This window comes from Priestia sp. FSL H7-0729, assembly GCF_038005685.1.
Classification (GTDB): Bacteria; Bacillota; Bacilli; order Paenibacillales; family Paenibacillaceae; genus Paenibacillus.
The window spans coordinates 173,015-230,685 of record NZ_JBBOTQ010000002.1 but is presented as its reverse complement, the minus strand read 5'-3'; the positions used below and the strand labels follow the sequence as shown (position 1 = coordinate 230,685).

Genomic DNA, 57,671 nt, shown 5'->3' with positions numbered 1-57,671 from the left:
AATCTCTTTCTCTGTAGTAAAATGTATTAGAGTGTAACAAACTTAGATTACTCTTACAAAATATTAAAGATCTTTGATCTTCTTAGTTTTGAATCTAAATCTACTTCTATTGTTAACGCCTGCTCTAATAGGAACTGTTCTTTACACGATTGAATAATTTTCATTCCAACTTTTGTGAAATTCTCGATAATAACTTGGTTAACATCAAGTTTCATCATTTGAATAATCGCAAATTTTATGATTCCTGTTAAATCTTGTCTACCGGATAATCGTTTCAACCAATACACAACTTGAGCTGTATTAGATGATAATGCCTGTCCATCATAGGTTACAAATAATTCTTTCACATGAGTTATCTTTGCTCTCAGTTCTATGTAACTGTTAAATTGTTTTATTAATCCTTCTGGTAATCTAATAGTCATCCCATTGGCGCAAAAAGAGCCCAAACTTTTGTTATAAGATGTTTGTGGTATTTTTATAATTTCTCTATAAGGAATGCCCGTTAATAAAATTAACTTAATGATCAATGCTGCTGTTGTCATATTCATCTCCTTACTTCTTTTTATTCCGGTAGTAGGAATATCTAAAGCTAAATCACATTCTTCAATTAAATCTTTCACTTCATAATAAGTTAATGGATCATAAGATGCAGATTTATCAAGCAAAGTACATTCAGCTATGTATAGGTTAACTTTATTTCTAAAGGATTCTTCTGTGTAAGCTGGTGCTCCTAACTCTTGAATAAATCCAGTGTTACTGACATATCCAGTAGTAACAACATATAAAAGAAACTCTTTCACTGCCGAAACGTACCTCTGAACTGTGGACATTTTCTTTATGTTATTTTGCTTAATGTAAAAATCTATGCTTTTAATAATTGTGTCGGTATTTATTCCCTTTACAAATTCAGTTATGTTGTTATCTGTTACATCAATGGACTTTAGATACGCATTAAAAACAATGAGATCTTTATAATATCCTCTTGGTCTCGAAGCACTCTCACCATCTTTAAGAAGCAAAAAATCAGATACTGTTTCTTCAAAATTCATTTGTTATGATTCCTTTCAGTTATGTTGTGGATCATCTAATTTACAAACATACTGTATTTACCTGACTACATACATAATAACCCATATTGTGGTATATGCGAAGGGAAACATCTATGTCTCAGGAACTAAAATTAGTTCTTATTCCCTAACCACTTAATAATCAGCTAACACTGGTAGCGCTGAATCTTTTTATTGTTCAAAAAGTGTAGGCTTGGTATTACACTTTTCCTAATGACTAAGTAAATCTTAGTACAATTACTTTTAATGCGTAGAATCAACTGCATTCAGATCGTCTACACTTCCCTGTGGACCACAAGCATTCGGTGGTGGTGGTGGTAGACAGTTCATGTCTACTTGCCCTTCCGACCCGTGATCAGCTTGGAGAAATCGTTCTCCATGGTTATGTAACACAGTTGATATTGAACTCATAAGTTTGACAACTTCAGTCATAACAAGCTGTGACTTCTTGAAATCATAGTAGAACCTTTCTCTAGTACTCCCATCCCAGTTCGCTTCAATATTAGTCATGCTTTGCAGAAAACTTTCATTTATCTGTTGAAGAATACTAAATGCTGTAGAGAACTGTTTACTAATTGCTAAAAGTTGTTCTAGCGTAACCATAATTCTCGTCATATAACAACTAACACCTACTATAATCAATGTAAGAATTCTTAAATATAAAATAAAATTTTACATTTAAGTATACAAAAAATAAATATAATATGATAATATGTTAAAACTGGCCAGTAATTAGAAAATAATGGAGGGTAATTGTGAAAATTAACTTTAAATTCGTACTAAGTCTATTGCTAGTTTGTTTTACTACATTTTTCATTAGCTCGAATGTTTTCGCTCAAATGGAACCATACAAGTGGAAAAGCTCATTTATCAAATCAGGAAAATTAACTGTTAAAATTAGCACTGAATATGCTACCGGTGGAGATTATACTTCTACAGACCTAGCGGAAGGTATTAACAGATGGAAGAACACAAGTGCAAATTTAAACTTATCAACAGCTTCGTTTGCTTCATCTAATATTGATATTAGGGCCGTTAATGCACAAACATGGAATAATAATGGCTGGGGATCAAACACATATGCGTGGACACAACCATATGATGGTACATTCGCTTGTGCTACTAACTTAATAACAAACAATTGTACTTCCTCTAACACTATTGATTACGCTGCTATTTATATTAATTCAGCTAAAGATACTGGAGGATTGTTATCATCTACAAAACAAGATCGAAGAAGAGGTGTTATAGCTCATGAACTTGGTCATGCCTTTACTATTCGCCATAACAGTTTAATAGGAGCAAGTTCAATCATGAAAGCAAGCATGTGGAATGACAATAATTTTTCCTTAACACCTACGTCAACAGATATTAATGATATTAACAGTGTATATAAATAGGAGTGGAAAAAATGAGAAAAATTCTGATTTCAATTGTTTGTATTTCATTTAGTGTTGGATTAGGTTATGTTTACTCTTCCACGATACATGACCACAATGTTGATAATCATTTTGCAACTATTCAGAGCGACTCTATAGCTGAAGAATTATCAATTCCTGAGTTGATTGTTAAAGGTGTTGTTATAGAAGAAATGCCTGAGGTACGCCGAGAGTCCGGTATTTCTAATCCCAAAGTCGATACTTCATATTTAGTTTCTCCTGTGAAAGTTAAGATTGAAGAGGTGATTTCTGGAGATTTAGTTGAGAATGAAATAACCTACTTACAGAGAACAGAAAGTACTGATAATATAAAAACGGATGATGAAGTTGTATTAATGTTAAACAGTACATCCGATGGCTTCTATTGGTCCTATAATTTTAATGATGGAGTATGGCAAGTGGATAACAACGGTATTGTTAGTTCTAATACAAATTCTAAAACGCTTAAAGAGCTTAAAGATACAAATGCGACAGAGTTTGTTGAAGAGATCAAAGAAGAGTTAAAATAAAAGGTCAGTTTTAGAATTTTATCCCCCACAAGCACTAGGTATATCTGAAAAATAGTTATACTTAGTGCAATATAAGGATGTGGATTATTTGAAAAACAAGAAATTAGTACTTAGCATCGTCACGATTTTTATTTTATTACTATTGGGTTTCCTAAGATGGGATAACTTTGATTCCAGCGGAGACATTAATTATAAGTATGATCGATGGGCTGGTCAAAAATGGGTAGAGTTCTATCCTCCGCTAGCTGCTTCTCCCAACAGCATGGAGTTTCCACTAATGTATATGGATGAAATCCATCAAAGTGATATAAATAAGTATCTAGAAAAACAAGCTCTCACCGGAGAGTTAGTGAACAAGTGGATTGAACGAACAAAATTAACGGATGGATATATAGGTCTATTATTATTGAATATTCTAGTGGTCATTTACAGTTCTATTAAATTATTTATTTTGAGAGACAAAAAAATAGGATGATCTTGATCCCCTTCAATATGCCGAGACACAAGTTGCCAAAGGGCATACTAACACAAAGGCAGCAGTCCCACATAAGGAACTGCTGCCTTTATTTTTTTAATTTTCCCCACTTATAATATCAATGATATATAGGAGTCATCCGCAAGCCTTTGTAATGTTTGAAATATCTATATTTAGCTTCTGCCCTTCTAAACATACAAATGCCATCCCACAACAAAAGCAGCCAAGATGAACGCCGAGATGCCAGACATAATGTACATCACCTCTTGCTTTTTGCTGTAACTGTTCTTCCGCAGTTTGAACATAAGAAAGCCAAGATATGCCACTGCTAGAACCACATAAAGTAGATTAAACATTAAATTGATGCGTAACGAAGAATAACCAGGATAATTTGGAAAACTAATCTTCTTCTGTATGATGAAAAGATTAAGAAGGAGTGCCACACCTGCAAAGTTAATTGCAAGATGATATTTATTAAAATTGGTGGTAGGATTTCCTCGTTTACGTAGTTTGTTAGTAAGCATCCGGATTACATAGCCGATCAAAGCAATTAAACTGAAAATGATGGCAAGCGCAACAGGAATATACGAGATATAAATCAACTTCACCTTTAAATTCGATACTGGCAAATAGTCGATGTAAGGCGTGACGGAAATTTTCTGAACAACCCCATTATGCTCGACAACATTATAAGCTTTTGCTAAATCAGCTTTGGTATATTTCGTTATATCAAGAAACGTAAATAAATTAGTAAATCTGGCGGCTGCCCGTCGTGCGGGTTGAAAATATCCTCCCCCCTCCGAAGTAACTCTATTAGAATTGACGTTATCACCGAAAATTTCTTTAATAAGTCCATAATAATAAATCTCTTCAAAAGACTGGTTTGTCATGACAATCATCCCAAATTTAGATTCGGGATCAAAGACAAGTTTACTAGAGAATGCTTTCAAATTCCCCTCGTGCATCAGTGTAGGCACCCAGTATTCCATCTCAACGAACCCATGCGCAAATCGCGGAGTAGAAGTCCCCTCATAATATAGACTTGTTGACAACATTTCGTTCAACGTATCCCTGTTCTTAAATAATAGATTGCTATCATCTGCAGGCATCAACGCTGCAAGGAATTTGCCTAAATCTTCTGCTGTCCCAATCGCTGCCCCGGCAGGATAAAAGGTTACTTATCCTCTGTTCTGAGGGATCAGTTTTAAATCTTTTGTATACCCTTCAATCTCATTTCTTCTTTGTACTAGGTCTGGATGATCTTGCCCCGTTGGATGAATCGAGGTGTCGTTCATATGAAGCGGTTCAAAAATATGTTGATCGAGATATTCATAAAAAGGTTGGCCACTTATCTCTTCCACGATGTAACCAGCTAGACCAACGCCGTAGTTCGAATAACCGATGACGCTATTCGGTTTATATATCTGTTTCGGCTCATTTTTACGCAATGTTTCTCCTAATTCTAACGTTTCATTCCCATAGTAATAAAACACCTCGGCGGCTGTTTGATCTTCCCAACCCGCATTGTGATGCATCAGGTTCAATAGAGTAATTGGATCATCGTATTTCAGCTTTTTGAAAAATCCCTCTGGCAGATATTCTTGGATATCCGTCTCCAAATTAAGCTTTCCTTGTTCGACAAGCTGCATCACACTCGTATAGACCAACAGTTTCGAGATGGAAGCCCATTCAAAAACTGTAGAGGTATCTGCCTTTCGCTGATTCTCAATATCTGCGTAACCATATGCCTTATTCACAATGGTTTCACCGTCTTTGATAGCCACAACCGAAACGGGAGCGGTATACTTCTCATACGAGGCAACATAAGCATCAATCGTTTCCTCTAACTTGGATAAAGGAATCCTGGATGGTGTAGTCTCCACCTGTTTCTCTTCAGCGTGGGCAGGTATCGCTATTGCCATAATGATAAATATGAATGACAGAACACAAGCCATTACTTTGTTAACCGTGTGATATCCACGATTCATCTGCATTAGCTTCTCTCCTTTTATATGAAATGTTAATTACATCTCTTGTTTTAGAGTATGCGTTTTCAGAAAAATCCACGTGGCTCTAAATTATTCTCAAATGCAATTACACTCCATTCAGGAGAGAGGTCGGAGAATTTCACCTTTCCAATTAACGATGTTTATTTCTTTATCTTTCAAGAGGCACCAATCAATGATTTCACCTATCAATTTTGGCGTGATGATCTCATCGCTCCATTTCGGTGTTAGTACTCTCCTGTATCCTATATATTCTAACGTCCAGCCTTCGAATTCTTCTCCGATGATGACTATAAATGGGATCTTGTTCTTAATACTGTGTTGTCCAACTTCATAAGTGACGATTAACCTCTTATCCTCAGAAACAATATGTAATTTGATTATCCCTTCATCGTCAATATCAGGTTCAACATACCAATAAAATAATCGATTGAAGCGAACGATTTTACGTTTATATTTTTTTCTTACACCCATAGCTCACCTCGCATATTTTGCTTAACACCGTATGAAGTATTTCAACAGTTTGCCAATCCACAATATTAACACTTTGTTATCCGATGTTGATAGGCCTTATGATCATTCATTTTATTGCTTGGTTATTCTTTCTTTATTGCCTACTATGACATCATGAATTTCATCATATAATTGTAAATCTATAAATTCTTCATGAATCCATAGTCCTTCCTCAACATCTCCTCCCCCCATACCTCCACTAATCCCATCACCAGGAAAGAGTTTTTCGTAAAATAGTCCTTGGCCTTCTCCCTCATTACAGTCCCATGCAATGGTATCTAAATCTTTTAATAGAGTATGTAATGTCTCTTCACTGCAGTTTACTAGTTTCATAGGGCAAGACAAATAGATTTGTCCTCCATAATCACCCTCCATAATTACATATACATCTGGAGTGTCCAGAGCTTTCTTAAAACTGTCTATAAATTGACTGTTCGGTATTCCATTTGCTTCATTAAGCATATGTCGAACAGGGCTATGGTGCTCTGGAATTACATTCATCTCTTTTTTTTCATCTTTTTTTCTTTCCATAAAGATACACCTCTTTGTTTGATATGTTTTCTTGGAGATATCTCAAATTAGTTATTTACTTCATTCATTCCTATGACTTGTTCAAATGCTACATTAAATTCGTTAACATTAATGTTTAAATTAATTATTCCTTCTTTATCCAGCCCTCTAGTATCTAATTCAAAAGTACCTGTCAGTTCTTCCGAGCTATTACCATCAACTTTCTCATTTATGTCCAATTTAATGTCTCTATCAATTAATCGCTCCTGAATATCATTACTCAAGATCGGTTCAACTGTTTTTAACATTATTGATGTATTGGTTCTATTTCGAAGAGTGAAATTGTATGTTACCACTGTAATACCTGCATCTTCTTCGCTCTCACCCAGTCCAAATGAAATTGAGTTTATTATGAACCCATCCTCAACAATTTTATCCGCCTTCACACTGTATGAAATACATCCACTTAGGGCTAGTATCATTAAAAGAAATATTAAAATCATTGAACGCTTTTGATTCTTCAATTTGGGAGCTCCTTTAATTTTTTTGGACTCGCTTGTTAATTTGCTATAACGTTTACTAGATACCAACGGCGATGACTCGACAGACTGAGAAGTACAAAGTTGTCCGTTAACCCCACTGATATAGATCTAAGATAAATACTTCATTACCTAGCGAAAAATAAATCTGTTCCCAATCAAACTCATCCTTCCAGTCAACCTCTGTTACCAGTCTAAATGCTTTAACATTTGACCCTTCAAAGAATTCTTCCAACAGTTTAATCAGTTCATTACTCACGTTATTTGACTCTTTATCTAGTTCTGCAGGCGTTTCTCCATCAGTGTCCGGATATTTAACACTTACGCCAAAATTCTGTAAGCGAAATAAAGAGAAAAACCATCTTGCGGTAATATTAAATATCTCATCCTTCCAATCATATAATTCGCTTAGTCCTACATATTTAATATCTTTGTGATCTTTTAAATTACTATTAGTATTATGAAGTTCTATTGCTCGTTCTATTGGCGAATCAAGCTTTATAAACTGATATTCATGCCCATAGCATCCTCCGAAGTAAGTAACTACATTACTTACTCCTTCTAAATATCCATTAATTCTGCTAAACAGTTCATTATTCATAAAGTCACATCCAATATCTTAATAAGTTGACTTTCTCTGTTTCACAATTAAATTCCTTATTTACTCCATAAACTCTTAATATCTTCTACTATAGTTTTTGAAATATGTTTGGATGAATCCTGAGGATACAACCGTACTGTTACGATAAGAGTTAAACATATTGTTAATCCTAGAATAACTCGCCCAACAACTCTAAATCTGGTGTATCTAAGCAAATGATAAACTAAACTGGATGAGATCAGAATAATCACGCTATTCACCAAAAAGGTCATGGGCAAGCTTATAATCCTGCCTAATCCGGTGTTAGGATATTTTAGTAAAAGTAAAATCTCTAATACTACAAATGGAACTGACAGTAGAACAATATAAAAAATGACTTTTGAATTTCCTCTTCACCACTGAACTCTCCTACTCCAACTCTTTTAATACAATTGCACATAACATTTAGTGTTTACGAGCCCGAGAACCTTAACTGACCAGTATTTATTATTCTTGCTTCCATTGATGTGATTCGTGTAGTTTACCAGTTTCATAAAAATACTTTAGCACTTCCAGCATGGGTATTAATTCTATACAAATGTTATCGCAATAATTTCCCAACTGACCACCAATTACTAGAGAAATTTCACTGTTTCCCTGCTTATCGTTCATAAGCGTATATATATGTTCATCCATTGTAATAGACACTACAAAATATTCCGGTCCGCCTCCAACTAATGCTGAACCTGTGTCAGATACCTCAAAAAAAACTAATGTAAATTTATCTCCATCGAGCTTTCTCAAAAAACGTAAACTGTCTGCCCATGTAGGGTTCATAACGATCTCTTCATTAAATGTGTTCCCATTCCGCTCATCAATGCTAATAGAATTTATCACTTTTTCTTTTTATCCTCCTTCTTTCATCACACATATCCATCTTCAGGTTCACCAACATCAAAACCCAACACTTTTGTCGCTTCCAACTTAAATGTTTCTATCCAAGACATCCATACATCGCTATTCATCTGTGCATAAAATGATAATCCACTAGGCTCAACGGATGCTTCAATGAAAACATCATCCTCTTCAGTTCCAAACCAATATGGAATTCCACTTTTATAACCAATCCACCCTGGCATACGCTCATATACTTTAGAAACTTTATCCCATACCTCATCAGGCAGGTCATACCTTATATTTAGGTTACAATTATGAGAGTTTATGTTGTTCATTTACATTCTCTCCTTCTGCATTAGAAATATATCAAAATTAATCTTCTACTTTATGTAAAGTGCTACAACTCTTCCACCACTTGCTCAAAGTTGTATCTCTTCATTCTTATACACTTTTTTCGTTATCATTTTTGTATATTTTAATCTCGTGATTTCAATCAAGTCATTTGGCTGCATCATATTCAGAATAGGGCTATCTTTGATTGAAACTTTGCTATTACCTCGTCCCAACCCTTTAACTATAATGATATTTTTATCCTTCTTCACATCTACAATTTGTCCGATCGTTATGAACTGCTCTTGTTTCTTGAGATCAAGATAAGTTACAAGGCCCAGTATACAAAATATAATAAAGCTACATGTTGATAATGCAGTTGTCCAAGCAGGAGGATGATATACAAAGTATCTAGTAGCTAATTGAATTCCAATTATAAAAACAAATAAAACGATGAGTAGGAATTGCTTTTTTAATTTCCCTTTAGCTTTTTCGTTCATAGCTTCTCCCTCTAAGTAGATTTCACCATAGGCGTTATTTCAAAATTCACTTACGTAACTCTAGTAACTTCAAGTCAATAATAAAGTTTTGTTGTTTCAGAATATCCAACCCGAGAAGACCTTTATGATCTTTAGGCAATATGCCTACATCGATCTCTATATTCTGAATATAGTTTGTGCCTATTACAATCCTATCCATGATTTTTGTGTAGAAAGGAATACTCCCTCCAATCCCGTATGCTTCAAAAATCGAATCCCCTGTTTCATAAGTCACGCCGATTTCCTCTAAAATATCAGGACTAATGATCGTATGTGAAGATCCAGTGTCTATAATAACATCGTCTATTATCAGTGTTCTTCCTCTAAATGTAACGGTAAGTGACGTTGTAATTAGCTGTCCATCATAGTTAATTTTCATTCGTATTACGTCTCACTCTCATTAATGGATCTTTACGGAGATGAATCACAAAGTCTTGATTCGAAGTATGATATACAACGTTACCAGGCTCTACTCGAAAAAACTCTTTATTCGCATCTTGTTCTGATACGGTACGAATTGGTGCAACTTCATCTACAATTTTTTTGTTATCTTCCTCATGATAATGAATGATAGAAACCAGAACAAATTGGTCTGGGAACAGTTCTCTAACCTCTTGCCATTTCATGTGTTATACCTCCTGTTATTCGTATTGGTTCAACTTTCTATCATTTTAACATATCCCCCTGACTCGTATCGTATATCGTTCCTGCATTATTAACAATCGGCCTATTCCAATGTGTCCTCATTCAAGTATGTAAAATGTACAAAGAAACCGTCTCCTTTGGTATATGGTTGCACGCGCTTCCACCTACTACGGGACGGTTTATTTTTCTCATGAAAACCTGCCTCTCCAACCAAAACGCCTGCATAATCTGTTCACCTCAAAGGGTTTCCGGCATGAATGTTGTTCTGGTAAGCAAGGATCAATTATTTTCTAATACACCTCATCGATAATGTAATCGTTCCGCATAAATACCTCCTGAATTGAACATTTCAATATGATTATGTAAACTAGTAATAATTCAATCTTTATAGTGCATTTATTCCTTTTTATGAAAGAAAGTAGAGGTGTCCCTTTTGAGAAAACCTTTCTTCCTGTTTTTAATCTTAATTATCTCATCTCTCTTGCTTGGAGCATGTGCCTCCAAAGAGGAAAAGATGATTGTATCCTCCGCCGAGAAGTTTGCTGCAAATTATATTCTCGAAAAGTACGGTGAAACCGTTCGTTTTACGGAGTATAGATTCTCTCCTCCCGATCTATCCAATTCGGTAGGCCTCCATGGCTACATTGAAGGCGATAAGAAAAAGAAGGTATTTGTTTTCGTTAACTACGATCCTTTAAGTATTGAGACACTATCGCTTCCTGAAGGTATATCCAAGAAACCAAATTCCAAATAGAGAGTTGAAGTTATTTTTAAAACGATCAATCTATATAAACAATTTGAATCTATAGGGAATATATGGATTGTATCTTTCGTCAATTACTTCTGTCAACGTTCTCCGCAACAATAAAATGAAGAAACAAAGCGATCTACATAATAGAATGATTGTGTTCTGAAATTAAGATAAACCTCTGTTTAAAGAAGTTATCCACTAATTTGATGAATTCTGAATATACAGAAATAGAGGGAGTCACATCAGAACTCCCTCTCATCCCAACAACGCCTGTTCAATCTGATCCACAATGCCATTGATGCCTGTTGGTCCATAACAACCGATCCATGTCGCGGCATCTACGGAGTGTATTTGCTGTCGCTCATCTGTATTAAGCATCCCCCAGACACGTTGCTCGGTCGCGGATATACCCTCCTGCATGATTTCATTGCTAAGCAAAAAGTAGTGGCTCGCCTGAACAGCCGGTAGTCTCTCAACAGAGATATGATAGGCCGTGTCGGTGGTATCTGCTACAAATAATGGAACTGGCAGACCCAGATCACGGTACAGCACAGCGCCTGTACGATGCGAGGCAGAATGTACGCGAACAAGAGAATCTAGTGGACGAATCAGTGCCACGCTCTTACCTGCCAGTACTGGAGCCAGTTCTTCAGAAAGCAATGTGGTTCGTCGGTGATAATCCGCAAGTATTCGTTTTGCCTCTGCTCGCTTACCAGCTAATTCACCGAACAGGCCAAGAATGGTCTGCCAGCTCTCATTGCGCTTAAACATAAGAACTGGAGCGACGCGGCTTAACCGTTCATAGTACTGATCATGTACCTCGGTGCAAATAATCAGATCCGGGGACAGTCGTTCGACAGCAAGCAGATCAGGGTACTCATACGTTCCGAGTATCTGGGTACTCTGAAGTCCCGTCCTGATATATTGTGGGAAATGGAACGTTCCACTTCCCAATCCCACACTTCCTGCTGGAGACAATCCAAGCGCAAGCAAATGATCTGCATATTGAACATCAAGTACAGCGATACGCTGTGTAGAATGGGTGATAGGATATTCACCCCGCATATGGCATATCACTGGACCTTGGTCCGACTCGTACGAAGAAGCCATACGATTCCGCAGCAAGGATTGAGCATAATTTGCATCTGTTTCCTTAGCGGCATCAAGCCGATAACGCAGCGGAGGAACGCCATAATATTTCTTAAAGGCCCTACTGAAATAATACATGTCGCGGTAGCCCATCTTGTCAGCAATTTCCCCAATGGACGCATCCGTATGATGTAGCATCCGCGATGCATTTTCCATCCGTAGCTGGATGACGTACTCCATCGGTCCAAGCTGCTTCTCTTGTTTGAATCGTCGCTGTAACTGCCTTACGCTGCATCCGGCAAGGGCTGCCAGCTCCTTAAGCTCCAGATTCTGGCGATAATGCGATGATATATATGACACGACTACATCCACCATGTCGGACTCTGCTCCGCCTTGACCACGTTCATACTCCATGATCAGTTCATAGATCATCCCCTGAAGCAACGCATGGGCATGAAACCGTTCCAGTCCTTCGCCACGACGCCATTTGGCAACGATTTTTTCCGCATTCTGGATCCATTCTGCCTGAGTCACAGGGTTCTGAATAAACGAATTTTGCAGCGGATGTTTGCGATACGAGGGCATGGCATGGGAGGCTCCTTCCATGGAAGAAGCCTCGTACATGATTACGATATAATAAAGTTCGTCTGATCTGGCCGTCAGCGTAAAGGATGCTCCCTTCACCACATGACAGGCAAAAGAAGCTCCAATGTGGCAACCCTCGCCATCCATTGCAAGCTCCCCTTCCCCTCCATATGCCAGCAGCAACACATTTGAAGTTAAATCCGTTTCGTCTAAAACGCTGCCTGTCTGCAAAGTACCGCTATACCCGTCAAGCATCTTGATCGTTGTATCACTCCATAGACTTGTCTGTTCTTGCAGCGGCATTTCTCTCATCTCCTGACAATAGCAAAGGTAAAGTTGTTGCTGTTGTCATTTTAGTTGAGATTCTTTCTCATTGTCAATTTTCGGACATTTGAGACAATATTCACCTGACATCTGGTAATAGAAACAGCAGGTAATTCGCTCGCTTTTGGCAACATGCACATTGTCCTTACAATCGGTGAAGCGGGTTAACGGATTCTTCCTCTCACCAAACACTTCCCCGGATGCCACCTGCGTCAGATATGAAAAGTCCTCTTGAATGATCTTACTTTCCTGCTCTGTCTCGGCTTCATCAGGAGCGAATAGTCGGCCGATCCGTACCATGATATTCTCCCAGAGAATACTCATCGAAAGAGGCGCAATCGCAGCAAGTGTCTTTAACAGAGGTGTAAGCTGTACCGCAAACATCTCCTCGAGCACCTTTTCCCGCCATGCTCCCCTGTCTCCCGTTAGTCCTTCAGCCTGAAGCCCATTCACCGCTAAAAAAGGAAATCGTGTGCCGCCCTCATGATCTGAGAGCGCCGGATGATAGAGAAAGCTGTTCTCCAGCTGAAAGGTAACATGCTGATGATGAAACGTCATCGCGGTCACGAGCGGAGTCGTCCATAGAAAGCCAAGCCGCTTGGCTAACATGGAGGCTGCGACTTTCATGTCAGGCGCATCGATATAGTTCTGAAACCAGCGGATATACTCTCGACACGCCTCTACGTCATGCAACTCACTCAAAGCAATGGTACGGGCACTATGTTCAGGCGGCTCACCAAGCAAAATCGAATGATCCTCTACCGTCTCTTTCCATAAGTCTGTCGAGAGATATGGGTTCATATTAGTTCGATCCGAGCAGGGCTTCGGATGCCTGATCTACAATCAGATTAATCGCAAGCGGCCCGTAATAAGCGATCCACAGAGTTGAGTTCACGTCATACGTGCGGTTATTTTTCACAGCATCAAGAGACTGCCATACTGGATTGTTCACCATCGCCTCAGCTTCTGCCGCAAACAGCTCATCCGACAGGACAAAATAACGATCTGCCCCAATCTCAGGCACTTTTTCCATCGAGATTTCTACGGAACCATCTTCATTAATCTCTTGTACCAGAGCAGGCATTTTCAGCCCCAAGTCATTGTACATAATACCGCCAATGCGATGCTCAATCCCGTGAACACGAATTCCTTCTTTTCGTGGACGAATGATCGCCACTGTTTCATCGCCAAGTTTCTCTGACAATTGTGCTTTCAGCCCGGCAATTTTCTCTTCATACGCTTTACGCACTTTCTCTGCCTCGTCCTGCTTGTCTGTAATTTGGGCAACCGTAGCTAACGTATCACGCCAGTCTTCGTAGAAATCGAGTACCAGGGTAGGGGCAATTTTGCTTACACTCTCATACTGTTTCTCCTGGAAGTCCGTCATGATGATCAGATCCGGGTCGAGTGCAACAATGGCTTCCAGGTTAGGCTCGTCCCGTGTACCCAGAACTTCTACGCCATTCGGCTGGTCTCCTAAATATTCTGGAAAATCGGTATTCCCTCCTGCTATAACACTTCCTGCTGGCTTCTCGCCAATCGCTAACATCTGATCCAAAAACTTAACATCGAGAATTGCAATCCTCTGTGGTTTTTCGTTTAGAGTGATGTCACCCTTCATACCCTTGATCGTTACAGGAAAAGCTCCATCCGTCTGCGTTTCCGCATTCGCAGGTGTCTCCGCTGGCGTTGCCGCAGATTGCTTACCGCTATCTGTACCTGCTCCGGCACCGCAAGCCGTCAGGACTAGAATAAGGGCCATCATCAAGCCCATGAGTAATCGTGATTTGTGAGCAGTGTAGGCTTTGTTACCAGCCGTTTGCCCCTTTGTTCCTTGTTTCATTTGTAAATCCCCCTCATGTATATACTGATAATGATTTTCATTATCGAAACATAAAGAGAGTATATACGATCTCCGTATCGTGTTACCATGTACTTTTGCGACATTTGAGCCGGACTAATGCGACATGGCAAGCGCTTATCCGCCCTTTAATTTCTCAGCGATATACCCTTGCAGTCGGTAGATGTCCGAAAGAAGCTCCTCTTCCTCCGGCGTATTCCCATACTCCCCTAGCCATCGTGGTGTGTGGATATGCCACTCATCTGTCAGGTATTGCTGTTCATCCCGATACTCCAAAATATGTCCCAGGAAATATTCCAGTGATCCAAAAGATTGTTTACGACTATCGTTGATGATGGATTGTGTTTGTTCAATGATTACCTGTAACATGTGTTGAATATGATCTTCTAGATTCATAGCGTTAATTTCCATCAATTACTCCCCCCTATCTCTACAAAAAATAAATTAGTATATTATTTAAATGAGCCTAATATTTCTAAACGTCGAATTCTGTTCTGATTAAATACAATAAATCGATGCCCAATGAGTATTGAGACATCGATTCATATCATCTAATTATGAGGTGAATCATGAGTATGCGACCAAACATGAAGTTTAGCATTATTATTAGCGCAGTTATTATTGTCGTTGTTCCTATTATCATTGGATTTTATATGTTGAACAAGGTTGTCGATCCTGACGAGACAATGGTTACGAGAACTGAAGTTTCTCCTGAGCTTATTACTATAACAGGTGGATTTGCAGACAGTATTAGCAGATATCACGGCTACTACCTCTCACATCATAACAATTCACTTTTCATTCAGATTAAAGGCAGTAAACTTCCTATCGGTGGTAGTAAAGACTTCACAATTTCATTTTCTAATACTTATGGGAGTGTTGATGAAATCTACTTAATAGGTCCTGGCAGCAACTCTAAGAAAAAGATTTGGCCGAATCCCTAACTTTCATTGGAATGGATATCATATGATCTGACACAATCAGTTTCAGTTTCTTAGTTTCTACTGCTTAATTTCTTAAATGCCGAGTATTCCTGATCAGACTTCATATAACTTAATATTTTTTCCGCACATTCAGCTGCACCAAGCTCTTCCGTATTCACTTCCAGATCATATTCATCATAGGAGTAGATGTAGTCGAACTGGGAATGGGCAAGTCCAATCTCACGATCTCCCCTGCTCTGCTCTCTTCTGGTGAGTTCTTCTTTCGAGCAATGCACGCCTACAAACAATATCGGATAATCCGAAAGCAAATTATAAAAATCGTTAAACCACTTATCATTGCTGATGACCGTATCCACGATGACATTCAAACCCATTTCCGAAAACAGCTTAATGGTTGCACAGTACAATGAATTGATCGGGTCGAACAGGATATCGGTCATCACATGGTGTTCCACTTCTCTTGTTGGTTTCATATCTGGATATGTATTGTCGATAAACTGATCATAATTATGCAGAAATTGATCTACAGATAGATGATGGAACGGAATGTCTCCCTGATTTTTCATTTCCATCGCAATACTCGTCTTCCCCGAACTTGATGTTCCGTTCAAAAATATAATGAGTCCTCGTTCCATATTGATCACCCTTATCTATAAAATAGAAAAACGCTGTTCTGCCGAATTACCACTCTCTCCATTCTTCCGTAATATCTTCATCCTCCTGGATGTCTAATCCAGCCAGCCTAGCCGCCTTGTCTATAAAATCAGCCAATTCTTCACGTTCCATCGTCTCAATAAAGTAACCATTGGCCTCATTCATTTCATTAAACCTAAGCACAACTTCTTCTACAGCCTTCATCATGCGCTCAGAATCTTTCGTTTCTTGTAATGCTATTAATTGGTGTAAATATGTATCCAGGGCTTGATCAGACTTGAGTAATCTCTCTTCTGTGAAGAGCTCATCTCCGCCTTCAATCATTCTTTCATTCCATAACTTCGTTGGTTTTTGATGAAACAAGTTTTGTAACGTCATTGGAGTCACCCCTTAAAATTCAATTATATCTATACTTTACCTGTAACCAAAATTATGAACAAGCGTTCACGCCTATTCACTTTCACCCTATTCACTCCATAGCCTTGTCACGTTCTCTAATTCCATCTCGTCAAATTGTAATCGATAAATGTCCGGTTTCTTGGTTTGATTCATAAAATCCAATCCGTAACTCGAATCAAAGTAATTCATCATCAACGTCATTACATGTCCGTGTGTGCCGATCGCCACTTTTTTACCCTTGTATTCTTCTAAAATCTGTTTCAACACGCCCACTGCTCTATTCTGGCAAACCGTGTTCGACTCGCCTCCTGGCAATGCATAATCCGGGTCATCAAACATCTTCTTCGAAGCAGGCTCGAACTCTTCATCCGCAATCATATCATCTGAAAAATGTCTTTCCCGCAGATCCTCCATGATCTGAATATCTAATTCTAACGCTACTGCCAGACCCTCTAAGGTGAGAATAGCCCTGGCATAAGGACTTGAGACAATGGAATGTATTCCTTCATTCGTTAATATTTCCGTTATTCGTTCTGCATTCATCTTGCCCTCCAGGGTAAGCCCCCTCGTTCTTTCCGTTCCGTCCGTATACGGTGACTCCGCATGCCTTACCATATAAACGATGGTCTTCATAGGACCCTCCTTGAATTTCTTCTATTAAAATTTATGATCACGCATTAGGTCCTTCAACTTATTTTGTCTTTCCGTTCCAAAAATCAATTACATAGTGCCATCATATTTTAGATACTGAATTAATTCAGGATTGATAATTTGCTAGACATTTTAATTTACAATAATTTTCAGATATGTGTATAGTAGAAATGAAGCAAGATGCTTTCAAAAGAAAAGAAGTTAAATCTAACGGAGAGGATGAGATCATGTCTTTTTTCAAAAGGAAGGTTGTACTAGTCTCTTTATTCGTATTGGCTATCTCTGCTGCTGCAATCGCTTACGCAAATGGTCAATCGAAACCGGACGTGCCCATTCATAAAGTCGTCAACCTTTCAGCCAACTCTTTAATATTTCATGAAATAGATAAGCTGGATGCGTTCGCTGAACTGATCGTTATTGGTTATGCCACAAAAGATTTCAGAGATCGAGAGCATGTTATTACTGCATTTGATGATGGAACCATGCAATCCTATCACACCAATACAAATATTAAGATTGAAAAGATATTGAAGAAACCCGAAGATTTCCCTTCAGATCAGAACGAATTGAAGATCATTGAACCCGTTAGCCTGGAAGGAGACGTCAAATATACAGTTGATGACTATGTAGAACTACAGAAGGGTGATAAAAGTGTGCTTTTCTTGATGAAAAACACCTTTGGTGATTATGGATTAATCAATGATAACTTAGGCAAATTCAGCCTTGAAGGGATAACTCAATATAGTTTAACTCAATCCTCCACTGCAAAAGAGTTATCAGAATACGAAACTTTCCGTGACTCCGTTATGGAGAAGTACCACTTGAATTAAGGTTTTCATCAAACAACGGTGACCTTTGCGGACATAGCTGCCCCTTCAATCTATTGCACTTCTTTATCAAGGCTTACGTCAAATGATGAAGTTATCGATTTTTGTCTAAAATCATTGGGTATCACTTTAATCTCCACGTTTAAATGTATAGATTCAGGCAGATTCATTTCAGTTATATTCTCATAACCAATGAAGTAATAATGCTTCTCGTCTAGTTCTATCAAACCGCCACCTGTTGAGCCAGAAGTTGAAATCAAATGTCCGTCATGATAAAGCTCACAAGCAATATTATATTCCGTTAAACTAAACCCTTTCACTTCATATCCAACCTTGATTTGATTTCCCGTGTAATCAGCATTTCGTAAACTAATCGCACCACCATCGACCATTTGGGTCTGAATTGCAATATTTGTCTCGGGCATCTCTGGTTTCTTTAATAAATATCCTACTTTTAGGTACCATATAGCTCCTAATACAACTACAGCAAGTACAATCATAGCAATGATAAACTTCTTTTCTTTTTTATTCATAGCCCTTACTCCTTACATCTGAACACTCTTGAAGTTCTTTCCAAACCTGTGTTTCAAATAATACATTATCCCTGCGCGATCAACATCAGAAAATTGTATTGGATCATCCAACCCACTATCCTAAAAATACCTTGGTAATTCTGTCTCTATCATAATCTAAAATCCAATCACTATATTCTTTATAAATACCCCTCAGATCTTCCTTTGATGCTGAAATAACATCGCAACCTCTATCATCATAGATATGAAATATCGTTTTCTTACTTATATTAATGAAATACACCCTATGATATATCTTTGGCTTAATTCCAACTTCATGATTACATATAGCTTTGATTAACTGATTATATTTCAAGTCCTCAACTCTACATTTAGTCCAGTACCTATACATGTTGTTCCTTGGGTCTGAGATGTCACCTGTTTCACAATCCAGACCTGGAAATATCTCAAGGCTCAAGGCTCTAATTGGCCCTTTCTTCTTGATATATTTTCTGTACAGGTTCAATTTTTTCACTTTGTGTTTAGGCTTATCTGCAAAATAAGCTTGAGTTATTAATAGGACTTCATCTTCTTGATCATGAAGAGCCTTAAATAGTTCAAGTGATCGATGATAAACTTGTTCCATGTAATGCTCCGTATTCATTCCAAACATCAGCGGATTGCCAAGTTCGAATCGTATTGCAACATCCCAATTATAAAAAAGAGGTGGCTCTAAGGTCAGGTTTGGAAAATGCTCTGCCAGGTAAGTCTTCAGATCCATTCTGTGGCCTCCGTGTCTTCTAGGTTTTTTTACAGTACCTTAATATGAGAGCTTTGCTGTTGTAAAAAAAAGCGCCCCGACCTCATAGTCGTGGCGCTTCCTCTTGCTACATGGCACCAATTAGCCCATGCAGCTTATCTCAGGCCGCTGCACCTACATGGCAGCGGCTTCTTCTCCCAGCGGCAGCGTGTAATACTGCGCCTGCTGCCCTTCATGCTGCTGGTATACAACGACCAGCAGCGTCCGGCCTTTCGCGGCAAGCGGGCTGGCGCCAGCTAGCACACGCTCAAGCCGGAACGGAAGCACATCCAATACGGTGTGCTTCTGCAGTTCCTTTTCGCCGAGACCAAGGTCGGCGAAAGCACGGGCACCCATGACCGTCTGTGCGGTCATGGCCGAGGTCATCGGCAACGCACGCGAAGCGCTGCCGTCTTCCCCGTCCGCCGCTCCATCCGCGGCGGACCCTGTTGCGTCGCCCGAAGTGAGCGACGCTTCAACCCCGGCTTCGCTGCCGATCACACCCGCCGCATCTGCGGCAGAGTCTTCCCCGGCAGCAGCCGAACTTCCCGCAGCGGCACTCGCACCCGTGCCGCTGCTTTCCAACCATGCCGTGCCAGCGGCACCGGCAACACGTGGCAAACGAACGTCTTCCGGACGTTCAGCCAACCTTTTCATATAACCAGCCCACTGGTCTTTCTGAAGCGGATCTTCCCACCAGATTTTGCGTGGTTTGTATTTGTGGCCGAGGAAATAGTCCAGCTTCATCAGGCCGAGCACGATATCCATATGAGGCGTATTCCGCGACTCCAGGAAGCTGTGCAGACGAGTGAACAGATCCTCAAGTTGGTGACCAATCTTCTGCCAACCTTGACCTTCCCAATAATCCCCGAACGCCTGGAAGAAATCAAACGGTGAGTTGAACTCCTGCTCCATCAGATATTTTAACGTGTGGTCCATCCGGTGTGCGTTCCAGTATTTCTCCAGCACATCTTCCAGCCGCTTCAGGCGCACGATGTCGCTGAACGGCAGCACATCACTGCCCAAAATCTCATACGGCGCGTGATCCATATACGTATAGTTGTACTTCTCCGCATCCAGACGCAGCCCCGTACCACGCAGCATTTTGAGGAATCCAAGCTGCAGCTCTTCCGGACCCAGTGCAAATACATCGTTAAACGTTTTGCGGAACGTATTGTAATCTTCCTCCGGGAGTCCGGCGATGAGATCCAAATGCTGGTCGATTTTGCCGCTGGCTTTAACTTTGTTTACCGTGCGGCTCAGCTTCGTAAAGTTCTGGCGACGTTTCACCAGTTCATTCGTTGGATCATTCGTGGATTGAACCCCGATCTCGAACCGGAATGTGCCTGGCGGCGCATTCTCTGCCAAATAGTCCAGTACTTCAGGACGCATAATATCCGCCGTAATTTCAAACTGAAACACCGTCCCCTGATGATTCTCGATCAGAAATTTGAACATTTCGAGCGCATAATCCCGCTTGATGTTGAACGTCCGGTCTACGAACTTGATCAGCTTCGCACCCTTCTCAATCAGGTACAGAATGTCAGACTTTGTCCGCTCAATATCGTAATACCGCACGCCGACCTCAATACTGGACAGACAGAACTGACAACTGAACGGACAGCCCCGACTGGTCTCAAAATATACTACCCGTTTCCCAAGCTCCGGAATATCCTCTTCAAAACGGTGCGGTGAAGGCAGATCGTTCAGGTCCGCCTTTGGCCGTCCTGGCATGAGAATGACTTCATCCCCTTTGCGATACGCCAGTCCATACACGAAGTGGAACTTCTTGCTTCCTTCCAGCTCCGTCAGAAGCTGATGCAGCGTCTCTTCCCCTTCACCCATCACGATGAAATCGACATTCGGAATTCGGTTCATCCAATATTCTGTGTCGTAAGACACTTCCGGCCCCCCCAGCAGAATTTTCACGTTCGGCATAACCTTTTTCAGGTTATCAATGACCTTAATCGTCTCTTCGATGTTCCAGATGTAACATGAGAAACCAATCACATCCGCGCCGCGCTGATACAGATCAGACACAATGTTCATCACCGGGTCCTTAATCGTATACTCCGCCAGGTCAATATCAAAATCCTTCTCACTGTACGCCTTCAGACACCGCAAGGCCAAAGAGGTATGGATGTACTTTGCATTTAATGTAGAAAGAATAACCTTCATGGTTCACAACCTTTGCCTGGACACCCAGACCATATATTTTTTGGGAACAGTAAAGCATCACAGCCATCCTGCCCCGGATGCTGTTCGTGCAAACCTCTTTAATCATAGCCATTCCACGTCTCATGGACATATCCAACTTTTGTCTTTCAAAGAGTGGACACTCTTTTCATAAAGACATATACACCTCGCCAAATCTAAACCACAACATACAGTGTACAACTAACTAAATAAATCTATATATTGTACACACTACTTTCGGTCATTCCTAACACCAATGTCCACCCTTTGAAAGACAATTCACCTTGATTTGTCCACAATACAGAGACACATAAATCAACTTCAAACTCAACTTCACCTTGTAAAAGACCTCGTTCACATTCCATCCACAATAGATATCCACATTTTACTGCATTGAGCCTTTAGGCTTTAGCCTCGAACCTCTACCGAATGCTTCTCTCGTATTATGGACGAACCATCGACTTGCATGAAGCATAACTATCAACTTTTTGATCAATTAACTTTACGTGTCATGAACTTCAAAGACATCCCAACTAGCCAAGCTCGCTTACAATCAACTCATACTCACTCATACTTAATTATACCTGCTCATAACTACTCATACTCGTAAAACGCATCATCATCCGTATCGACCTCTTCGCCCGATTGCTTCTGGAAAAACTCCAGGAACGGCAGTCCGTACTTGCGATACTTGACCTCACCGACCCCTTTGATATCCAGCATGTCACGTTCTGTCTGTGGACATACCACACTCATCTCACGCAGGGTCGCATCATTGAAAATAATGTACGATGGCACATGCTCTTTCGCCGCCAGATCTCTACGGATCAGACGCAACTGCTCAAATACCGTCTCATTGACCGCAGATGGCATCGCATCGCGACCACGACGACCGCCGTAATTCGTACCCGAAGCTGTTGCCGCTGTCTTGCGGACCACACGCTGCATCACTTCACGCTGACCTTTAAGCACTTCCACCGCCAGTGGCTGCAAACGCACAACTGGATACTGCCCCTCGGACAGCATCAGATATCCTTCCGATACCATCACGTTGATAATCTCCGATATTTCGCGCTCTGTCCGATTGCCCATAACACCGTAGGTTGGCAGAGAGTTGAAGCCGTAATCAAGCACTTTTTTGGCACGGGAACCTTTGAGCACCGAAGCGACCAGCGATACACCATACCGTTCACGCATGCGGTGGATGCAGCTGAATATTTTCTGCGCATCAATCGTCATATCTACCAGCTCACGGTCGTCTGTACAGGAACTGCAAATACCGCAAGGCGTATCGTCATGTACCTCACCGAAATAGTCCAGTTGTGCACTGCGCAGACAACGCGTCGTATAACAGTAGTCCACCATCTGTTGCAGCTTGCGGTAATCGTTCTGTTTGCGGTCGCCCTCCATCGGATTCTGCTCAATCAGGAACTTCTGGGTGATAATGTCCTGAGCCCCGAAGAGCAAAATGCACTGACTTGGTTCTCCGTCCCGTCCCGCACGCCCCGCTTCCTGCACGTATGCTTCCATGTTCTTCGGCATGCTGTTATGAATAACGTAACGTACGTTCGACTTATCAATCCCCATCCCGAACGCATTCGTTGCCACCATCACCCGGATATCATCGTACAAAAAAGCTTCCTGGCTATGGGCCCGTTCATCATCCGTCATTCCGGCATGGTAGCGTCCAGCAGGCAATCCCGCCTGCAACAAACGCTGATGCAGATCGTCCACGTCCTTACGGGTCGCGGCGTATACAATCCCCGGCTCGCTGGCATGCTCGCGCGCATAATTCAGGACAAAGTCCTTCTTGCTCTCGCCGCGCAGCACGCTAAACGCCAGATTATCCCGCCCAAGTCCGGTCACATAGGTCTGCGGGTCCTGCAAACGCAGCAGCCGCAGAATATCGCCCATGACCTCGGGCGTCGCTGTTGCCGTAAAGGCCGCAACCACCGGCCGCTCCGGCAAACTGTCCACAAACGGCGCTACCGCCAGGTAGCTTGTCCGAAAATCATGCCCCCACTGTGACACACAGTGGGCCTCATCCACAGCAACGCACGAGATCGGCAAATAGCCCATCTCCTCGCGGAACCAATCCAGCTCCAGTCGCTCAGGCGCGACATAGAGCAACTTCAGCTCACCGCGTTGCGCCGCGCGGATGCGATCATTCACTTCTTTGCCGCTAAGTGTACTATTAATATAAGCGGCAGCAATTCCGGCGGTCGTCAACGCATCGACCTGGTCCTTCATTAATGAGATCAATGGGGAGACGACAAGCGTCAGTCCCGAATATAACAGAGCAGGGATCTGATAACAGATCGACTTACCGCCCCCGGTTGGCATAATGCCAAGCGTATCTTCACGTTCGAGCAGGCTGGCTACAATCTTTTTCTGTCCCTCACGGAAGTCGGGGTAGCCATAATATTTTTGCAGGAGACCCTGCGCTTCTTCAATAGTAGGTGTTTGCACACTCATGTAAAGACTCCTTACTTATCACCGGTGTTCTTCCACCAGCTTGGTCCGATCCGATTCTGACATCCGAAAGCGGCACATATACCGCATCCTTGACAACAAAATGGCGTTCTCATGACTTGTCCGTCAAGCAAACGCCGCTCCCTTTAGTTTAACGGCCCAGCCCCGAATGAGCAACCGCGTTTTACTGTAAAACAATCTTTCGCAAATGGTTAACAGTGGTATAACCTGATTGCTTGGTAAGATTGCAAGTAGATTAGATGTAATTGAACATTCTAGGACAAATTAAAAACAATCGCATGCCTTTTTGGGGACAAGACGATTGTTTGAATTAAAGTACACTTGCTAATCTTTTAGCGCCTCAACTTCAGACACAGTGTCCGCTTTCAATATCGTATTTATTAAATAACTGCATCTCAATGTTAATCAATTTACCTTCAGCTGTTTTCGCCCAAATATCAAATATATGGACTGTTTATCGAATGGTGCATCTTTATCTGTGTACGGGTTGAGAAGTACGATCTCTGTCAGTGGCTAATCGTTCCGAGGATCGAGGAAATCAGACATCTGACCATCAACTCCGTTTCTTTCTATTATACCATGTCGGATGTAGATATTAGCAGGATGCATTTCGATATCCGTATGAATTAACTAACTCCAATCTCACTCATCGACAACTTCTGCTCTTGCATTCATCTGATAATACAATCCTTTCCTGTCCATCAGCTGTTCATGCGTACCATCTTCAACAATTCGGCCATGCTCCATTACAAGGATACGAGAGCACTGACGAGAGACCTCCATGCGGTGTGTGGCGATCAACCCTATCTTGTCTTTCATAAAGTTCAGCAAGTGATTCATCACGATCTGCTCTGTCTGAATATCCAGGGATGACGTTGGTTCGTCCAGAATATACAGACCGGATGACCTTATAAAGAGTCTGGCAAGTGACAATCGCTGTTGTTGGCCTCCAGATAGATTTGCCCCTTTCTCTTGCAATAGCGCAGCGTATTGCTCCTCTTGGGCCTCGATGAAATCTTGTAAACCTGCCTGCTCTGCCGCAATCTTCACCTTGTCCAAAGTAGCGTCTACGCCCAGACGAATGTTATCCTCAATCGTTCCTGTAAAAAAAGATGGTGTCTGTGGCATGTACGCCAGTCTGGATGGGCTATCCCTTTTCACATACTCTGCAACATGTTTATCGCCCAGTAATACGCTGCCTTTCGTTGGCTCAATCAGCCCTGCACACACTTGGCATAATGTAGATTTGCCTGCTCCGCTGGCCCCAACGACCGCAACCAATTCACCAGGAATTAGATGAAGCGTAATCTGATCCAGAATCCTCCGACCGCTGTCTTCATCCGTTACCCTCACCTGTTGAAGACGTAGCCTATCCAGTTCGTTCTCTAGGTAAGCTGTTTGATGTAATTGCCCTTGATCCAGGTGATAACTTCCCCGTACGAGCTCCCCATACTTGGGATTGGATGAGTCCGTCTTATTGCTCTCCACCAATTTCAACCATGAAGAGATACGTCCAAATGCACCCACGCTCGCTTGCATCTGACTCCACTGGCTGGACAAGCCCAATACTGGCCACACCACCAGTTCAAACAGCAGACTACTTGCGACAACCATGCCCGGTGACAAGGTTCCTCTAGCCGCTGACACAGCAATAAGGAACAATGCTGCTAGCTGAGATATACCAAATACCGCCATCGCTACGTTATCTGACATGCTCAATGTCATCTGCAATTTGGCCTGAATACGGTTCAGTGATTCCTGTTGTGTCCGAAAACGAGTGAGAAACCACGGTGATGCATTATAGGCTTGAATCACCGGTAATCCTTCAACATACTGTTGAATCTGCTGCTGCGACTCACCTTCCCTGGATTCGACCTCATCGGAAAGATGAACAATTCGCTGATCATACAACCTCGCTGTGAACCATATCACCGCTGCACTCACCAAGGCGATAACCGCGACCCATGCATCTGCTCTGTATAAGTATCCCAGTGATAGAGCAATGATGAATATAACTGTAACTCCCTCTGCCATAGCCTCCACAACTTCTGCACCATGCTTGGTGTCTTCCTTGATGCGAAGCATCACATCCCCGGACTTCTGTCTGCGCACCCAGGAATAGGGCATACGGTTTAACAGTTTCAACAGATCCATGGACATGTCCCGTTGCATCGATTCCTTGAGCCATACCAGCACATAACGATGCATCGCGAGTAACACAATAAATCCTGCCAGAATGGCGATAAAGATCATTGCCGTAGCGTTCAACTGCTCTTGTCCCCCATCATGAATCGCATCCACGAAGAATCCCTGTACGAAGGCAAGTCCCCAATCAAAGACCGCATCTGCTGCGATAAAAATGAGCAAGATCGCTACAGCTAATCCATAAGGCTTCATCCAGCGAAAAATAACAGGCCATACCGTTGCCAGTGATACAGCTTCTTTTGAATCATCTGGGTCATCTGAAACATGACTTTCGTTCATCTGATGATCAACTTCTATTTCACTATTTTCATTATTTTCATTTATCTCATTTGCTCCACTTTTCTCTTGACTGTTCTTCACCTCAACGCCACCGGCATATGCTGCATCTTCAATTTTGTTACTCATGCTGTCCCTCCACTTCTGTACCCTGCTCCGCAATATAGCTCCGATATCCGTTTGGACGATCCAGCAATTCACGATGGGTTCCCGTATCTTCGACGCGTCCCTTCTGAATATAGATGACCTGATCTGCCCGTTCGATCAACGATAATCGATGGGTAACTGCAATAACCGTTGTGCCTTTGTCAGCAGTGATACGGGCAAACAGATCATTCAATCGTTGCTCATGCCACGCATCTTGAGATGACGTCGGTTCATCCAACAATAGAATATCCGGGTTCCTCAGCATCGCTCTGGCTAAACTAATCCGCTGAAGCTCACCACCCGACATTGTCCCGCCTTGTGGCTGAAGCTCTGTCCCATATCCGAGTGATTGACGCATAATGGCGTCATGTGCCTGAGCCATGTGGGCCGCAACCTCTACTTGCTCAGCAGTGATCCCTTCTTGCCCAAAAACAATATTCTCTTCTACCGTGCCTGTGAACATAAAGCTTTGTTGCGGAACATACACCTGATTGATATGCTCTGTATGAGCTTCGTGCATATCATGTACTGAGTTCTTCTGATTCATAACCTGGATTGAACCAGTGACTGGTATATCTAATCCGGCCATTAATTTCAATAACGTGGTTTTTCCGCATCCACTTGGCCCCGTGATTACAGTGAGCTTTCCCTTCGCGGCTACAAAAGAAATATCCGTTAGCACTTCTTCTTGTTCTGCATACCTGTAAGACACATCCTGCACGTTGATGCCAGCTGATTTAGATTGCTTTTCAAGCTGTCCTAGCTCCGTTTCGGAACTTGCATATGTAGTTCTACTGGTAATAGCAACTGCATCCTTCTTCTCCAAATCCAGCACCTCAAAAATTCTGGATGCATGAGAAGCCGAACCAATAAAATCATTCCACAGCCCAGATAACGATTCAATCGGACGAGTTAACTGACTGCTCGCCACCAGAAAAGCCGCCAGTCCTCCCACATCCATCTGTCCATTCAGTACCTGCATGCCGCCTAGATAAAGAATTAGAATCATCCCACCATACGTTGAGACTCGTCCGGCTGCCTCTGATAGTCGTTGTAACACAGATACAGACATCGTATGTCTGAACACTTGATCCATTCGATTCTTAAAATGATGGTGTACATAAGCCGCGAGTCCATAGCTACGGATCTCCACCGGGGCTTGAATAATTTCAGTCAACATCTCATCTCTTAAAGCCGCACTAGCATTCAACTGATCATGTTGTCTTTGGAGACGTTTTCCCAGTCCTACCGTTACGAGAGGATAGATCAACGTGAATGCAATGATAGCCATCGACAGTGGCAAGTTCACCCAACTGAAGTAAGCAAATGCAAGGATCAGCTGAATGATATTTTTGGCGAGTTCAATACCGTGTTGATTTATTCCTTTCTGTGCTTCCTTGGCGGAAGTCCAAACCCTGGAAGATAGATCACCCGTATGATAGGGTGCCAGATCCCGTGTTTCTGTGTTACCGAGGGATCCAAGCAATAGAGACTGCATGGACATTAATGTCTTTTGCTGGAATAACGTCTCGACCCACGTCATGAATGCGGTTACAAACAACCGTAATACTACAACGGAAACGCCTATGATCAAACCTGAGTAAAGTAACGGAAATTGGGATTCCGTAGCGCCTTTGACCAGTCTTCGAATTGATTCCAGATATCCAACCTCGATCAGGGAGACCATACATGCGGCGAAAAGCAACACAATGATGAACATTCGGTACTTACCCGTTAATGTCCATAATCGAGTCAGCATGCCTAAGGTCGTATAAGTTCGTTTGTCTACTAACATGGATGGTTTCTCCAATCTTGTCATTAAATTATGTACTTGGTTATGATATCATCGGTGATAAGGTAAAAATGAACATTTATTGCTGTAAGTAACTATCAGAAGTAAGGGAGATTAATATGCAACAAGATCTGCTGAATACGTTGGATAAGTTATTCGATTACATAGAAGACCATATTCAAGACAAGTTAACGCTCGATCATCTGGCATCTGTGACTCATATATCGAAGTTCCACCTGCATCGTATGTTCAAACATGTGAGTGGGCAATTGCCCGGGGAATACATTCGTTCACGCAAATTGGCACGCAGTCTGGAGCAACTGGTGAATCTGAACTGGAAGATTATCGATATCAGCGGACATTACGCTTTTGAACATGAACAATCCTATATACGTGCTTTCAAACAGGCTTTCGGTATCACCCCGCTGCAATATCGCAAACAGGGAGCGGGAGAGCTTGAATTCACAGCCCGTATGACTTCGTCCATGATCACAGTGCTGCCTTACGGATACATATTCAAACCAACGTATGTAAGAAAACCAGCCATAAAACTCATCGGACAACAATCCCATATTTGGTATGCAGACAATGAAGAACACTATGAAGCTAATTCAGCAGGCAACGACTTCTATGAAAAATATTTTCATTCGATTCCTAACGTATTGCAACCTAACGTATATATTGGATTTACCAATGAGATTAACGAGGATTACAGTACATACCAGCCATCTGTAGAAGTAAGCCGTCTAGATCATATCCCTGAAGAGCTGAATGGCATTGAGATCCCAGCTAACCAGTATGCGGTATTCAAATACGTCTGTGATTTCCACCCAAGTCTGATCAACATCGATCATCTGGACAGTGTCTGGACATTTATCGATGAGTATTGGCAGAGTCATTCGGGGTACGAGAAGAGTGATCCATACTATTTTGAGAGAATTGATGGCAGTCTGGCTCAGGACCACTACGGAGAGATGGACATCTATATTCCTGCAAAACAAATTTCACTGTAAGCTGCAATTGGAGGTTCAATGCCTATGCATCAAAATAATCATGCTAATTCAAGTTCATCCATTACAGATTCTCGCAAACCTTGGATTCGTCGACACCCGATTCTGACTACATTTACATTATTGATCCTCGTGCTGTTTACTTCCATATTCCTGTATTTCTGGATCCGTCCATACTTTTCCACATTTGACCGTTCTGAGCTGGGAGATCTGAGCTATTCCATGCCTTCACGGAACGGTGAATATACTGCCGAGATTTACGGTGTACCTTACGGTGGTGCGGCAGGTGGCGTTACGATCTGGGTCGATGTAAAGAAGACGAATGCCCCTAAGGACTCCACGGTAAAAACGATCTATCGTGCCGAGCACCACGGAAATAACCATCTCGAATGGGAAAGTGAAAATACAATCCGGATTGAAAACTGGAATGAATACACGGATGAGACCCTTACCCTCAATATCGATGACGAAATATATGATGGACGGGGCTGGGCGTGCAAAAGCTTACGGATGAAGGACCAATATGTGCGCTGCCTGGCACCGGAAAAGTAAAAAATAGCTTAGCAGCTAAAATGACATCCTGACTACGTGGCTGATCATCGTAATACGTCCTTCGTACTCACTGCATTCATGCTTCAGAAGCCTCACACGGTACAAGCAGTGTAAAGTACAAAACATAAAGCAAGCCCCGCTCACCGACTTCCTCGGTCAAGCGGGGCTGCTCTACATATTATCGTCTATATACTAATAGTTACTGGTGGTTTGATAATCTCGTTCACTAACAATATCGTAGCTATCGGATTTGAAACAAATTACAGCCTCATGCTTTATCTATCACATCTATTCTACAGCTTAATCTTGAGTATCTCCTGCTTCCCTGCTTCTGCTTTATGCCTTACACTCTATTTCCATCCAACCTTTATTTTTTACTGATCCGTCCTATCGCATCCTACAGTAAAGTTTAGTTTTGTTATCTTTGTCACTTCTACTTCAATCTATTTTCTCTATCTCTACTCCCACTTCAAACTCTGCTGTCCTCATCCCCTACTTACGAGGTGACACTTCACCACGTTCTTCCCGCTCCTTCATCTCCTTACGTACCACTACTTCGAGCTTCTGCCGATTGGCTAGCAATCCGGGATCGTCGGGCAAAAACTCACGGGCTTTGGTGTTATGCTTCAATGCCTGTTCCCAGTTGCCCAGATGGGCATAACAAAGGGAAAGCCGGGCATGTGGCAACCACGTGCGGCAAGCCACGGGCACCGGGCGCAGACCCGGATCGCGGCTGCTCACGTCCACCGCCTGCATATACCAATAGATCGCCGAGACGGGTTCCTGCCGTTCATGGAAACATGCCGCAATGGCGCAACAGAAATCCGCATGTGGCAGGTCATATTGGAACGACTGCAACAATGCGCCGAGCTTGCGCCCCGGCTCGCCAAGCCGCTCATGACATTCTGCCAGACGCGCGCAGGCAATGAGACGATCCTCGCGGTACCCGCTCGGCTGCTCCAGCAGCTTCGCGTAACCGCGTGCCGCCGCTGCATACTGCTTGCGGTCATAACATTCGCCTGCATAATAGAACAGCAGGCGACCTTGGGCTACGCCCTCTTCGGCGATCCATTTGCGCAGAATGCGCACGTTTCGCGCCGTATGGTGTCCCGCTTCGCGGCGATGCGTGACGGCAATATCTGCCGTAATGACCTCGCCCCGCGGGAAGCTAAGCTGCTCGTGCAGCCGGCCATGCCAGCGGCACCCGGCATCCCGCTTGACCAGGCGAAGCCGTCGGTCCGTCACGAGCGGACTTCCCTCCGGCCCCTCGGCCAGCGTGTAATTCAAGATCACAGCCGCCGTCTCCCCCTCAGACGGCAACTGCTGCTTCAACACTGCAAGCTTCGCCCGTTCCGCGGGCAGCAGCACATCATCCGCATCCAGCCACAGGATATATTCCTGCGTGGCCTTGGCGAATGACTCATTCCGCGCTGCGGCAAAGTCTTCCTTCCATTCATACGTGTAGACCTGGTTAGTATACTCCGCAGCGATGTCCATCGTACGATCCGATGAACCAGTATCCACAATGACGATCTCGTCCGCGATGCCAGCAACCGAGTCAAGACAGCGCGCCAGCGTGCGTTCCTCGTTCTTCACAATCATGCATAGACTGATGGTGATCACGTTTTGAGCCCCTTCCTGTCAGACTCGTATTGCGAAATGTCATGACGGCTTTGCTCTTTCATTGACCAGATACTTCAAACAAAGTACTAGCACTCTCATTCCCACAAATCTCAAAGTCCAATAAAGAATACATCGACATCATTTTCACTATGGCTAACGAACTGAGGTAACGCTATTTGGTGTATTTCAGCCAATTGGAAAATCTAACGAATCTGAGGCGCGCTATCCTTGCATTTTAGGGATCCATTCCTCTTTTATCACAGCTTTCTAATGAAATAGCGTCGCTTAGATTCGTTAGATGTTTCCCCTCTCGAAAATCACCAATATAAGGCGTGTGAGATTCGTTAGAACTAGACTGTCCTTGACTTAGACTCTCATTCTCCCGTTGCCTCTGCCTCTGTCTCTAACCCTGCCCTTGCCCCTTTCTGCATCCCTTTTCCTTTTCCCTGTCCCTGGCCCTGCCTTCACCGCTACCCTTCACCACTCTCCTGACGGCGAAGCCGTTTCACCTGCTCCACCGCACTGTCCAGTGCCTTCTTGCGCTGCTTCATTACGCGGAGGTGATTTTGCTCCACCTCGGCAAAATGCATATGATCCAGGTTCATCCACTCCAGCAGTTGATCTAAAGTCGGTGACATATGCAGTTGTGTTTTCCGCCGTTTGCGGGCTACGCAACATAGATATTTATGATGAACTTCGAGTTTCAAGACTTCAAAATACGGCATCAGGGTCATCGCCAGGCTTCCCGCATAGAAGGTCTGCTTGTGGTCATAAAACGGGTGATACCCGTACGGCACGGTTACAACCAGCGTCCCTTCTTCTTGCAACAGCCGATGAATCTGGACCAACAATGTCTCCGGATGAGCAAAATGCTCCAGCACTTCTCCAAGCAGCACCGTATCAAAGGTCGTTCTTGCTTTCCATTGCGTAATATCCAGCATCCGAAAATCCACATTGTTTCGTACCGGCCTGGATTCTTTGGCTAGCTCGCTTTGGGCATACCGGATACTTTCTTCCTCCAGATCGATACCCGTGACACGAAATCCTTCCCGTGCTAGCAAAATAGAAGTAATTCCCTGACTGCACCCGACATCCAGAATACGTTTGCCTGCTGCCTCACGGCACATCCAGTGGACACGCGTCCTCGTCGCTTCATGAGAATCTTCCGAATTAATCTCGCCATAGTAGCGTTCACTTACACGATCATGATTGGCCATCGGCATCTCCCTGATCCTCATCGGCATCGCTCACCGTTTCATGGCGAGTTGCGGCATCCTCGACTACCACCTTCACTTCTTGTTCTTGCCCTGCCCCTTCTACTCGTACCTGTTGCTCGTGGACACCCTTAGCCTCATGACGCACTGGCTGACCCAGCACCACAATATTTCCCCCGTGGCATCCGGCCGTTGCATTGCGTGTATCGAAGATCAGCTTCGCATGATCTGCCATCTCCTGATAATTGAATCCTGAATGATCCGTGGTGATGATCACCAGATCAGCCCATGTCCACAATTCTGGCGCAGCAGGCCGAGACTGGAGCATCGTACCGTCATCTTTACGGAAGACAGGCACCATTGGATCGGTGAAAACCACTTCCGCCCCCGCTGCGCTTAGCAGCCGAAAGACGTCCAGCGCTGGTGATTCACGCAGGTCGTCAATGTCTTTTTTATAAGCCATACCCGCCAGCACAACGCGTGCTCCCTGCACAGCTATACCCTTCTGCTCCAGCAGTTCTGCTGCACGCTTCACTACTTTCTCTGGCATTTGCCGATTGGTTGCATCCGCCAGCTGGATGAATTGCAGCTCCGATCCCTGACGGTTTGCCGCCCAGGACAGATAGATCGGATCGATTGGAATGCAATGTCCGCCGATGCCGGGACCCGGATAGAATGGCATATAACCAAATGGCTTGGTTGCCGCCGCATTTAGTACTTCCCAGATGTTTACCCCCATCTGTTCACATGCTGGTGTCAGCTCATTCACGAGTGCAATGTTGACACTGCGAAACGTATTTTCGAACAGCTTTGCCGTCTCCGCTACCGTTGTTGAACTGACCGGAACAACTTCGTTGAGGAACGAGCCATAGAATTGTTTACCATAATCCAGACAGGCAGGAGTAGAGCCTCCAATGATCTTTGGCGTATTTTTCACACCAAAATGCACACTGCCCGGATCTACCCGCTCTGGAGAATAACAAACGTAGAACTGCTCTCCAGCTTGCCAGCCATTTGCCGCTTCAATCGGTTGTTTCACGCGTTCTTCCGTCGTGCCCGGATAGGTCGTACTTTCCAGAATAACCAGGCTGCCTTCCTGCAAATACGGAGTCATGCCATCCACTGACGCCGAGATATACGAGATATCCGGTTGATGCTCAGCGGTCAGTGGGGTGGGCACACAGATCACGATGACATTCGCCTCTGCCACTGCTGCATAATCGTCACTTACCGAGAACAAACCTCCCCGCATCAGAGACTGCACAACATCATCTTTAATGCCAATGACATACGAATGCCCGTTACGCAGCTTGGCTACTTTGGAAGTATCGATATCGATTCCATGGACCTGATAACCTGCCTGTGCCATCTCCACGGCCATGGGTAAACCCACATAGCCGAGACCGATGACGACAGCTTTCAGGGAGCGATCATGAATATGTTGTATTGGGGTGCGTTGCTGTAACTCTTCATTTCCTTCGTGTTGCTCGTGCTGATCATTCTCTTTCATGCCCTCCACCTCCAAACGTTCCGCCTCCCTTCGGTGGGCGTGCCTAAATACTCCGAACGAGTTTTGAGACACACCCTAATCGATATAGCCACCTGCACGCAAAAACCGGGCAATCGCTGGTTTGTTCATCATGGCACTATCCGAACGATACTCGGAGAAGTTCACACGTGGTAGGCTGCTGTACTGTTCCGTCAGTCCCTTGTCCTGGTGCTCCGGCAGGATCACATAATACTGCGCATCATATTGGTACGTACGCGGCGCTTCAAAAGGCGAGATCAACACTTCATGTAATTTCTCGCCTGGACGTATTCCCGTTACCTTGTAATCGAAGGATGGGCGACCTGCCTGTTCCAACATGACGGATGCAAGTTCCGTCATCTTGCAAGCTTTCATTTTCATCACAAACGTCTCTCCACCCACGGCCGCCTCAGCTGCCTTGAGCAGTAAATGTATAGCTTCGGTACGTGTCAGGAAAAAACGGGTCATGCTTTTATCCGTAATAGTCAGGCTCTTGCCTTCATCAATCTGACGACGGAACAGGGGCACGACACTTCCGCTGGTTCCAAGCACATTGCCGCCGCGAATGCAGACAAACCGGGTACCTTCACTCAGCCAATTGGCACGGATCATCATTTTTTCACCCAAAGCCTTCGTCATGCCATATACGTTAATCGGATCTACTGCCTTATCGGTGGACACATCAATGACTTTGGGAACCTGCATACGAATCGCAGCCCGAATAATATTCTGCGTCCCAATCACATTGGTCTTGAACGCTTCATCCGGCTGGTCCTCGCAGACCGGAACATGCTTCAGCGCAGCCAGATGGAAGAGCACATCCACGCCTTTGCAGGCATCTTCCACTGCCCGATAATCCCGGATATCCCCAATGATGAATCGCAGACGCGGGTCATGGTTGAACGCACGCTGCATCGCAATCTGGGCGTATTCATTACGTGACAGAAGGCGAATCTCAGCCGGGTCCTGCTCCAGCAGTACCTCAGTCAGCTTTTGACCCCAGGAGCCCGTTCCTCCAGTGATCAGAATCGTTTGTCCTTGAATCATGGATGAATCCCTCCCTGATCAGATCATGAATTCGCGTAGTACCTGTGCCATCTCATCCCGGCTTAACCGGTCTTTGGGTGGTACCTTTTTGATTGAAGTATTACTCGAATGCACGATGTTGACATAATTGCGCGGAGCAAGAAGCTCATGCGGCAAATCGATGACGTTACCATGTGTGCCTCTGCCCGGAAGCTTGACCCGGTAACCTGTTGCGTATTCAGCGGTCTGATATAAATAAACATAGAATTGTGGAGAACGGTGAAACGCTGGTGCCATCTCGTTATTCACACTGTCCCACAGGTATCCGTTCTGATTGATCAATGCCATCGTCTGCGGCTGTGGCTGAATATCGTAGAGTTGTTGAACAAAGGTTTTATGATACAGGTCATCCGAATCCAGGCGGGCAATATAGAGTTGCTCCGCACCTTCAGCAAACGCCAAAATGGCACGCACACTCTCAATATTGGTTCCAAAACGAATATTGGAAGGAAGCGGCTCCTGATCTGCAAGAATCTCCCGCATCAGGTCCCCCGATTCCTTGGACAACTTCACCACCGTAAGGAAATCCTGATTTGTCTGTGCCTTCAGACAATGCAATGTGAACGTACGGAAGATGCTCATCCGACGCTCCAGCCACTCCCGCGTCAAGCGCTGCGGGTCCATCCCGTAATTGTTAAAATTAATTTCGATCACAACTTTCCTGGACATAACATTCCTCCTCATGTACGCTGCAAGTTCCGCTTGCGGATACAGACTGTTTTCATAGTTTTGATGCCGTCTTCCTATGAGACATTTCTATTACATTCTGATGATTTCCAAGCAACATCTCCTTTTGAATCCAGCACTCTATAGCGTATGAAACGTTAATAGAAGCGGTACCGACAGATGTACTAACTTTCATATAAATAGATTGATATATACCAAAAGAGGCTGCCTGCGGGTCGAACGTACATATCGTTAACGTAACTGACAACATAGAATAGAGCAGTTCAATTTTCAAAGGGGGTACCACTGGAATGAATTCGATTTACCTTGAATTACAGGATGTACTTGATCAACTTGAAGCGGCAATCATGGAGCAACGACCGCTATCTCTTGTACGAGTCGGCGATGGCGAGAATATCGTCATGTCTCAAGAAACCGTGTGGACCACAGAACAGATCCTTCAGGAGCGTTGGGCCAAGAAAGCAAACTTAGGACAAAAGGGACTTCATCTCCCCAACACGAAACTCCGGGATGAAGTCGCCTCTTCCTTGCAACGTGCGGATATCGTGGGCATTCTTCCTCGTGGTGACAGTACCATTAATGCTCCGGATTATCTCAAAAGACCCCTGACCGACATGGTATTTGCACACTTTGGCATCGTTCCTCCAATGACTTGTCATGCCTGTGTCAATCGGGAATTGGCGCAAAACCCGCGTTTCTGGCAGATGCTCGCAGGCAAGTGTGTGTTACTCGTTACTCGTGAGACGGAGGCACTCCGTGCCACGCTCGAACGTGAGCCGTACAATCTGAACATTGTGAATGCACTACCCTTTGACAGCTATGATCAAATGGATGAAACGCTGCACTGGATTCAGGATAATCAACATATTTTCGATGTCGCTCTCTTCTCCTGCGGTGTCAACGCGGTTATTCTTGCTGAGCGAACAGCTGCACTCGCAGGCAAAGTTGCCATCGACTTTGGCAAAGCCAATAACATCATTCTGAAAGGCCGAGCCAACTGATCCCGGAACAGCTCCGGACTTCAGATTCGTGAGTTGTATCCAATTATGAAGATGCTTGTACGGCAAAAACCCCTGGCTTCTTGAGCCGGGGGTTTCTTGCTGAGCGCTGGTGGAGACCTATCGCTGCATTGTCTTGCCTTTCTGGGGTATGAAGCGAACTCTGCCGTCAACAGAAACGATGTTGAAGCACTCTGCCTATTCACATATACGTACTTCACAACTAGCTGGTAGCTGCAATACCGTATAACATCTCCGGCCCGGTTCTTACTGCTGTGGACACGCCCGAGATGAACGAAGTATACACACTTTCCAATGCTGGTGGTGCAGACAGATCCTGAGCAGTGAACGAATGAAACTCGGCACCTCCATTCTGTCCAATTGTACCTTCAGCACGGTAGATCACATAAAAGGGGTCGTATAGGAAACCTCGTACCAGTTCCACAACAAAGGTATCTCCCAGTTCTCCCGTAACGCCTACTGTCCCGTTCAATGTAATAATGGGATTCACCACGCCTTGCGTCTGAAGACCAATGGCGCCGAATGCTTCCGGGGATGGACCTAGTGATAAACCGGGCTGTCCTACCGTTCCCGAGTTCATCGAAGTTCTCATATCGAGAAACACGCCCATGAGTAACACCTCCAATGCTATGGGATACCATATCCTATGAATCTCACAACTCTTCGGATTGGATGTATAGCAGATTCCATGAACCTATTTTTATTTGTCGACTGTTAATGGTATATTGAACTGCATAACGAAATGAACGGATCGTATGCACACAAGCGGTACAGGCTGTTCAGAAGGAGATTACTATTCATGAATAAACGCAAACGTCCAACAGGCAAAACATCATCGGCATCGGCCAAGGGGAAAACTTACGCAGGTTCATCTACAGCACGTTCCGGTAAGTCTAACTTCTCATCTGCCAAATCATCCGGTGCTTCCGCATCACGCAATACAGAGGATAATAAAAAGCCATTAGCCGCTAAATCATCAGCCGCACCGAAAAAAGGCGGAGGTAACAAATCCAAAAACGCCAGTGCTTCCAAACGACCGGGCAATTCCTATTACCGCAAGCAGGAACCACCGCGCCAGTACAAAGTAACCGAACCGGATGAACTGTTGAATTTCTTGCTGCAACATCTGAAGTCTGGACGGAATGCCGTGAAGTCCATTCTGGGTCGCGGACAGGTATCCGTGGATCAGAAAGTCGTAACCAAGTTTAATGAAGCGCTGACGCCAGGTCAGATTGTCTACATCCGCAAAGAAGGTGCAGTCGCAGCCCCATCCTTGACGGGTATTAACATTTTGCATGAAGACGATGATATCATTGTGATCCGCAAGGAAGCCGGACTGTTGTCCATTGCCGCTGACAAGACGGATGACCTGACGGCTTATCGCCAACTGACAGAACATGTACGCCGCACCAATCCGCTCAACCGGATCTTTGTCGTACATCGTCTGGATCGGGATACATCGGGTGTAATGATGTTTGCCAAAAGTGAAGAGGTACAACAGAAGTTGCAAAACAACTGGAAAGAAAATGTGCAGGACCGTGTCTATGTTGCCCTTGTTGAAGGTGCAGTAGCCAAAGAAGAAGGCACCATCTCTTCCTGGCTGAAGGAAACCAAAACACTGAAAATGTACTCCAGCTCGCGTCCGAATGATGGACAACATGCCATTACTCATTACAAACGTCTGAAGTCGAACCGTGAGTTCTCCCTGCTGGAAGTACGTCTGGAGACAGGTCGTAAAAATCAGATTCGTGTGCATATGGAAGATCTCGGACATCCGATTGCCGGGGACCGAAAATACGGCGCACGCACAAGAGACCTTGGCCGTCTCGGACTTCATGCTCGTATACTCTCGTTTATCCATCCCACAACGGATGAGCTGATGTCATTCGAAACAGATATTCCGAAACCATTCCTGTATCCGTTCCGTGCAGATGCTCCACCTGCGAAATAACTGCCTATTTAGTGTGTGTCTATAGAAAATATAGAAAATTCCACTGATTCAATGATCATGCCTGAAAGGAGGAACGGACATTGAAAAACCTGTTAATTACCGGTTACCGGGCACATGAATTGCAGATTTTTGGCCAGAAGCATGAAGGTATTCCTTTTATCAAAAAGGCCATCTCTTCCCGGCTCACGCCTCTTGTCGAAGATGGTCTGGAATGGGTGCTGACACCGGGACAATACGGTGTGGATCTGTGGGCCTGTGAAGTGGTGATTGAACTGAAGAAGACGTATCCGCATCTAAAGCTGTCGATCATCACTGCCTTTCAGAACCCGGAAGAGCAATGGAAAGAAGACAAACAGGAGTATTACCGTTCCATCCTCTCGGGTGTGGACTACTACGGTGCGATTAGCAATCAACCTTATATCGGGCCGTGGCAGTTCACTGCACGGGATGACCTGTTGCTGCGCAAAAGTGATGGTCTTCTGCTTGTCTATGACGAAGATGCCGGGGAAGGCAGTCCCCGTTTTATGAAGGAAAAAGCCGTAAAGAAACAACAGAACGAAGACTATACGATTATCAGTGTCACTTCAGAGGATATCCAGTCGGTAGCCGAGGATGAGCGTATGAATGATATGGGAGACTTCGACGATTCTTCATTCTGATTCATTGTGTCTCCGTATAGTTTGTCAGAGGTCATCCATGTAGAGCGATTATCAGAGGTGCATAACATTTCGAATGACGTACATATGTTTTTTTTCGAGGCAGGTTGGGTATAAGTAGTATTATAACTGCGATGATATGTCGTATGGGATAAGGGGAACTGCAACCATGACAATTACGCCAGAGCAGCGCATTCAACTGCATGGATTCAACAACCTGACCAAGTCGCTCAGCTTTAATATGTACGATATCTGTTATACGAAAACCAAAGACGAACGCGAAGCTTACATTGAATATATTGATGAACAATATAACGCCGACCGGTTGAGCAAAATTCTGAACAACGTCTCCGACATCATCGGAGCCCACGTTCTTAACGTTGCCCAGCAGGATTATGTACCTCAAGGTGCGAGTGTGACGATGCTGGTCTCGGAAGGTCCAATCGTGGAGATCCCCGAGGAATCACTCGATGAATCTCCTGGTCCATTGCCCGATAATGTAGTCATGCAACTCGACAAAAGCCATATTACGGTGCATACCTATCCGGAGTTCCATCCGAGCGAAGGCATCAGTACCTTTCGTGCGGACATCGATGTCTCCACCTGCGGTGAGATTTCACCGCTCAAGGCGTTGAATTATCTAATCCATTCCTTTGACACGGACATCATGATCATGGATTATCGTGTACGTGGATTCACGAGAGATACGAGCGGACGCAAGTTGTTCATTGACCACGAGATCGGTTCCATTCAGAACTACATTCCGGATGAGATCAAGAGCAGCTTTGACATGATTGACGTGAACGTCTATCAGGAGAATATTTTTCACACCAAATGTAAACTGAGAGAATTCGATCTCGACAATTATCTGTTTGGATACACCAAGGAGAAGCTGAGCAAGAAGGAACAACAGGAGATCACCGAATGGCTGAATCTGGAGATGGATGAGATCTATTACGGCAAAAACATCAATCGTCCCTCTTAAGAAGGCGTTCCAAGGCTGACCGATAGAGGACAAGATTTAAGACAAGCGATCATGAAGGCAGTTTTTTTCCTTACAGGAGACTCCGACATGGGCTTGTCTTTTTCTTTGCTCATGTTGACAGTGTGCAACAATGTTTTCTATTATAAAGAGTAACTGTATTACTCTGCAGTGAAGGAGACTGAGCCCGTGATCGAAACCAATACGACCAGACGTAACGAATCCTTGTTACAAGCGCTTACTGCACAACACAATGCCATCACCAATAACATTGCCAATGCAGACACGCCCAACTACAAAAAGAAAACGGTAGAGTTTCAGGAAGAGCTGAGACGGATCGTTGAGAATGGCAAGACAGATCAGCTCGCCATGAAGCGGACTCATGAGAAACACTTCCCTGTCAGTGATCCCCACTCTTCGATCGTACAGTACCGAATTGTCGAGAACAACGAAACAGCCATGAACAATAACAACAATAACGTGGATATTGACATTGAAATGGCGAACCTTTCGGAGAATCAACTCATGTATAACTACATGGTTGATCGGGTCAGCGGACATTACAAAAAAATGAAGAATTTACTGAATGATCTGAAATAATGAATGTACAAGCAGCCCGAAATGGCTGCTTTTTTTTGTGATTTTTCCCCTGAGTACAGCTCGTTTAGTGCCATTTTTCGGTATCTGCTCCTGTTCGTAGTATAATGGGAAGAAACGATTGATTTCATATCGAACAAAAGAGGTGCAACATGGCTCCACGTCATTTAAATGGTTTTCAAGGTTCCAAAGTGAGGCTTGCGGCTCCATGCCCGGAAGATTGCATGCGGCTCTCCCGCTTCACGGACGATTACGAATATCTGCGCAACATGGATACGGATATCGCTATTCCGCTAACGCCGGATGAAACGGGTTCTTCGTCTGTCCGCCGTGACAACGGTTTTGAGTTTGCCTTACGAACACTGGAGGGCAATCGATTTATTGGCTTCACGGCCCTCTACCGGATCGAATGGAACAATCGATCTGCTCGTTTGGCCATAGGTATTGGCGAAGAGAACGATCGGGGTAAAGGATACGGCAGTGATGCCCTTGCGCTCATTCTTCGATATGGATTCCACGAATTGAACCTGAACCGGATTGCGCTGGAAGTCATTGAATACAATGAAGCCGCGAGACACGCGTACCTCAAAGCCGGATTCCGGGAAGAGGGACGCCAGCGTTCTGCAGTTTTGCGGGATGGCATGCATTATGACCTGATCTCGATGAGTATTCTTGCGGAAGAATGGTCGGCACAGTCTCAGCTTCCCTTGTCATTCCAGTCTACCCGTACACCTGAATCCGGGAGAGTCGCCGCGGGTAGTTTCTCACAGCGTTATGCGAACGAACAAGCTGCGCTGTCCCTGTCGGAATTAAGTTCAGATCCAAAAGCTGAGTCTGACATTTCGCCTCGTATCGGCGTGGGCGCGGTCATCCTGAATGAACGAGGCGAAGTGCTTCTCGCCTGGCGGAATCGTCAGCCCCAGCAGCACACCTGGAGTATTCCAGGTGGGAAAGTAGATCCCTATGAATCTTTGGAGACTGCCGTCATCCGTGAAATCAAGGAAGAAGTCAATCTGGATATCGCCATTGACCGTCTGCTCTGCACGGCGGAGACCATCCAGCCAGAGCAGAAGGAACATTGGATATCCGTGCTCTATTCCACCAAGGTGATTGGCGGCCATGCTCGTAATCTGGAAGAAGGCGGAGCCATTGGTGAGATCGGTTGGTTCCCGCTCCATGATCTGCCCTCTCCACTCGCCTGTTTTGCCGTACCTGGGCTGGAAGCTGTGAAGAAGCTATATAACCAGAATTAAGCTTGGAGGTGCTTGCAAGTGTTGAAGATTCCGCTTCCTCGACCTGTACCCTTCATTCTGCATGAATCGAGCTCCCAATATGATTGGAAAGGCAACGGCTGGCTATCACTGAAAACATTCCGTAACGGAAAAACGCTCTATGAAGCGGGTCGCGGTCACTTCGCAGTCAACAATGAGAACTATCTACTTCTGAATGAAGGTCAGGAATATAGTCTTCACATCGATTCATCTACTCCAGTTGAATCCTTTTGCATCTTCTTTCCTACTGGTTATGTGGAAGAGATTAGCCGAAATCTGATTAGTAGTGATCTTCGGCTACTTGATGAGCCGTATAGTTATTCACCCCCAAGCAAGATGGAGTGGATAGAACGTACATACGTGATGCATAATCGGCTTGGCGTAGCCCTGAATCATTTCCGTAACTTGTACAGTCAAGACATGCTCGATTCCTGGGCAACAGAGGAGCAGCTTCATCAGCTCGCCGTTCAGATGTTGGATCTACACCGTAACATTCAACAAGAGATCAACGAACTTGATATGATCAGACGTTCAACCAGAGAAGAGTTATATCGAAGGGTCTATATCGGGCATGAGTATATCTCCGCCTATTATGATCAGCCGTTAACCCTTGAACAGACTGCAGCAGCTGCACAACTATCCGTGAATCATTTTCTACGAAGTTACAAAAAGCTGTTCGGCACTTCACCCCATCGTTATTTGACTGAATGCAGACTACAAGCTGCGAAGCGACTTTTACTTGATACGGACAAGTCTGTCACCAATATCTGTTATGATGTGGGGTTCGAAAGTCTCGGATCGTTCAGTTCATTATTTACCAGACGCTTTCATAGCTCCCCTTCCCAGCTGCGGGCAAAAAGGTGATTATGAAGAAGAACCTCTGAAGAGTAACATTTATAATTAAATTATCTCATCAGATGGAGGTATTTCCTTTATGAATCATACAGAACAGATGAATCAACTATTTCAGGCTGCACAGGCTGGAGATGTGGCCAATCTGCAATTATTGCTCGCTTCTCACCCGGAACTCACCAATACTGAAAATCAGGATGGGTTAACTCCGCTGGGGTATGCCTCTCATTATGGACAAGCAGGAGCAGTTCGTCTTCTTCTGGAGCATGGAGCCGATGTTAACGCCCTTTCTCATTCGAAGATTTCCTTTATTCCGTCCAATACTGCCCTGCATGCCGCGCTTGCGGGAGAACGTTCGCCTGAAGTTATGCGCCTTTTACTCGAACACGGGGCAGCCACGAACATTCTGGACAGTGATGGACAATATGCGCTACACTCGGCAGCATTTCATACGGATCAGATCAAACTTATCGAGATGTTACTTCTGCATGGAACTGATCCCAATGCACTGAACTCAGCGGGCCAGACCGCATTGGATATTTCACTTGAACGTGGTAACACGTCTACAGCTTCATGTTTGCGAGCAGCCGTTGCAACGCAACAGCAGTAATGTTTAGCTAGCTTGGACAATAACATGAACAACCGCCAGAACTCTTTTTGCAGTACAAAGAGAAGGTCTGACGGTTATTTGTGTTGTCCCCTACGTTCTCGTATACATACGAAGTTCAACTTCTATAGAAACCGCAATACATTATATTTTTTTCAGAAAACAAGAACCGTTTGAGTCCTTACACGGTCTAATACTCAACATATCCATGAAAGGAGGAGCCATGTGACCCCTACTCAGCTCACCATTGCCGCACAAAAAGGGGATGCCGAGGCTTTTGCAGCCTTAATGGAATTGCATCAGAGTCGACTGTACCGAATCGCCTATGCCTACCTGCACAACGAAGGTGATGCGCTGGAGGCCATCCAGGAATCAACCTTCCGGGCATTCCGTAAACTTAAAAAATTAAAAGAACCATCCTACTTTGGCACTTGGCTCATCCGCATTCTGCTCAACTACTGCGCAGACGAACGCAAACGTAAAAGTCGATTCAGTCCGGATACTACAATTCATGAACCCAGCAGTTGGGATCGTCCTGCCGACCCTGATCTTGCTGCCGCCGTATCCAACCTGGATCGGGATTGCAAACAGATTATTATCCTGAGTTATTTTGAAGGGTTCTCCCTAACCGAAGTTGCCGACATTCTGGAAATCCCGACCGGAACCGTCAAATCCCGCTTACATCGGGCACTCGGACAGCTCCATAATCAACTTGAAACGAAAGGAGATGTATCCTCATGACGGATGAACAACAATCATTTGACGCATTGGAAGAACGGCTGAATGTTCGCAAGACGGAGTACGAAACCATTCCTGTGCCCGATGCCGCCTTTCAGGCTGTGCAGTCCGGAATCCGCCAAGCTGCACGCAAACGCAAGTCTCGACTGCGCTGGTATATGAGTTCCATCTCGGCAGCGGCCCTCATCCTGCTGTTTACCGGATGTATCCGTGTCTCTCCCGCTTTTGCCTCCTTCGTGGAGCAATTGCCCGGCATGGAAGGTGTTGTGAGCATGATTCGTCAGGATAAAGGACTGATGATGGCGATTGATCAGTCCCTCTTACAGAAGGTCGGGGTAACCGATGAGCATGATGGTGCTTCCGTGACCGTTGAAGGCATTATCACAGACGAGTCACGCATGGTTATTTTTTACACGATGAAAGGCATGAAAGATCCCGAGAAATTCAACTATGATATCGATCTGCTCGATGAGAACGGTAAAGATCTGCCTGTTGCCTTTGGTTATTCTTCACCTAAACCGACTTCAGACGAGAATGTGTATGAGAATATGATTGACGTCATTTTCACAGATGAAGCCTCTCCTCCTGAGGAGCTAAGCGTTGTGTTTAAGTCCAGAGATACAGCAAGTGCTGAAGAGTGGAAAATGACGTTCCGGGTAGACAAGAATCTTACCAAAGCCATGAAAAAAGTCATTCCTGTGAATCAGACGTTAACAGTGGATGGACAGCGTATTGATGTGAAACAGGCTACTCTGTATCCCACACGTCTTGTCCTTGATGTGAATTTTGATCCTAAAAATACCAAGAAGGTATTTGGCCTCAGCGATCTTCAACTGGTTGATGAGCAAGGGCGCGCGTGGAGAACAGATACCTCAACCGGTGAGGATGAACGTTCCATTTACTTCGAAAGCATGTACTTCTCCATACCAAAAAAGTTGACGTTACAGGGATCTGGCTTCTCCGGTTTGGATAAAGAGGATCTGGATCTATCCCTTGATCTGAAATCACACCGGATTACAGGTGGCCCATCTGGATTGAAGATGCTTGGCAGCAAGGTCGAAGGCAAAGATCTAATTATCGACTTTTCTGTTGCTGGCAGTATGAACGGCGGTTACGTTCTGGCTTTCAGGAAAGTTACAGATAGTGATGGGAAATCATATGAAGTTCCTGGCTCCAGTTGGAGTAGTGGGGATGGGACGGATGACAGTCATACGATTGTTTCTTCTACTATCAAAAATGGAGCCAAATTAAAAGGGGAAGTGAAGATGAACATCTCCACCTATCCGATGAAAGTAAAGTCCCCCTTCTCATTGGACATTCCTGTTAATCCTTAATTTTCACCCATAGGCTGTGATTATCGCAAATATTCTATATAATGGAAACATTCATTATTACGAGCAATGATGTTCATAGGGAAGGTGTGTTTAGATATGAATCAACGTTCCATCCGTTATCCGCAGCCACTCGCTCCGGGAAATACCATCGGTGTGGCAGCACCCTCCAGCGGTGTAGGCGAATCCCTGCACCATTATCTTGAGGAGAGCAAACGCAATATGGAGCGTCTTGGTTTTGACGTGTTGGAAAGTCCATCGCTCCGCCAGAACATCAAATGTGTGAGTGCCTCCAAAGAGCAACGCGCAGAAGAGATGAATGAATTTTTCCACAATCCAAATATTCAGGCCATTATCCCTCCATGGGGTGGAGAGTTCCTGATGGATATCCTGCCCCTGCTGGATTGGGAAGCTTTGAACACGTTGCCGCCCAAATGGGTCATGGGTTATTCGGATATCAGTACCTTTTTATTCGCATACACCCTGCTCACCGGCACAGCGACAGCACACGGCACCAATTATGTGGATCTAAGATCAAATGCCCTCGATCCTGTGACTGCGCGCTGGATTGATGTATTACAGACCCCTTACGGCGGACAGATCACACAATCTTCTTCCACACATTATCAATCGGCATGGAAAATGGAACTGCCTGGATTTAACCTGGATACACCCTCACGCTGGAAACAGCTCGGACACTCGGAAGATGCAGATACCGCTGTGAGGTTCTCCGGTCGGCTGATCGGTGGCTGTATGGATACCATCACCTGTCTGATTGGCACCCCGTATGCACCCGTTCAATCCTATTTGGAACAGTATTGTGCAGACGAAGGAACCATCTGGTATCTGGAGAGCTGTGAGATGAACGCCGGGGATATCTATCGTCATCTGTGGCAGATGAGACAGGCTGGCTGGTTTGCAGGCGTGAAAGGTTTCATGTTCGGCCGACCTGCGGGTTATTCCGATACAGCGGATTTCAATTTTACCGATGCCTTATCCTCTGCACTTGGGGATCTGGATGTGCCACTACTATACGATGTGGATCTCGGCCATGTTCCACCCCAGCTCACCTTTGTGAATGGAGCATTGGGTAAAGTTGCTTATGGACATGGACGCGGCAGCCTTGAGATGGCGTTTGTGTAATCACCTTTTGTAGGCAGATGCATACCTTGAAGTAAGAACTTATTTTGAGGAAGGGTTGTGCATCATGTCTGAATCCACATCCACGCCATCCACACGTGTCGTGTATCAAGCCAATCAACCGATGCTTCAATCCGTGCAAAGTGTGCGGAATATGCTTCATCATACAGCCCGGCAGCATATAGGCAAGAAGGTACACGTCCAGAACATCGATGGTCAAGTGTGGGAAGGTGTCATCATCAGTGCAGACCGGGGGATTTTGTATCTCCAGGTTACCCCGATGCATGGATACCCTGAACCGCGTGCCTTGTTTGGACCAACGATTTTGCCGCTTGTGCTGTATGAGTTACTGGTTATCACCCTGTTGATGTAGGGGGATTGTTCCTCATTATCCTTTTATATTCGAACCTGTTCCACGAAGCTTCGCTCCTGAGATCTTCAAGTCTTAGGAACGAAGCTTTTTTATCGTCATAGCGACGGTGCGGTATGATTCTTTGCGAGCGTGTGAAATATGATACAATGGTGTCGCACCACCCCATATCACTTATGAAACGGAGCTTGATCCGGTTGGAATACATACGTCATGATTCATCACCCGTATCACAAGTCGAGACGGGTATGATTGGCAGCAATCCTACTGAACAATCCCGCGTGATTGCAATCTGTCTGCTCGCAGGCAAAATCATGCTGCAAAGCGGCGGTGAGACCTACCGTGTGGAAGATACGATGAAACGTATGGCCGCAGCGCTGGGTTTACCCCATTCACACAGTTACGTTGTACCGACAGGCATCTTCTTCTCTGTTGATGCAACCGAACCCGCCAAGCTGATTCGTATCTCCGAGCGTACGACGGATCTGGACAAGGTATCCGAGGTGAACGCAGTCTCCCGCCGTATTGGACAAGGTGAGCTATCCGCCCAGGAAGCCCATGATCTGTTGATACAGATCGAAGGCAAGCCTTCCTCCTACTCAACGGCTGTGCAGCTTACGGCCGCCGCGTTATCCAGTGGTTGTTTTACCATTATGTTTGGCGGGGGCTGGAGCGACTTTCTTCCGGCGCTGATCTGCGGGGGGATAGGTTATGCAGCCGTTATTGCCTTTCACCGGTTGGTACGGGTCAAATTTTTTGCCGAGCTCACGGCATCTTTCGTTATTGGCATACTCGCTTTTCTCCTGATCTACATGGGAGTCGGGCATGAACGTGACAAAATTATAATTGGTTCGGTTATGCCGCTGGTTCCGGGGCTGCTGATTACCAATGCTGTACGTGACCTGATGGCCGGACATCTCGTATCCGGATTATCCAAGGGAGCCGAGGCATTTCTGACCGCCTTTGCCATAGGTACCGGCATTGCAGTTGTATTTTCACTTTTTATGTAAGACGGAGGAATGCAGGATATGCTCCATTTTATTGAACAAGCCTTAACCAGTTTTGTCGCTTCAGCTGCGTTTGGAATCATCTTCAACGCACCACGGCGCATGTTGCTCCACGGTGGATTTGTCGGCATGATCGGCTGGATGATCTATATCGTGCTTGAATATGCAGCGGATGCGGTGCCTGCTACCCTTGCAGCGACCATAGCCGTCGGTGTCATCAGCCAGGTGTTCTCTCGCATGTTTCGTGCACCCGTTATCATCTTCAGCGTTGCAGGGATCATTCCTCTCGTTCCTGGTGGGCTGGCGTATAATGCGATGCGAAGTTTTGTGCAAAATGACTACAGTGCCGCCATGGAGATGGCTGCCAAGGCACTCATGTTATCCGGTGCTATTGCCGTAGGCCTGGTGTTATCCGAGGTATTAAACCAGATGATACGCCGAATTCCCACCTCGATCCGGACCAAATCATCATTGAAATGATTATTTTTCATATATTTAACTCACGTAAGGCCCGTTAGCACACAGGATGAACTCTTGTATGCCAGCGGGCCTTACGTATCACTTTTTTCGATCTTTTTACTTCACGAACGTATTCTTCACACGTACCGACTTCAGGAAATACGGGATGAAGATACAGCACGTCAGAATGGATCGCACGATCAGCTGAAAAGCCGGAGTTGCATCAAGCACATGCTGTTCTCTTGGGATTTCATTTCGCGCAATCAGAATCCAGGTCACGATGCTTATAATCACATTCATCGTATACAACACCATCATCATACGTGGAAACTGTCTCTTCCGTTTATATAAAAGAATGAGGTTTACGATAACGATCATCAACAAAATGGTACTGCTTATGAATCCAAACCACAGGAGTGGACGAATCATCTCTGTGTAAATCTGAGGATCGACTCCACGCTCTCCTTCCCATCTGGCAGGGTCCATAATGACATTCACCTGCGATACATCCGAGATGAGAAACACCAACGCAAGCCAAAGACTAATCTGGATTAAAATAAGCCATCCGCCCAAGCCGGAGATACCAGGCCTTTCCGGTCTAATACCGGTTTTGGGTTGCAGCGAGTTCATATCCGTATCTGTATCCGAGTCCCTGTATCTACGTTCCATTGCATCCTCCTTGTACATTAGATAAAAAAACATATTATACATTAAAATCCGGATTCGGTGTACTTTAGTGGATGAACGGAGCGTTTGGGCCTATGTTCTCCTCGCTTGGACGTTTATCGCATCGCACGATCCATTATCGTTGCAAACAAATCCGCTGCAACACCACTTCCTGACCTCATATAATGTTCTGCATCCGTATGGTCAAATCCCATCCAGACCGCCGCAGTCCAGTTACTCGTATAACCTACAAACCACAGATCCCGATTGGCTTCCCTTCCCACACCAGGTAATGCAGCCTGTGTTGTTCCTGTTTTACCCGCCACCTTGTGCTGACCTAAATTTGCACGGCTTCCTGTTCCCTGACTGACTACATTTTGCAGCATTCTGGTCATGTCATTCGCCGTGCCAGAGGAGATTACCTGCTTATTTTCCGACTTGTGATCATAAATTGTTCGTCCACGGGAATCTGTAATCTGGCGTATCAGATGGGCTGTATTGAACTTGCCATTATTCGCAAACACGGTATAGGCCTGCGCCATCTTCATTGGTGACACCCCCTGATGCACACCTCCCAAGGCAATCGAGAGGTTAAGATCTTCTTGCCCCAGTTCAATACCGAGCCGTGCGGCAAATTGATGTGCATCGTGTAGTCCAGTCTCATGAAGCAGCCATACGGCTGGGGCATTGATGGACTTTTGCAGGGCTTGGGACATTGATATTGAACCGCTGTATCGTCCCCCCAAATTGCTAGGCTGATAGTTTCCATAACTCATGCGTTTATCCGGCAATATGCTCTCTGGCTTGAACTTTCCCGACTCCAACGCAGGGCCATAGGCAATAATCGGTTTAAACGAAGAGCCTGGCTGCCGTGCATCCATAATTGCCCGGTTGATACCCCCCTTCGAAGGATTACGTCCACCCATCATCGCTCTCACTTCACCGTTATGCTGGTCGATAATAACCATACTTGCCTGGACCTGCTCATCTTGACGATCATCGGGGAATCGGGTATTGTCTGCAAATGTTTCTTCCATCGCCAGTTGCGCCTGTTGGTCTAACCCGGTTTGAATAACCCAACCTGCCGATTGAATCTCCGCTTCACTTCTGCCTGTGAGCCGAGAAGCCTCCTGAATCACAGCATCCACGGCTGACACATATGCGGGCTGGCTCAAACCCGGTGAAGTTGTTGCAATTAACATTGTTTCAGGAGGCGTGTAATCGACGCTACGGGCTTCGAGCATCTGCTTTCGTGTAATAAGTCCCTGTTCATGCATGAGTCCAAGGATAACGGCACGTCTTTGTTTGGAAAGTTCAGGATGATCTACTGGATTGTATAGAGATGGACCTTTGGGCATACCTGCCAATGTAGCGATCTGCCATAGTTCCAACTGGTACATATCCTTAATTCCGAAATATCGCCAAGTTGCCGCCTTTACCCCATACTGCTGACGTCCCATGTAGATCTGATTTAGATACATTTCCAGAATTTCATCCTTGCTGTACTTCTTCTCCAAGGCCATTGCAATCGATATCTCATTCACCTTTCGAATCAACGTCTTATCCCCATTCAAATACAGATTCCTTGCCAGTTGCTGCGTGATGGAGCTTCCTCCCTGACTCAGATTCATATGTATAATGTCTTGCACAATGGCCCTGCCGAGTCCGATGTAATCCAGTCCATCATGGTTGTAGAAACGTCGATCTTCTGTAGCCAAAAAAGCCATCTTTAATAAGTCCGGCATGGCGTTCAAGTCAGCATATTCGGAATAGCCTTTGGTCTGCGTGTGCAACCTCGAAATTTCGTCCCCCTCTGCATTCGTAATAATGGTTGAAGAGGCCACCTGCATGGCCTCTGGACGATTGCGAAGCATTCCTTCACCATAAGTAATCAGATAGAGATAGAAAAGCGCCAACATCAAAACTCCAACCACTGCTGCATCGAATACATAATACATCCATCGCTTGCTCCTGCGCTTCAACATTCAGGCTCCTTGTGTACCCGTTCAATAAAAACTCCACGTTCCTGTCCATCCCGTTGAGTAATATCCAGAGCATGTTGAAGCAGCAATGTCTGTTCATACGCCAACCTGACCCAATGCTGAACTTCCACCTCGTCCTGACAGCGCCCTTGGATGATCTCATCCAGAGAGGAACGGATGCCGTATAGGGTAAGCTTTATCGGTAAGTCAACCTGTGCAGAACTAGTCTGAGCATTCTCCTTGTCTTCTTCCTCATGCAGAAGAAACGCAATCGTATTCAGATTGGCAGCAATTTGTTTTAGTTCACCACCACTTAGAACCTCAATTCTTCCAGGATTGTGGCCCAAGGCAAGTTCGGCTGTTCCGCGCGCAAGTTGACTGAGATCTTCCGCAATCTTCTGGGATCGAATCCAGAAAAAGATCGCAAACAAGGCTCCACCAATGAAAAGGAAGAACGGCTTTGTGCCGATATGGTTGATTCCCCAGTTCATCATACGCGTTATCCATGCTGTATCAGGAAGGACATGGTTATGCGCAAATCGTAGCACGTGATAAACGACAAATAGGAGCGCTGCGCTCAGTAACGCGCTTGCTCCTCCAATGTATATGTATCTTAGTCTTACAGTACTGAATCGGGACTTCATATTCGGTATCCTCCTCTATACAACAATATGGTAGTAGAGGTAGCATACCGAATATTTCTTAATGAGGAAGTAGTTAACTTCTTACCAAATTCTTAATTATTATTCTTCTGAGTAATTACTTGGTGGAGCAGCAGTTACAGGGAATCGGGTAACAAAATCCGTTCTGCCATTTTCACTGTAGGCAGCGATACTTCCTCGATGTAATTCAATCATCGATTTGGCAATCGCCAGGCCGAGACCCGTACCTCCCGTTTCCCGGGAACGGGATTTATCCACACGATAGAATCGATCAAATAGATGGGGCAGATCTTGAGCCGGAATCGGTTCACCATAATTACTGATGCGGACTACAGCCTCTTTACCTTCAAGGGCCAGTCCGATCTCCATTCGTTTACCTTGCGAACCATACCGAATGGCATTGCTGAACAGATTCTCATACGCTCTTACAAGCTCCCCCGGAGCAGCTTGTATCCATAGTGGCTCTTGCCCGCCGATGATCTTGTAGGTCATGCCAGCATCCTCCAGCATGGGAGCAAACTCTTCAGCCAGCTGCATCAGGAACGAATTCAGATTCAACGCTTCCAAGGACAACGGAAGACTCCCGCCACTCACACGCGTATATTCGAACAAGTCATCGATCAACTTACGAAGAGTCAGGGATTTCTCATAGGCAATGCTAACGTAATAGCGCATCTCGATCTCATCCTGGTAGCGATCCTTCTCAATGTACTCCAGAAATCCAAGAATGGAGGTTAGAGGAGTTCTCAGATCATGTGATATCCCCGTAATAAGATCATTTTTGGCAGCCACCGCATTACGCTCTTCCTGAAGAGATAACTGCAATTGTTCAGCCATCTGATTAATGCTTGCAGCAACCACTCCGAACTCATCCGAGGTCTTCACTTCGATGCGATGGGATAGCTCTCCTTTGGCAACCTCCTGAATTCCTGCCGTAATTTCATCCAGAATCTGCATCACCTTGCGAGAGAACAGGAAAAAAAACAGCACAAAACTGAGCACGCCTACCACAATCATCAAAGGTACCGAACCGATATGATTCACCAACCACCTGATCCCTTGGGCCGGAATGGAATAATCCGGATATGTCTGGGCTTCCAGAATGGTCTGTCCCACCTGACTGCCCCCATACAAAATAGCTGCAGTTAGTATGCCACTCAGCAGAAATGCATAGATAAATTTCCATCGGACTGTATTAATCAGCTTTGAATTCATAGTCGGGACTCCCTGCATGTGTTCATGTCACATGACATCCTGTGGATGTACATGTTTATTGCGGTTTGATCATCTTGTAACCAACACCCCATACCGTCTGAATGAACTTGGGATGTTTGCTATCGAGTTCAATCTTCTCACGAATCTTGCGAATATGCACCATGACGGTATTATTCGACTCCATGAATTCTTCCTTCCAGACTTGGCGATAGATCTGTTCCATACTGAGTACTGAACCCTGATGCCGTGCCAGTAATTCGAGAACAGCAAATTCACGCGGAGTCAGACGAACCGGCTGCTCATCCACCCAAACTTCATGTGTATCGGTATTAATGACCAGATCATCAATAACCCACTCGTGCTCTTTGTTCTCCCGACCTTCATTGAAGGTATGATATCTGCGCAGCTGGGATTTAGCCCGTGCGACAAGTTCAAGCGGGTTAAACGGTTTGGTCACATAATCATCAGCACCAATGCTTAACCCGGTGATTTTATCCATATCCATACTTTTGGCGGATAGCATAATAATCGGCATTTTCTGCTCTTCCCGAATTTTCATACAAGCTTCAATACCGTCCATATTCGGCATCATCACATCCAGAATAATGAGATCGATCGACTCTTTTTTCAATTGTTCCAGTGCTTCAATCCCATCATTGGCAGTGAGAATCCGATAACCCTCGTTGCCAAAATAAATTTCCATCAGTTTAATAATCTCCTGCTCATCATCCACAAGCAGAATGGTTGCTGGCTGTGCCACGGCATTATTCCTTTCCCTTCCATAATTCATGATCTGTTCAAAGTATACCACCGAGGGATGAAACTGCGAAAATCATCGTGATCTTCACGGACACGCTCGCACTTGGTCATCATCTCATAAGCCTCTTCCAGCTTCACCTGCTGAATCCATACCACACCAGAATCGTTGGTTATTTCACGTATAACGTGCAGTATCGTCGGTCTATTCACGCTTTAACTCATGATGTTTCCTGTAACATGCTTATATGTATTCCATTCATTTCTATTTAAAAAGCACTGATTCGGGTTCTTTGCCCGTCAGGGTTAGCATCGTATACAATTGTCCCCTGTGATGATATACATGCCCCATAATCTCAAGCAACCACTCCAGCCGACTATAGGATGCTCCCCAGTACGAATCCGTCACTTGCAGTAATTCTTCCGTGTTAAACTGCCTGTACCGTTGGTATAGATACATCTGGTTATCAATCAAAGCCTGCTTGATCTCACGGAGCGAATGTACCTGATTTTCTGCGTAGAATTGAGCCATCTCTTCCTCCGATGCACCTTCGGAAATATAAACATCCGCTCGGCAGATCACAGACAGATGGGCTAGTAGTTCTCCAACAGGCCGTTTACCTTCAATTGGAGTCAAGGCCAAATCTTCTTCCGACAGCTGATCGCATATATCAATCAACGATGTCACGGCCACGTCAATATGTTTGAACGCAGATTGAATCAACAGACACACTTCCTTTTCATCCCATTATACAGAACATATGATCGCTTTTCAACCAAGATATCCCTCCCTAATATATAAACGAGCTATATACCAAATCTAACAATCTACGCACAAAAAAGTCCTGACTCCTTTTTATAGACGGGATTCAGGACATTTTGTTGCTTGTATGAGTTCAGATCATTGCTCAACTTGAGTATAACGAACAATACGTTTGCTCGAATCGCCCAGCCTCCAGGTCAGACTTACGAATGAAAAATTGCAGCTCCCCGCAATCCCACCATTGGAAACCTATGGCATCATGTGTATCTATCTTCAACAGCAGCAGCGTATCGGATAGTTCCTGCCATGTCCGATCCTCATCTCCGCCGTAAAGCTTGGTCAGCTTACTTTCACACGCCTGCTCATTATAATCGTACGCTTCGCCCAGTGCGATCTGTAACAAGGCCCGATGCTCGGCATCCGGATGCTGCCCGTCAGGATATCCAAACATACCACCCCAGTTCAGCGTACTTGGATGATTCCAGCTTGACTCAAATTCAAGGTATCGGTCATACAGACTTACTTCCGCTTCGGTCTCATCGGTCTCAAGCTTAGGCTCCGAGAGTTCATTCAGCGCATTGACGTCAATATATGCATATGTAGGAAACTCAAGATTAGGCAGCACAGTCACCGAATGTGCAACAAAGGATGCTCCATCCAGCGCGGTATCCCCTTCAGGTTCTCGCCTTATGAGGTTATGAGAACTCGGCTCAAAAATCACACGATGTTCAATGGGACTAGCAGATTCATCCGTGCCAACGAAAAAGTATAACATTCCACGTTCAGGCAAAGTTCCGCGCCCATCATTCGGCGTATACGGCGACAAATCCACCAGGTTCAACTGGGCCAGGAAAGTCATTGGAACGCCTTCTTTGGTTACAGGCCATTCCATACGACTCGGCAAATCCGGATGTCCACCCACACGTGAGTTTCCTGTCCTGCGATATTCGTCCAGTGTGGACACATCGAGGCGAATTCCCCAGCGGCTTGAGGACAACAGCAGATCGGCAGCAACTCCCAAACCATATTCCTCAAGTGTTTTACGGGCTTTTCTGGTCAGACGTTCACATTGTTCTGGCTTAATCATATAGATCCTCCCCTTCAGACAATACACCTATGCTGAGACATATTCAGGTTCACACCTGTATATTCTTCCGCCCGGACGTCTTTCCCTGCTTCTATATAAATTGAACTTAAGAATATTTTACACTTACCACTCCGATGACAGAACAACCTTCCGATCGCTGTTATCCCCAGAATTTTTTAGATTCACCTTTGCAAAGGTAAAAATCCGGGGATAGCGTATGCTTCCGATGTAGCTTTCTTGCAGAAAGCTTGTAGGCGAACCGTGTGCTTCCGAAGCAGCTTTCTTGCAGAAAGCTTTTAGCTTTGCTTCTTCAGATTCTTTCTGTCCTCTACGTCCTCGTGTAAATGTGTAGTTCAATTTATATAGAAAAAAGAGACTGACATTCCTTGTCAGTCTACTTCTTTACCCAATATTCCATTTAACGATTTGGATCAGAAGAATTTTCCTGGTAAGCACGCATATGCTCCTCACCGTCCAGGAATTCATGGGCCTGATGAGCTGCCATCACACCATGATAGCTGATATCCAGACCCAGATCCTCTTCTTCTTCTGTTGAACGTACAGGCACAATTTTGCCAATCAGCTTTAACCCGATCCAGGTCATGGCGAATCCCCAGATGACCAGGGCTGTAAGGCCAAGTGCCTGAACGCCCAGCAACCTCCAGCCGCCGCCCATAAATAATCCACCATCGGTGGCAAACAAACCTACCGCAATCGTGCCCCACATTCCGGATGCGGCATGCACCGGGAAAGCACCAACCGGATCATCAATCTGCCGACGGTCCAGCCAGTTGGTGGCAGCCATCATCAATAAGCCGGATACGGCCCCAATGAATATCGCGGCTACATCCCCAACAAAAGCACAGCCTGCCGTAATTCCGACCAATCCCGCAAGCGAACCGTTAATGACCGATGGTGCATCTGAACGATTGAAGCGGAATAACGTGTACAGCAACGTAACTGCACCGCCCGAAGCCGCGGATAACATCGTGACAATCGCAATGTGACCAATTCTTACATCCGTCGCGCTGAGTGTACTACCCGCATTGAAGCCAAACCAGCCGAACCATAACAGAAATGCACCTACAGATGCCAGTGGCAGATTGCTCGGGAGTGCAATGGCACTTACGCCAAGTGGCGTGTATTTGCCTTTACGCGGACCAATGATAATTGCGGCAGCCAGTGCCGAGAATCCACCCAGTGCATGGATGACGGCAGAACCGGCAAAGTCCTGCATTCCTAACTGACTAAGCCAGCCGCCGCCCCATGCCCAGTGTCCACCAATTGGATAGATAATCGCCGTCAT

Annotated in this window: 61 protein-coding genes and 3 pseudogenes (1 of these 64 cut by a window edge); 23 read left to right on the top strand and 41 right to left on the bottom strand. The window is 44.7% G+C overall.

The window, feature by feature from the left end:
- Window positions 1–53: 53 nt before the first annotated feature.
- Window positions 54–1,049 carry a site-specific integrase gene (locus MHH93_RS07385; protein WP_500053497.1) on the bottom strand — a complete coding sequence of 332 codons (996 nt, stop codon included), beginning with the start codon at window positions 1,047–1,049 and terminating at the stop codon, window positions 54–56.
- A 261-nt stretch (window positions 1,050–1,310) separates the two neighbouring features.
- The gene (locus MHH93_RS07380; RefSeq protein WP_500053763.1) at window positions 1,311–1,670 is read right to left on the bottom strand and encodes a WXG100 family type VII secretion target; all 360 of its coding nucleotides are present in this window, start codon (window positions 1,668–1,670) and stop codon (window positions 1,311–1,313) included.
- 152 nt (window positions 1,671–1,822) lie between these two features.
- Here MHH93_RS07380 and MHH93_RS07375 point away from each other — a divergent pair, with 152 nt between their 5' ends.
- The 3 genes from MHH93_RS07375 to MHH93_RS07365 all read left to right on the top strand — a co-directional run bounded on the left by MHH93_RS07375 (window position 1,823) and on the right by MHH93_RS07365 (window position 3,490).
- Window positions 1,823–2,467, top strand: a complete 645-nt coding sequence (locus tag MHH93_RS07375) for a matrixin family metalloprotease (RefSeq protein ID WP_500053496.1) — start codon at window positions 1,823–1,825, stop codon at window positions 2,465–2,467.
- A gap of 11 nt (window positions 2,468–2,478) precedes the next feature.
- On the top strand, window positions 2,479–3,015 hold the full coding sequence (locus MHH93_RS07370; protein WP_500053495.1) for a hypothetical protein: 537 nt from the start codon (window positions 2,479–2,481) through the stop codon (window positions 3,013–3,015).
- Window positions 3,016–3,103: 88 nt separating this feature from the next.
- Window positions 3,104–3,490 (top strand): hypothetical protein, encoded by a 387-nt coding sequence (locus tag MHH93_RS07365; protein ID WP_500053494.1) that lies wholly within the window; start codon window positions 3,104–3,106, stop codon window positions 3,488–3,490.
- Between the two features lie 188 nt (window positions 3,491–3,678).
- Here the strand turns inward: MHH93_RS07365 and MHH93_RS07360 are convergent.
- The 10 genes and pseudogenes from MHH93_RS07360 to MHH93_RS07315 form a co-directional block, all read right to left on the bottom strand.
- Window positions 3,679–5,412, bottom strand: a pseudogene (locus tag MHH93_RS07360) (serine hydrolase domain-containing protein).
- A gap of 183 nt (window positions 5,413–5,595) precedes the next feature.
- On the bottom strand, window positions 5,596–5,970 hold the full coding sequence (locus MHH93_RS07355; protein WP_500053493.1) for a hypothetical protein: 375 nt from the start codon (window positions 5,968–5,970) through the stop codon (window positions 5,596–5,598).
- A 111-nt stretch (window positions 5,971–6,081) separates the two neighbouring features.
- Window positions 6,082–6,540, bottom strand: a complete 459-nt coding sequence (locus MHH93_RS07350) for a hypothetical protein (RefSeq protein WP_500053492.1) — start codon at window positions 6,538–6,540, stop codon at window positions 6,082–6,084.
- Between the two features lie 47 nt (window positions 6,541–6,587).
- Window positions 6,588–7,043 (bottom strand): hypothetical protein, encoded by a 456-nt coding sequence (locus tag MHH93_RS07345; protein WP_500053491.1) that lies wholly within the window; start codon window positions 7,041–7,043, stop codon window positions 6,588–6,590.
- Between the two features lie 106 nt (window positions 7,044–7,149).
- A complete protein-coding gene (locus MHH93_RS07340; protein ID WP_500053490.1) occupies window positions 7,150–7,659 on the bottom strand; it encodes a hypothetical protein in 510 nt (169 codons plus the stop codon).
- 486 nt (window positions 7,660–8,145) lie between these two features.
- A complete protein-coding gene (locus tag MHH93_RS07335; protein ID WP_500053489.1) occupies window positions 8,146–8,535 on the bottom strand; it encodes a hypothetical protein in 390 nt (129 codons plus the stop codon).
- Window positions 8,536–8,561: 26 nt separating this feature from the next.
- On the bottom strand, window positions 8,562–8,870 hold the full coding sequence (locus MHH93_RS07330; protein ID WP_091033326.1) for a hypothetical protein: 309 nt from the start codon (window positions 8,868–8,870) through the stop codon (window positions 8,562–8,564).
- 84 nt (window positions 8,871–8,954) lie between these two features.
- Complete coding sequence (locus MHH93_RS07325) at window positions 8,955–9,365, bottom strand: hypothetical protein (protein ID WP_500053488.1); 411 nt, start codon at window positions 9,363–9,365, stop codon at window positions 8,955–8,957.
- Between the two features lie 46 nt (window positions 9,366–9,411).
- Window positions 9,412–9,783, bottom strand: coding sequence for a retroviral-like aspartic protease family protein (locus MHH93_RS07320; RefSeq protein ID WP_500053487.1), 372 nt, complete (start codon window positions 9,781–9,783; stop codon window positions 9,412–9,414).
- Window positions 9,773–10,030, bottom strand: a complete 258-nt coding sequence (locus MHH93_RS07315) for a hypothetical protein (protein ID WP_062833241.1) — start codon at window positions 10,028–10,030, stop codon at window positions 9,773–9,775. The genes MHH93_RS07320 and MHH93_RS07315 overlap by 11 nt, the downstream gene beginning before the upstream one ends.
- 452 nt (window positions 10,031–10,482) lie before the next feature.
- Between MHH93_RS07315 and MHH93_RS07310 the strand changes: the two genes are divergently transcribed.
- Window positions 10,483–10,803 carry a hypothetical protein gene (locus MHH93_RS07310; protein WP_500053486.1) on the top strand — a complete coding sequence of 107 codons (321 nt, stop codon included), beginning with the start codon at window positions 10,483–10,485 and terminating at the stop codon, window positions 10,801–10,803.
- Window positions 10,804–11,055: 252 nt separating this feature from the next.
- Here MHH93_RS07310 and MHH93_RS07305 read toward each other — a convergent pair whose 3' ends face one another.
- The 4 genes from MHH93_RS07305 to MHH93_RS07290 all read right to left on the bottom strand — a co-directional run bounded on the left by MHH93_RS07305 (window position 11,056) and on the right by MHH93_RS07290 (window position 15,070).
- On the bottom strand, window positions 11,056–12,777 hold the full coding sequence (locus MHH93_RS07305; RefSeq protein WP_500053485.1) for a helix-turn-helix domain-containing protein: 1,722 nt from the start codon (window positions 12,775–12,777) through the stop codon (window positions 11,056–11,058).
- 45 nt (window positions 12,778–12,822) lie between these two features.
- Window positions 12,823–13,599: an IucA/IucC family C-terminal-domain containing protein gene (locus MHH93_RS07300; RefSeq protein ID WP_500053484.1), complete on the bottom strand. Its 777-nt coding sequence runs from the start codon at window positions 13,597–13,599 to the stop codon at window positions 12,823–12,825.
- 1 nt (window position 13,600) lies between these two features.
- A complete protein-coding gene (locus MHH93_RS07295; protein WP_500053483.1) occupies window positions 13,601–14,641 on the bottom strand; it encodes an ABC transporter substrate-binding protein in 1,041 nt (346 codons plus the stop codon).
- Window positions 14,642–14,776: 135 nt separating this feature from the next.
- Window positions 14,777–15,070: a hypothetical protein gene (locus tag MHH93_RS07290; RefSeq protein ID WP_500053482.1), complete on the bottom strand. Its 294-nt coding sequence runs from the start codon at window positions 15,068–15,070 to the stop codon at window positions 14,777–14,779.
- A 158-nt stretch (window positions 15,071–15,228) separates the two neighbouring features.
- Here MHH93_RS07290 and MHH93_RS07285 point away from each other — a divergent pair, with 158 nt between their 5' ends.
- Complete coding sequence (locus tag MHH93_RS07285) at window positions 15,229–15,603, top strand: hypothetical protein (protein ID WP_500053481.1); 375 nt, start codon at window positions 15,229–15,231, stop codon at window positions 15,601–15,603.
- A 50-nt stretch (window positions 15,604–15,653) separates the two neighbouring features.
- Here the strand turns inward: MHH93_RS07285 and MHH93_RS07280 are convergent, their stop codons facing one another.
- The 3 genes from MHH93_RS07280 to MHH93_RS07270 all read right to left on the bottom strand — a co-directional run bounded on the left by MHH93_RS07280 (window position 15,654) and on the right by MHH93_RS07270 (window position 17,289).
- Window positions 15,654–16,238: a chloramphenicol phosphotransferase CPT family protein gene (locus MHH93_RS07280; protein WP_500053480.1), complete on the bottom strand. Its 585-nt coding sequence runs from the start codon at window positions 16,236–16,238 to the stop codon at window positions 15,654–15,656.
- Window positions 16,239–16,284: 46 nt separating this feature from the next.
- Window positions 16,285–16,635: a hypothetical protein gene (locus tag MHH93_RS07275; RefSeq protein WP_500053479.1), complete on the bottom strand. Its 351-nt coding sequence runs from the start codon at window positions 16,633–16,635 to the stop codon at window positions 16,285–16,287.
- 87 nt (window positions 16,636–16,722) lie between these two features.
- Window positions 16,723–17,289, bottom strand: a complete 567-nt coding sequence (locus MHH93_RS07270; protein ID WP_500053478.1) for a histidine phosphatase family protein — start codon at window positions 17,287–17,289, stop codon at window positions 16,723–16,725.
- 188 nt (window positions 17,290–17,477) lie between these two features.
- Here MHH93_RS07270 and MHH93_RS07265 point away from each other — a divergent pair, with 188 nt between their 5' ends.
- Window positions 17,478–18,137, top strand: coding sequence for a hypothetical protein (locus tag MHH93_RS07265; RefSeq protein WP_500053477.1), 660 nt, complete (start codon window positions 17,478–17,480; stop codon window positions 18,135–18,137).
- Between the two features lie 50 nt (window positions 18,138–18,187).
- Here MHH93_RS07265 and MHH93_RS07260 read toward each other — a convergent pair whose 3' ends face one another.
- The 7 genes and pseudogenes from MHH93_RS07260 to MHH93_RS07230 form a co-directional block, all read right to left on the bottom strand.
- Window positions 18,188–18,667, bottom strand: coding sequence for a hypothetical protein (locus MHH93_RS07260; protein WP_500053476.1), 480 nt, complete (start codon window positions 18,665–18,667; stop codon window positions 18,188–18,190).
- Between the two features lie 115 nt (window positions 18,668–18,782).
- Complete coding sequence (locus MHH93_RS07255; protein WP_500053475.1) at window positions 18,783–19,427, bottom strand: DUF3885 domain-containing protein; 645 nt, start codon at window positions 19,425–19,427, stop codon at window positions 18,783–18,785.
- Between the two features lie 153 nt (window positions 19,428–19,580).
- Window positions 19,581–21,623, bottom strand: coding sequence for a B12-binding domain-containing radical SAM protein (locus MHH93_RS07250; protein ID WP_500053474.1), 2,043 nt, complete (start codon window positions 21,621–21,623; stop codon window positions 19,581–19,583).
- A 612-nt stretch (window positions 21,624–22,235) separates the two neighbouring features.
- A complete protein-coding gene (recQ, locus tag MHH93_RS07245) occupies window positions 22,236–24,116 on the bottom strand; it encodes a DNA helicase RecQ (RefSeq protein ID WP_442031238.1) in 1,881 nt (626 codons plus the stop codon).
- A 382-nt stretch (window positions 24,117–24,498) separates the two neighbouring features.
- Window positions 24,499–24,647: pseudogene (locus tag MHH93_RS07240) on the bottom strand (PD-(D/E)XK nuclease family transposase); the annotation flags it as partial.
- Between the two features lie 129 nt (window positions 24,648–24,776).
- On the bottom strand, window positions 24,777–26,744 hold the full coding sequence (locus MHH93_RS07235) for an ABC transporter ATP-binding protein (protein WP_500053473.1): 1,968 nt from the start codon (window positions 26,742–26,744) through the stop codon (window positions 24,777–24,779).
- Entirely contained in the window at window positions 26,737–28,557 is a 1,821-nt protein-coding gene (locus MHH93_RS07230) for an ABC transporter ATP-binding protein (protein WP_500053472.1), read from the bottom strand. Before MHH93_RS07230 ends, MHH93_RS07235 begins: the two co-directional genes overlap by 8 nt.
- Window positions 28,558–28,673: 116 nt before the next feature.
- Here MHH93_RS07230 and MHH93_RS07225 point away from each other — a divergent pair, with 116 nt between their 5' ends.
- Both MHH93_RS07225 and MHH93_RS07220 read left to right on the top strand, forming a co-directional pair.
- Entirely contained in the window at window positions 28,674–29,567 is an 894-nt protein-coding gene (locus tag MHH93_RS07225; protein WP_500053471.1) for an AraC family transcriptional regulator, read from the top strand.
- Between the two features lie 24 nt (window positions 29,568–29,591).
- Entirely contained in the window at window positions 29,592–30,116 is a 525-nt protein-coding gene (locus MHH93_RS07220; protein WP_500053470.1) for a DUF5412 family protein, read from the top strand.
- Window positions 30,117–30,608: 492 nt separating this feature from the next.
- On the opposite strand, the gene MHH93_RS07215 is transcribed toward MHH93_RS07220, so the two are convergent.
- From MHH93_RS07215 to MHH93_RS07195, 5 genes are all read right to left on the bottom strand, one after another.
- On the bottom strand, window positions 30,609–31,739 hold the full coding sequence (locus MHH93_RS07215) for a glycosyltransferase family 2 protein (RefSeq protein WP_500053469.1): 1,131 nt from the start codon (window positions 31,737–31,739) through the stop codon (window positions 30,609–30,611).
- 470 nt (window positions 31,740–32,209) lie between these two features.
- Window positions 32,210–32,956 carry a class I SAM-dependent methyltransferase gene (locus MHH93_RS07210; protein WP_440387613.1) on the bottom strand — a complete coding sequence of 249 codons (747 nt, stop codon included), beginning with the start codon at window positions 32,954–32,956 and terminating at the stop codon, window positions 32,210–32,212.
- Entirely contained in the window at window positions 32,943–34,463 is a 1,521-nt protein-coding gene (locus MHH93_RS07205; protein ID WP_500053468.1) for a nucleotide sugar dehydrogenase, read from the bottom strand. The genes MHH93_RS07210 and MHH93_RS07205 overlap by 14 nt, the downstream gene beginning before the upstream one ends.
- Window positions 34,464–34,538: 75 nt before the next feature.
- Window positions 34,539–35,528 carry an SDR family NAD(P)-dependent oxidoreductase gene (locus MHH93_RS07200; RefSeq protein WP_500053467.1) on the bottom strand — a complete coding sequence of 330 codons (990 nt, stop codon included), beginning with the start codon at window positions 35,526–35,528 and terminating at the stop codon, window positions 34,539–34,541.
- Window positions 35,529–35,546: 18 nt separating this feature from the next.
- Window positions 35,547–36,236 carry a glycosyltransferase gene (locus MHH93_RS07195; protein ID WP_440387611.1) on the bottom strand — a complete coding sequence of 230 codons (690 nt, stop codon included), beginning with the start codon at window positions 36,234–36,236 and terminating at the stop codon, window positions 35,547–35,549.
- Between the two features lie 308 nt (window positions 36,237–36,544).
- On the opposite strand from MHH93_RS07195, the gene MHH93_RS07190 reads away from it, so the two are divergent.
- Window positions 36,545–37,255 carry a GT-D fold domain-containing glycosyltransferase gene (locus MHH93_RS07190; protein ID WP_500053466.1) on the top strand — a complete coding sequence of 237 codons (711 nt, stop codon included), beginning with the start codon at window positions 36,545–36,547 and terminating at the stop codon, window positions 37,253–37,255.
- Between the two features lie 220 nt (window positions 37,256–37,475).
- On the opposite strand, the gene MHH93_RS07185 is transcribed toward MHH93_RS07190, so the two are convergent.
- Window positions 37,476–37,883 carry a hypothetical protein gene (locus tag MHH93_RS07185; protein ID WP_440387608.1) on the bottom strand — a complete coding sequence of 136 codons (408 nt, stop codon included), beginning with the start codon at window positions 37,881–37,883 and terminating at the stop codon, window positions 37,476–37,478.
- Window positions 37,884–38,072: 189 nt separating this feature from the next.
- Between MHH93_RS07185 and MHH93_RS07180 the strand changes: the two genes are divergently transcribed.
- From MHH93_RS07180 to MHH93_RS07115, 14 genes and pseudogenes are all read left to right on the top strand, one after another.
- Complete coding sequence (locus MHH93_RS07180; protein ID WP_500053465.1) at window positions 38,073–39,224, top strand: RluA family pseudouridine synthase; 1,152 nt, start codon at window positions 38,073–38,075, stop codon at window positions 39,222–39,224.
- Between the two features lie 80 nt (window positions 39,225–39,304).
- Window positions 39,305–39,883, top strand: coding sequence for an SLOG family protein (locus MHH93_RS07175; protein ID WP_500053464.1), 579 nt, complete (start codon window positions 39,305–39,307; stop codon window positions 39,881–39,883).
- Window positions 39,884–40,049: 166 nt separating this feature from the next.
- Entirely contained in the window at window positions 40,050–40,865 is an 816-nt protein-coding gene (gene speD / locus MHH93_RS07170) for an adenosylmethionine decarboxylase (protein ID WP_500053463.1), read from the top strand.
- 186 nt (window positions 40,866–41,051) lie between these two features.
- Window positions 41,052–41,462: a flagellar basal body rod protein FlgB gene (gene flgB, locus MHH93_RS07165; RefSeq protein ID WP_500053462.1), complete on the top strand. Its 411-nt coding sequence runs from the start codon at window positions 41,052–41,054 to the stop codon at window positions 41,460–41,462.
- 149 nt (window positions 41,463–41,611) lie between these two features.
- Window positions 41,612–42,100, top strand: a pseudogene (locus tag MHH93_RS07160) (GNAT family N-acetyltransferase); the annotation flags it as partial.
- 210 nt (window positions 42,101–42,310) lie between these two features.
- Window positions 42,311–42,712, top strand: coding sequence for an NUDIX domain-containing protein (locus MHH93_RS07155; RefSeq protein WP_500053762.1), 402 nt, complete (start codon window positions 42,311–42,313; stop codon window positions 42,710–42,712).
- An 18-nt stretch (window positions 42,713–42,730) separates the two neighbouring features.
- A complete protein-coding gene (locus tag MHH93_RS07150; protein WP_500053461.1) occupies window positions 42,731–43,594 on the top strand; it encodes a helix-turn-helix domain-containing protein in 864 nt (287 codons plus the stop codon).
- 70 nt (window positions 43,595–43,664) lie between these two features.
- Window positions 43,665–44,192, top strand: coding sequence for an ankyrin repeat domain-containing protein (locus MHH93_RS07145; protein WP_500053460.1), 528 nt, complete (start codon window positions 43,665–43,667; stop codon window positions 44,190–44,192).
- Window positions 44,193–44,414: 222 nt separating this feature from the next.
- Window positions 44,415–44,930, top strand: a complete 516-nt coding sequence (locus tag MHH93_RS07140; protein WP_500053459.1) for an RNA polymerase sigma factor — start codon at window positions 44,415–44,417, stop codon at window positions 44,928–44,930.
- Window positions 44,927–46,261, top strand: a complete 1,335-nt coding sequence (locus tag MHH93_RS07135) for a DUF4179 domain-containing protein (RefSeq protein ID WP_500053458.1) — start codon at window positions 44,927–44,929, stop codon at window positions 46,259–46,261. Before MHH93_RS07140 ends, MHH93_RS07135 begins: the two co-directional genes overlap by 4 nt.
- A 96-nt stretch (window positions 46,262–46,357) precedes the next feature.
- Window positions 46,358–47,401: a S66 family peptidase gene (locus MHH93_RS07130; RefSeq protein WP_500053457.1), complete on the top strand. Its 1,044-nt coding sequence runs from the start codon at window positions 46,358–46,360 to the stop codon at window positions 47,399–47,401.
- Window positions 47,402–47,465: 64 nt separating this feature from the next.
- Entirely contained in the window at window positions 47,466–47,771 is a 306-nt protein-coding gene (locus MHH93_RS07125; protein ID WP_076209411.1) for a hypothetical protein, read from the top strand.
- A 245-nt stretch (window positions 47,772–48,016) separates the two neighbouring features.
- Window positions 48,017–48,778 (top strand): threonine/serine exporter family protein, encoded by a 762-nt coding sequence (locus MHH93_RS07120; RefSeq protein ID WP_500053761.1) that lies wholly within the window; start codon window positions 48,017–48,019, stop codon window positions 48,776–48,778.
- 18 nt (window positions 48,779–48,796) lie between these two features.
- Window positions 48,797–49,255, top strand: a complete 459-nt coding sequence (locus tag MHH93_RS07115; protein WP_500053456.1) for a threonine/serine exporter family protein — start codon at window positions 48,797–48,799, stop codon at window positions 49,253–49,255.
- A gap of 96 nt (window positions 49,256–49,351) precedes the next feature.
- On the opposite strand, the gene MHH93_RS07110 is transcribed toward MHH93_RS07115, so the two are convergent.
- The 9 genes from MHH93_RS07110 to MHH93_RS07070 all read right to left on the bottom strand — a co-directional run.
- Window positions 49,352–49,903: a DUF2569 domain-containing protein gene (locus MHH93_RS07110; RefSeq protein ID WP_500053455.1), complete on the bottom strand. Its 552-nt coding sequence runs from the start codon at window positions 49,901–49,903 to the stop codon at window positions 49,352–49,354.
- A gap of 113 nt (window positions 49,904–50,016) precedes the next feature.
- Entirely contained in the window at window positions 50,017–51,858 is a 1,842-nt protein-coding gene (locus MHH93_RS07105) for a transglycosylase domain-containing protein (RefSeq protein WP_500053454.1), read from the bottom strand.
- Window positions 51,859–51,878: 20 nt separating this feature from the next.
- Window positions 51,879–52,526 carry a hypothetical protein gene (locus MHH93_RS07100; protein ID WP_500053453.1) on the bottom strand — a complete coding sequence of 216 codons (648 nt, stop codon included), beginning with the start codon at window positions 52,524–52,526 and terminating at the stop codon, window positions 51,879–51,881.
- A gap of 99 nt (window positions 52,527–52,625) precedes the next feature.
- Entirely contained in the window at window positions 52,626–53,759 is a 1,134-nt protein-coding gene (locus tag MHH93_RS07095) for a sensor histidine kinase (protein ID WP_500053452.1), read from the bottom strand.
- A gap of 55 nt (window positions 53,760–53,814) precedes the next feature.
- Window positions 53,815–54,549 carry a response regulator transcription factor gene (locus tag MHH93_RS07090; RefSeq protein WP_500053451.1) on the bottom strand — a complete coding sequence of 245 codons (735 nt, stop codon included), beginning with the start codon at window positions 54,547–54,549 and terminating at the stop codon, window positions 53,815–53,817.
- Entirely contained in the window at window positions 54,546–54,728 is a 183-nt protein-coding gene (locus MHH93_RS07085; protein ID WP_500053450.1) for a hypothetical protein, read from the bottom strand. Before MHH93_RS07085 ends, MHH93_RS07090 begins: the two co-directional genes overlap by 4 nt.
- A 52-nt stretch (window positions 54,729–54,780) precedes the next feature.
- Window positions 54,781–55,248 (bottom strand): DinB family protein, encoded by a 468-nt coding sequence (locus tag MHH93_RS07080; RefSeq protein ID WP_440387585.1) that lies wholly within the window; start codon window positions 55,246–55,248, stop codon window positions 54,781–54,783.
- Window positions 55,249–55,423: 175 nt separating this feature from the next.
- Window positions 55,424–56,365, bottom strand: coding sequence for a DUF1963 domain-containing protein (locus MHH93_RS07075; RefSeq protein ID WP_500053449.1), 942 nt, complete (start codon window positions 56,363–56,365; stop codon window positions 55,424–55,426).
- A gap of 418 nt (window positions 56,366–56,783) precedes the next feature.
- Window positions 56,784–57,671, bottom strand: partial view of an ammonium transporter gene (locus MHH93_RS07070; RefSeq protein ID WP_500053448.1) — the 3' portion only. It continues 402 nt past the right edge of the window; only the last 888 of its 1,290 coding nucleotides appear in the window; the start codon falls outside the window, past its right edge — the gene reads right to left on this strand; its stop codon occupies window positions 56,784–56,786.

Coding starts and splice junctions, on each gene's coding strand:
- MHH93_RS07190 (WP_500053466.1), top strand. CDS start 36,545: ATGAATTCGATTTACCTTGAATTACAGGATGTACTTGATCAACTTGAA.
- MHH93_RS07270 (WP_500053478.1), bottom strand. CDS start 17,289: ATGAAGACCATCGTTTATATGGTAAGGCATGCGGAGTCACCGTATACG.
- MHH93_RS07370 (WP_500053495.1), top strand. CDS start 2,479: ATGAGAAAAATTCTGATTTCAATTGTTTGTATTTCATTTAGTGTTGGA.
- MHH93_RS07355 (WP_500053493.1), bottom strand. CDS start 5,970: ATGGGTGTAAGAAAAAAATATAAACGTAAAATCGTTCGCTTCAATCGA.
- MHH93_RS07125 (WP_076209411.1), top strand. CDS start 47,466: ATGTCTGAATCCACATCCACGCCATCCACACGTGTCGTGTATCAAGCC.
- MHH93_RS07235 (WP_500053473.1), bottom strand. CDS start 26,744: ATGAGTAACAAAATTGAAGATGCAGCATATGCCGGTGGCGTTGAGGTG.
- MHH93_RS07265 (WP_500053477.1), top strand. CDS start 17,478: ATGAAGCAAGATGCTTTCAAAAGAAAAGAAGTTAAATCTAACGGAGAG.
- MHH93_RS07285 (WP_500053481.1), top strand. CDS start 15,229: ATGAGTATGCGACCAAACATGAAGTTTAGCATTATTATTAGCGCAGTT.
- MHH93_RS07230 (WP_500053472.1), bottom strand. CDS start 28,557: ATGTTAGTAGACAAACGAACTTATACGACCTTAGGCATGCTGACTCGA.
- MHH93_RS07255 (WP_500053475.1), bottom strand. CDS start 19,427: ATGGATCTGAAGACTTACCTGGCAGAGCATTTTCCAAACCTGACCTTA.
- MHH93_RS07120 (WP_500053761.1), top strand. CDS start 48,017: ATGATTGGCAGCAATCCTACTGAACAATCCCGCGTGATTGCAATCTGT.
- MHH93_RS07110 (WP_500053455.1), bottom strand. CDS start 49,903: ATGGAACGTAGATACAGGGACTCGGATACAGATACGGATATGAACTCG.
- MHH93_RS07100 (WP_500053453.1), bottom strand. CDS start 52,526: ATGAAGTCCCGATTCAGTACTGTAAGACTAAGATACATATACATTGGA.
- MHH93_RS07340 (WP_500053490.1), bottom strand. CDS start 7,659: ATGAATAATGAACTGTTTAGCAGAATTAATGGATATTTAGAAGGAGTA.
- MHH93_RS07205 (WP_500053468.1), bottom strand. CDS start 34,463: ATGAAAGAGAATGATCAGCACGAGCAACACGAAGGAAATGAAGAGTTA.
- MHH93_RS07095 (WP_500053452.1), bottom strand. CDS start 53,759: ATGAATTCAAAGCTGATTAATACAGTCCGATGGAAATTTATCTATGCA.
- MHH93_RS07280 (WP_500053480.1), bottom strand. CDS start 16,238: ATGGAACGAGGACTCATTATATTTTTGAACGGAACATCAAGTTCGGGG.
- MHH93_RS07325 (WP_500053488.1), bottom strand. CDS start 9,365: ATGAACGAAAAAGCTAAAGGGAAATTAAAAAAGCAATTCCTACTCATC.
- MHH93_RS07380 (WP_500053763.1), bottom strand. CDS start 1,670: ATGGTTACGCTAGAACAACTTTTAGCAATTAGTAAACAGTTCTCTACA.
- MHH93_RS07330 (WP_091033326.1), bottom strand. CDS start 8,870: ATGAACAACATAAACTCTCATAATTGTAACCTAAATATAAGGTATGAC.
- MHH93_RS07295 (WP_500053483.1), bottom strand. CDS start 14,641: ATGAAACAAGGAACAAAGGGGCAAACGGCTGGTAACAAAGCCTACACT.
- MHH93_RS07300 (WP_500053484.1), bottom strand. CDS start 13,599: ATGAACCCATATCTCTCGACAGACTTATGGAAAGAGACGGTAGAGGAT.
- MHH93_RS07275 (WP_500053479.1), bottom strand. CDS start 16,635: ATGACGTTACAAAACTTGTTTCATCAAAAACCAACGAAGTTATGGAAT.
- MHH93_RS07075 (WP_500053449.1), bottom strand. CDS start 56,365: ATGATTAAGCCAGAACAATGTGAACGTCTGACCAGAAAAGCCCGTAAA.
- MHH93_RS07225 (WP_500053471.1), top strand. CDS start 28,674: ATGCAACAAGATCTGCTGAATACGTTGGATAAGTTATTCGATTACATA.
- MHH93_RS07090 (WP_500053451.1), bottom strand. CDS start 54,549: ATGAATTATGGAAGGGAAAGGAATAATGCCGTGGCACAGCCAGCAACC.
- recQ (WP_442031238.1), bottom strand. CDS start 24,116: ATGAGTGTGCAAACACCTACTATTGAAGAAGCGCAGGGTCTCCTGCAA.
- MHH93_RS07105 (WP_500053454.1), bottom strand. CDS start 51,858: ATGTATTATGTATTCGATGCAGCAGTGGTTGGAGTTTTGATGTTGGCG.
- speD (WP_500053463.1), top strand. CDS start 40,050: ATGACAATTACGCCAGAGCAGCGCATTCAACTGCATGGATTCAACAAC.
- MHH93_RS07220 (WP_500053470.1), top strand. CDS start 29,592: ATGCATCAAAATAATCATGCTAATTCAAGTTCATCCATTACAGATTCT.
- MHH93_RS07250 (WP_500053474.1), bottom strand. CDS start 21,623: ATGAAGGTTATTCTTTCTACATTAAATGCAAAGTACATCCATACCTCT.
- MHH93_RS07200 (WP_500053467.1), bottom strand. CDS start 35,528: ATGATTCAAGGACAAACGATTCTGATCACTGGAGGAACGGGCTCCTGG.
- MHH93_RS07350 (WP_500053492.1), bottom strand. CDS start 6,540: ATGGAAAGAAAAAAAGATGAAAAAAAAGAGATGAATGTAATTCCAGAG.
- MHH93_RS07180 (WP_500053465.1), top strand. CDS start 38,073: ATGAATAAACGCAAACGTCCAACAGGCAAAACATCATCGGCATCGGCC.
- MHH93_RS07290 (WP_500053482.1), bottom strand. CDS start 15,070: ATGGAAATTAACGCTATGAATCTAGAAGATCATATTCAACACATGTTA.
- MHH93_RS07130 (WP_500053457.1), top strand. CDS start 46,358: ATGAATCAACGTTCCATCCGTTATCCGCAGCCACTCGCTCCGGGAAAT.
- MHH93_RS07195 (WP_440387611.1), bottom strand. CDS start 36,236: ATGTCCAGGAAAGTTGTGATCGAAATTAATTTTAACAATTACGGGATG.
- MHH93_RS07210 (WP_440387613.1), bottom strand. CDS start 32,956: ATGGCCAATCATGATCGTGTAAGTGAACGCTACTATGGCGAGATTAAT.
- MHH93_RS07385 (WP_500053497.1), bottom strand. CDS start 1,049: ATGAATTTTGAAGAAACAGTATCTGATTTTTTGCTTCTTAAAGATGGT.
- MHH93_RS07145 (WP_500053460.1), top strand. CDS start 43,665: ATGAATCATACAGAACAGATGAATCAACTATTTCAGGCTGCACAGGCT.
- MHH93_RS07115 (WP_500053456.1), top strand. CDS start 48,797: ATGCTCCATTTTATTGAACAAGCCTTAACCAGTTTTGTCGCTTCAGCT.
- MHH93_RS07185 (WP_440387608.1), bottom strand. CDS start 37,883: ATGGGCGTGTTTCTCGATATGAGAACTTCGATGAACTCGGGAACGGTA.
- MHH93_RS07305 (WP_500053485.1), bottom strand. CDS start 12,777: ATGCCGCTGCAAGAACAGACAAGTCTATGGAGTGATACAACGATCAAG.
- MHH93_RS07260 (WP_500053476.1), bottom strand. CDS start 18,667: ATGAATAAAAAAGAAAAGAAGTTTATCATTGCTATGATTGTACTTGCT.
- MHH93_RS07135 (WP_500053458.1), top strand. CDS start 44,927: ATGACGGATGAACAACAATCATTTGACGCATTGGAAGAACGGCTGAAT.
- MHH93_RS07320 (WP_500053487.1), bottom strand. CDS start 9,783: ATGAAAATTAACTATGATGGACAGCTAATTACAACGTCACTTACCGTT.
- MHH93_RS07315 (WP_062833241.1), bottom strand. CDS start 10,030: ATGAAATGGCAAGAGGTTAGAGAACTGTTCCCAGACCAATTTGTTCTG.